General features: G+C 57.4%; 54 protein-coding genes (2 of these 54 cut by a window edge). 18 read left to right on the top strand and 36 right to left on the bottom strand.

Features of this window, described 5'->3' with window-relative positions; all coding sequences use genetic code 11:
* The 4 genes from ACWFTY_RS04465 to msrB form a co-directional block, all read left to right on the top strand.
* Positions 1-106, top strand: partial view of an ABC transporter ATP-binding protein gene (locus ACWFTY_RS04465; protein WP_447526191.1) — the final stretch only. 857 nt of this gene lie to the left of the window's left edge; only the last 106 of its 963 coding nucleotides appear in the window; the start codon falls outside the window, past its left edge; its stop codon occupies positions 104-106.
* Positions 103-1,302, top strand: a complete 1,200-nt coding sequence (locus tag ACWFTY_RS04460; protein WP_447526190.1) for an ABC transporter permease — start codon at positions 103-105, stop codon at positions 1,300-1,302. Before ACWFTY_RS04465 ends, ACWFTY_RS04460 begins: the two co-directional genes overlap by 4 nt.
* A 115-nt stretch (positions 1,303-1,417) precedes the next feature.
* Positions 1,418-2,734 carry a cytochrome P450 gene (locus ACWFTY_RS04455; protein ID WP_447526189.1) on the top strand — a complete coding sequence of 439 codons (1,317 nt, stop codon included), beginning with the start codon at positions 1,418-1,420 and terminating at the stop codon, positions 2,732-2,734.
* 80 nt (positions 2,735-2,814) lie between these two features.
* Positions 2,815-3,321, top strand: a complete 507-nt coding sequence (gene msrB / locus ACWFTY_RS04450) for a peptide-methionine (R)-S-oxide reductase MsrB (protein WP_447526188.1) — start codon at positions 2,815-2,817, stop codon at positions 3,319-3,321.
* A gap of 10 nt (positions 3,322-3,331) precedes the next feature.
* Here the strand turns inward: msrB and ACWFTY_RS04445 are convergent, their stop codons facing one another.
* The 13 genes from ACWFTY_RS04445 to ACWFTY_RS04385 form a co-directional block, all read right to left on the bottom strand.
* On the bottom strand, positions 3,332-3,709 hold the full coding sequence (locus ACWFTY_RS04445) for a VOC family protein (RefSeq protein WP_447526187.1): 378 nt from the start codon (positions 3,707-3,709) through the stop codon (positions 3,332-3,334).
* 70 nt (positions 3,710-3,779) lie between these two features.
* Positions 3,780-5,558, bottom strand: a complete 1,779-nt coding sequence (locus tag ACWFTY_RS04440; RefSeq protein ID WP_447526186.1) for a hypothetical protein — start codon at positions 5,556-5,558, stop codon at positions 3,780-3,782.
* On the bottom strand, positions 5,555-7,372 hold the full coding sequence (locus ACWFTY_RS04435) for a hypothetical protein (protein WP_447526185.1): 1,818 nt from the start codon (positions 7,370-7,372) through the stop codon (positions 5,555-5,557). Before ACWFTY_RS04435 ends, ACWFTY_RS04440 begins: the two co-directional genes overlap by 4 nt.
* A gap of 222 nt (positions 7,373-7,594) precedes the next feature.
* Positions 7,595-7,972, bottom strand: a complete 378-nt coding sequence (locus ACWFTY_RS04430; RefSeq protein ID WP_447526184.1) for a GtrA family protein — start codon at positions 7,970-7,972, stop codon at positions 7,595-7,597.
* An 80-nt stretch (positions 7,973-8,052) separates the two neighbouring features.
* Positions 8,053-9,639: an NAD(P)/FAD-dependent oxidoreductase gene (locus tag ACWFTY_RS04425; RefSeq protein ID WP_447526183.1), complete on the bottom strand. Its 1,587-nt coding sequence runs from the start codon at positions 9,637-9,639 to the stop codon at positions 8,053-8,055.
* A gap of 124 nt (positions 9,640-9,763) precedes the next feature.
* On the bottom strand, positions 9,764-11,329 hold the full coding sequence (locus ACWFTY_RS04420; protein WP_447526182.1) for an amino acid permease: 1,566 nt from the start codon (positions 11,327-11,329) through the stop codon (positions 9,764-9,766).
* Between the two features lie 311 nt (positions 11,330-11,640).
* The gene (locus ACWFTY_RS04415) at positions 11,641-11,958 is read right to left on the bottom strand and encodes a hypothetical protein (RefSeq protein ID WP_447526181.1); all 318 of its coding nucleotides are present in this window, start codon (positions 11,956-11,958) and stop codon (positions 11,641-11,643) included.
* Positions 11,955-13,298: a hypothetical protein gene (locus tag ACWFTY_RS04410; RefSeq protein ID WP_447526180.1), complete on the bottom strand. Its 1,344-nt coding sequence runs from the start codon at positions 13,296-13,298 to the stop codon at positions 11,955-11,957. Before ACWFTY_RS04410 ends, ACWFTY_RS04415 begins: the two co-directional genes overlap by 4 nt.
* The gene (gene nhaA, locus ACWFTY_RS04405) at positions 13,295-14,572 is read right to left on the bottom strand and encodes a Na+/H+ antiporter NhaA (RefSeq protein WP_447526179.1); all 1,278 of its coding nucleotides are present in this window, start codon (positions 14,570-14,572) and stop codon (positions 13,295-13,297) included. Before nhaA ends, ACWFTY_RS04410 begins: the two co-directional genes overlap by 4 nt.
* Positions 14,573-14,672: 100 nt before the next feature.
* Positions 14,673-15,674 (bottom strand): LLM class flavin-dependent oxidoreductase, encoded by a 1,002-nt coding sequence (locus tag ACWFTY_RS04400; RefSeq protein WP_447526178.1) that lies wholly within the window; start codon positions 15,672-15,674, stop codon positions 14,673-14,675.
* Positions 15,675-16,204: 530 nt separating this feature from the next.
* A complete protein-coding gene (gspN, locus tag ACWFTY_RS04395; protein ID WP_447526177.1) occupies positions 16,205-16,936 on the bottom strand; it encodes a type II secretion system protein N in 732 nt (243 codons plus the stop codon).
* Between the two features lie 15 nt (positions 16,937-16,951).
* Positions 16,952-17,437 carry a thioredoxin family protein gene (locus tag ACWFTY_RS04390; RefSeq protein WP_447526176.1) on the bottom strand — a complete coding sequence of 162 codons (486 nt, stop codon included), beginning with the start codon at positions 17,435-17,437 and terminating at the stop codon, positions 16,952-16,954.
* A 10-nt stretch (positions 17,438-17,447) separates the two neighbouring features.
* Complete coding sequence (locus ACWFTY_RS04385) at positions 17,448-18,383, bottom strand: hypothetical protein (protein ID WP_447526175.1); 936 nt, start codon at positions 18,381-18,383, stop codon at positions 17,448-17,450.
* 76 nt (positions 18,384-18,459) lie between these two features.
* Between ACWFTY_RS04385 and ACWFTY_RS04380 the strand changes: the two genes are divergently transcribed.
* The gene (locus ACWFTY_RS04380; RefSeq protein WP_447526174.1) at positions 18,460-18,966 is read left to right on the top strand and encodes an RrF2 family transcriptional regulator; all 507 of its coding nucleotides are present in this window, start codon (positions 18,460-18,462) and stop codon (positions 18,964-18,966) included.
* 15 nt (positions 18,967-18,981) lie between these two features.
* On the opposite strand, the gene yghX is transcribed toward ACWFTY_RS04380, so the two are convergent.
* Positions 18,982-19,878, bottom strand: a complete 897-nt coding sequence (yghX, locus tag ACWFTY_RS04375; RefSeq protein ID WP_447526173.1) for a YghX family hydrolase — start codon at positions 19,876-19,878, stop codon at positions 18,982-18,984.
* Between the two features lie 116 nt (positions 19,879-19,994).
* Positions 19,995-21,122, bottom strand: a complete 1,128-nt coding sequence (gene ispG, locus ACWFTY_RS04370) for a flavodoxin-dependent (E)-4-hydroxy-3-methylbut-2-enyl-diphosphate synthase (protein ID WP_447526172.1) — start codon at positions 21,120-21,122, stop codon at positions 19,995-19,997.
* Positions 21,123-21,209: 87 nt separating this feature from the next.
* On the opposite strand from ispG, the gene ACWFTY_RS04365 reads away from it, so the two are divergent.
* From ACWFTY_RS04365 to ACWFTY_RS04350, 4 genes are all read left to right on the top strand, one after another.
* The gene (locus ACWFTY_RS04365; protein ID WP_447526171.1) at positions 21,210-22,316 is read left to right on the top strand and encodes an isoaspartyl peptidase/L-asparaginase family protein; all 1,107 of its coding nucleotides are present in this window, start codon (positions 21,210-21,212) and stop codon (positions 22,314-22,316) included.
* Between the two features lie 384 nt (positions 22,317-22,700).
* Entirely contained in the window at positions 22,701-23,993 is a 1,293-nt protein-coding gene (locus ACWFTY_RS04360; protein ID WP_447526170.1) for a S41 family peptidase, read from the top strand.
* Between the two features lie 55 nt (positions 23,994-24,048).
* Entirely contained in the window at positions 24,049-25,572 is a 1,524-nt protein-coding gene (locus ACWFTY_RS04355) for an acyl-CoA carboxylase subunit beta (protein WP_447526169.1), read from the top strand.
* A gap of 221 nt (positions 25,573-25,793) precedes the next feature.
* Entirely contained in the window at positions 25,794-26,054 is a 261-nt protein-coding gene (locus ACWFTY_RS04350; protein ID WP_447526168.1) for a hypothetical protein, read from the top strand.
* A gap of 15 nt (positions 26,055-26,069) precedes the next feature.
* Here ACWFTY_RS04350 and ACWFTY_RS04345 read toward each other — a convergent pair whose 3' ends face one another.
* The 3 genes from ACWFTY_RS04345 to ACWFTY_RS04335 all read right to left on the bottom strand — a co-directional run bounded on the left by ACWFTY_RS04345 (position 26,070) and on the right by ACWFTY_RS04335 (position 28,499).
* Positions 26,070-27,161 carry an endonuclease/exonuclease/phosphatase family protein gene (locus tag ACWFTY_RS04345; RefSeq protein ID WP_447526167.1) on the bottom strand — a complete coding sequence of 364 codons (1,092 nt, stop codon included), beginning with the start codon at positions 27,159-27,161 and terminating at the stop codon, positions 26,070-26,072.
* A 283-nt stretch (positions 27,162-27,444) separates the two neighbouring features.
* The gene (locus ACWFTY_RS04340) at positions 27,445-28,353 is read right to left on the bottom strand and encodes a haloalkane dehalogenase (RefSeq protein WP_447526166.1); all 909 of its coding nucleotides are present in this window, start codon (positions 28,351-28,353) and stop codon (positions 27,445-27,447) included.
* Entirely contained in the window at positions 28,350-28,499 is a 150-nt protein-coding gene (locus ACWFTY_RS04335) for a hypothetical protein (protein ID WP_447526165.1), read from the bottom strand. Before ACWFTY_RS04335 ends, ACWFTY_RS04340 begins: the two co-directional genes overlap by 4 nt.
* Positions 28,500-29,100: 601 nt before the next feature.
* Between ACWFTY_RS04335 and ACWFTY_RS04330 the strand changes: the two genes are divergently transcribed.
* Positions 29,101-29,601, top strand: a complete 501-nt coding sequence (locus tag ACWFTY_RS04330) for a YkgJ family cysteine cluster protein (protein WP_447526164.1) — start codon at positions 29,101-29,103, stop codon at positions 29,599-29,601.
* Positions 29,602-30,067: 466 nt separating this feature from the next.
* Here the strand turns inward: ACWFTY_RS04330 and ACWFTY_RS04325 are convergent, their stop codons facing one another.
* On the bottom strand, positions 30,068-31,444 hold the full coding sequence (locus ACWFTY_RS04325) for an aromatic ring-hydroxylating dioxygenase subunit alpha (RefSeq protein WP_447526163.1): 1,377 nt from the start codon (positions 31,442-31,444) through the stop codon (positions 30,068-30,070).
* Positions 31,434-32,000 (bottom strand): nuclear transport factor 2 family protein, encoded by a 567-nt coding sequence (locus tag ACWFTY_RS04320; RefSeq protein ID WP_447526162.1) that lies wholly within the window; start codon positions 31,998-32,000, stop codon positions 31,434-31,436. Before ACWFTY_RS04320 ends, ACWFTY_RS04325 begins: the two co-directional genes overlap by 11 nt.
* Positions 32,001-32,055: 55 nt before the next feature.
* Here ACWFTY_RS04320 and ACWFTY_RS04315 point away from each other — a divergent pair, with 55 nt between their 5' ends.
* Positions 32,056-32,595, top strand: a complete 540-nt coding sequence (locus ACWFTY_RS04315; protein ID WP_447526161.1) for a nuclear transport factor 2 family protein — start codon at positions 32,056-32,058, stop codon at positions 32,593-32,595.
* Positions 32,596-33,064: 469 nt separating this feature from the next.
* Entirely contained in the window at positions 33,065-33,793 is a 729-nt protein-coding gene (locus ACWFTY_RS04310; RefSeq protein WP_447526160.1) for an outer membrane protein, read from the top strand.
* Between the two features lie 114 nt (positions 33,794-33,907).
* On the opposite strand, the gene ACWFTY_RS04305 is transcribed toward ACWFTY_RS04310, so the two are convergent.
* Positions 33,908-35,959 (bottom strand): S46 family peptidase, encoded by a 2,052-nt coding sequence (locus tag ACWFTY_RS04305; protein ID WP_447526159.1) that lies wholly within the window; start codon positions 35,957-35,959, stop codon positions 33,908-33,910.
* A 629-nt stretch (positions 35,960-36,588) separates the two neighbouring features.
* Between ACWFTY_RS04305 and ACWFTY_RS04300 the strand changes: the two genes are divergently transcribed.
* Entirely contained in the window at positions 36,589-38,043 is a 1,455-nt protein-coding gene (locus tag ACWFTY_RS04300) for an MFS transporter (RefSeq protein WP_447526158.1), read from the top strand.
* 79 nt (positions 38,044-38,122) lie between these two features.
* On the opposite strand, the gene ACWFTY_RS04295 is transcribed toward ACWFTY_RS04300, so the two are convergent.
* From ACWFTY_RS04295 to ACWFTY_RS04275, 5 genes are all read right to left on the bottom strand, one after another.
* Positions 38,123-40,324: a M3 family metallopeptidase gene (locus ACWFTY_RS04295; protein WP_447526157.1), complete on the bottom strand. Its 2,202-nt coding sequence runs from the start codon at positions 40,322-40,324 to the stop codon at positions 38,123-38,125.
* 170 nt (positions 40,325-40,494) lie between these two features.
* Positions 40,495-41,343, bottom strand: a complete 849-nt coding sequence (locus tag ACWFTY_RS04290; RefSeq protein ID WP_447526156.1) for a phosphodiesterase — start codon at positions 41,341-41,343, stop codon at positions 40,495-40,497.
* A gap of 27 nt (positions 41,344-41,370) precedes the next feature.
* The gene (locus ACWFTY_RS04285) at positions 41,371-43,176 is read right to left on the bottom strand and encodes a cytochrome c3 family protein (RefSeq protein ID WP_447526155.1); all 1,806 of its coding nucleotides are present in this window, start codon (positions 43,174-43,176) and stop codon (positions 41,371-41,373) included.
* Between the two features lie 15 nt (positions 43,177-43,191).
* Complete coding sequence (locus tag ACWFTY_RS04280) at positions 43,192-44,073, bottom strand: hypothetical protein (RefSeq protein ID WP_447526154.1); 882 nt, start codon at positions 44,071-44,073, stop codon at positions 43,192-43,194.
* A 136-nt stretch (positions 44,074-44,209) separates the two neighbouring features.
* Entirely contained in the window at positions 44,210-46,660 is a 2,451-nt protein-coding gene (locus ACWFTY_RS04275) for a cyclic nucleotide-binding domain-containing protein (RefSeq protein WP_447526153.1), read from the bottom strand.
* Between the two features lie 242 nt (positions 46,661-46,902).
* Here ACWFTY_RS04275 and ACWFTY_RS04270 point away from each other — a divergent pair, with 242 nt between their 5' ends.
* Together ACWFTY_RS04270 and ACWFTY_RS04265 are read left to right on the top strand one after the other, a co-directional pair.
* Positions 46,903-47,859: a tetratricopeptide repeat protein gene (locus tag ACWFTY_RS04270; RefSeq protein WP_447526152.1), complete on the top strand. Its 957-nt coding sequence runs from the start codon at positions 46,903-46,905 to the stop codon at positions 47,857-47,859.
* Positions 47,860-48,083: 224 nt separating this feature from the next.
* Positions 48,084-48,431 (top strand): hypothetical protein, encoded by a 348-nt coding sequence (locus tag ACWFTY_RS04265; protein ID WP_447526151.1) that lies wholly within the window; start codon positions 48,084-48,086, stop codon positions 48,429-48,431.
* A gap of 103 nt (positions 48,432-48,534) precedes the next feature.
* Here ACWFTY_RS04265 and ACWFTY_RS04260 read toward each other — a convergent pair whose 3' ends face one another.
* Entirely contained in the window at positions 48,535-48,948 is a 414-nt protein-coding gene (locus ACWFTY_RS04260) for a MerR family transcriptional regulator (protein WP_447526150.1), read from the bottom strand.
* A 68-nt stretch (positions 48,949-49,016) separates the two neighbouring features.
* Between ACWFTY_RS04260 and ACWFTY_RS04255 the strand changes: the two genes are divergently transcribed.
* From ACWFTY_RS04255 to ACWFTY_RS04245, 3 genes are all read left to right on the top strand, one after another.
* Positions 49,017-49,667: a cation transporter gene (locus tag ACWFTY_RS04255; protein WP_447526149.1), complete on the top strand. Its 651-nt coding sequence runs from the start codon at positions 49,017-49,019 to the stop codon at positions 49,665-49,667.
* Between the two features lie 190 nt (positions 49,668-49,857).
* Positions 49,858-50,409 (top strand): GbsR/MarR family transcriptional regulator, encoded by a 552-nt coding sequence (locus ACWFTY_RS04250; protein ID WP_447526148.1) that lies wholly within the window; start codon positions 49,858-49,860, stop codon positions 50,407-50,409.
* 102 nt (positions 50,410-50,511) lie between these two features.
* A complete protein-coding gene (locus tag ACWFTY_RS04245) occupies positions 50,512-50,880 on the top strand; it encodes a hypothetical protein (RefSeq protein ID WP_447526147.1) in 369 nt (122 codons plus the stop codon).
* Between the two features lie 107 nt (positions 50,881-50,987).
* Here ACWFTY_RS04245 and ACWFTY_RS04240 read toward each other — a convergent pair whose 3' ends face one another.
* The 9 genes from ACWFTY_RS04240 to hemH all read right to left on the bottom strand — a co-directional run.
* Positions 50,988-52,430, bottom strand: coding sequence for an AMP nucleosidase (locus ACWFTY_RS04240; RefSeq protein ID WP_447526146.1), 1,443 nt, complete (start codon positions 52,428-52,430; stop codon positions 50,988-50,990).
* 55 nt (positions 52,431-52,485) lie between these two features.
* Positions 52,486-53,184, bottom strand: a complete 699-nt coding sequence (locus ACWFTY_RS04235) for an ATP12 family chaperone protein (protein ID WP_447526145.1) — start codon at positions 53,182-53,184, stop codon at positions 52,486-52,488.
* Positions 53,181-53,492 carry a hypothetical protein gene (locus tag ACWFTY_RS04230; protein ID WP_447526144.1) on the bottom strand — a complete coding sequence of 104 codons (312 nt, stop codon included), beginning with the start codon at positions 53,490-53,492 and terminating at the stop codon, positions 53,181-53,183. The genes ACWFTY_RS04235 and ACWFTY_RS04230 overlap by 4 nt, the downstream gene beginning before the upstream one ends.
* Positions 53,489-54,145: an HAD-IA family hydrolase gene (locus tag ACWFTY_RS04225; protein ID WP_447526143.1), complete on the bottom strand. Its 657-nt coding sequence runs from the start codon at positions 54,143-54,145 to the stop codon at positions 53,489-53,491. The genes ACWFTY_RS04230 and ACWFTY_RS04225 overlap by 4 nt, the downstream gene beginning before the upstream one ends.
* Positions 54,142-54,777 (bottom strand): FMN-binding negative transcriptional regulator, encoded by a 636-nt coding sequence (locus tag ACWFTY_RS04220; RefSeq protein WP_447526142.1) that lies wholly within the window; start codon positions 54,775-54,777, stop codon positions 54,142-54,144. Before ACWFTY_RS04220 ends, ACWFTY_RS04225 begins: the two co-directional genes overlap by 4 nt.
* Positions 54,777-55,994, bottom strand: a complete 1,218-nt coding sequence (locus ACWFTY_RS04215; protein WP_447526941.1) for an RluA family pseudouridine synthase — start codon at positions 55,992-55,994, stop codon at positions 54,777-54,779. Before ACWFTY_RS04215 ends, ACWFTY_RS04220 begins: the two co-directional genes overlap by 1 nt.
* Positions 55,995-56,062: 68 nt before the next feature.
* Positions 56,063-56,440, bottom strand: coding sequence for a fluoride efflux transporter CrcB (gene crcB / locus ACWFTY_RS04210; RefSeq protein WP_339824930.1), 378 nt, complete (start codon positions 56,438-56,440; stop codon positions 56,063-56,065).
* A 9-nt stretch (positions 56,441-56,449) separates the two neighbouring features.
* Positions 56,450-56,713 carry a ribbon-helix-helix domain-containing protein gene (locus ACWFTY_RS04205; RefSeq protein WP_447526141.1) on the bottom strand — a complete coding sequence of 88 codons (264 nt, stop codon included), beginning with the start codon at positions 56,711-56,713 and terminating at the stop codon, positions 56,450-56,452.
* A protein-coding gene (hemH, locus tag ACWFTY_RS04200) for a ferrochelatase (RefSeq protein WP_447526140.1) crosses the window boundary here: on the bottom strand, positions 56,704-57,671 show its 3' portion. 40 nt of this gene lie beyond the right edge of the window; 968 of the gene's 1,008 nt are visible here — the last part of the coding sequence; its start codon lies beyond the right edge, outside the window; the stop codon is at positions 56,704-56,706. The genes ACWFTY_RS04205 and hemH overlap by 10 nt, the downstream gene beginning before the upstream one ends.

Below are 57,671 nucleotides of genomic sequence, written 5' to 3'. Positions count from 1 at the left end.
CGAACGCCCCGGCCTGCACGATGCCTTTGTCCAGATCGCCGGCGAAGCGGTTGCCCGTAAAATGGACGCCGATGCCACAGCCAATGATATGGACGCCGCAGTATGATCGAAACCATCCGCGCCGCCTTCGTCATCGCCCGCCGCGATTTTACCGCAATCATATTTTCCAAATCCTTCTTTTTCTTTCTGCTCGGCCCGCTGTTTCCGATCGGAATCGCGGTTGCTGCGGGTGGCTTGGGAGCTCAGGTTTCTCAGGATATCGACAATCCTGTCATCGGTGTCGCCCTGAGCGCGGGAGAAGCGGAAACCCTGCTTGCGGCCCGATCGCGGCTATCGGAGAATCTGGGTACAAGAGCGCTGCCGGATCTTTTTGTCCTCAACAATTTTTCCGGACAAGAAACAGACATTATTGCAAAACTGCACAGCGAGAAATCGCTGACCGCTATCCTGTCCGGGACATTGGCCGAACCCGTGCTGACCGGTTCGGAACGCGACGTCAAACGATGGCAGGGCAAAATCGCCTTGCTCGCGGAGACCGCGCTTTCGCAGCCCACTGCGATCGATATCAAAACGACCTATGTCGGTCAGACCAGCAGTTCCAGCGAACGCAACCAGTTGCTGACGGCGCAGGCCGGTCAGGCAATCCTGATATTGCTGACGATGATTCTGGCGGGCATGGTTTTATCCAATCTGGTCGAGGAAAAGACCAACAAGATCATTGAAATTCTCGCCGCCGCCATCCCGATGGATGCGATATTTCTCGGTAAATTATTCGCGATGCTGGGAATGGCGCTTGTTGGAATCACGGTCTGGAGTACGATGGGATTGTCCGTAGCGCTTCTGGTTGGCGGAAACTGGGATGCCCTGCCTTCGCCCGCCGTCGGCTGGCCGCTATTCTGCCTGTTGCTGATACTCTATTTCTCGATGGCCTATCTGCTTCTGGGGTCGCTGTTTCTCGGCATCGGGGCAATGGCAACAACCGTCCGGGAAGTGCAGACGCTGTCGATGCCGGTCACCATGGGGCAATTGCTGGTCTTCTTTCTCGCTTATTCCTCGATCACCAAACTGGGCGAACCGGTAGAATGGTTCGCCGTCCTGTTCCCGTTCAGCTCTCCTTTCGCGATGATTGCGCGCGCGGCCCAGATGGATAATATCTGGCAACATGGTCTGGCGCTGATCTGGCAGGCGATTTTCACGATAATCATCATCCGTTTTTCGGTAATGCTCTTCCGCCGCAACGTGATGAAATCTGGCCAGACCGCCCGCAAAAAAGGTCTGCTCGCCAGAGTCACCGGAAAATAGTCTCGAGATTCACGCCATTTGCCGAAAAGACATTGACATTACTGTCAATAGCGCCAGATTGGACTAGTTTTGAAACGCAACCGATTGCTGCAACCAGCAACGGCAGGAGAGACTTATGGCATCCGTTCCCCAAATTGACCTTGATAACCTGACCACCTCGCCCACCGCCGATGAGGCGCTGGAAGGCTGGTACAAGCGCAATCCTCCCATCACAGATGGTGATCCCAACCCTTGGGATGTCAGCCGCGCCGAGCTGTACAGCAAGGATCTCTGGCGCAAGCCCTTTGCGGAAATGCGTGCGCAGGCACCGATTAACAAGGTCGAAGGCGGAGTGCACGGGGATTTCTGGAACATCACCACCTACAAACCGATTCAGCATGTCGAAGCGCTACCGGATATTTATTCCTCCGATGTTTCCCACGGCGGCATCACCATCGCGAATCCCGATTTCGATGATGCCGATTTTCAGCTGCCGATGTTCATCGCCATGGACCGGCCGAAGCACACTGGTCAGCGGCGCACCGTAGCACCGGCCTTCACGCCAACCGAGATGAAGCGGATGGAAACCGAAATCCGCCAGCGCACCGAAGAAGTGCTTGATGGCCTGCCATGGGGCGAAAAATTCGACTGGGTCGACAAGGTCTCGATCGAACTGACCACCGGCATGCTTGCAATCCTGTTCGGCTTTCCGTGGGAAGACCGCAGACTGCTGACCTACTGGTCCGACTGGGCCGGTGATGTCGAACTGTCGGTTGCCGAGGATTTGACTGAACAGCGCCGCCATATCCTGTATGAAATGGGCGCCTATTTCACCAAGCTGTGGAATGAACGGGTGGATGCAGAACCGACCCCTGACCTGATCTCCATGATGATCCATTCCGAACATATGCGCGACATGGATCCGATGGAATTCATGGGTAATCTGGTGCTGCTGATCGTTGGCGGCAACGACACTACCCGCAACACCATGTCGGGCGTGGCTTATGGTCTGGGCCAGTTTCCCGAAGAACGGGAAAAGCTTCAGCAAAACCCCGATCTTATTCCCAATGCGGTGCAGGAAATCATCCGCTGGCAGACCCCGCTCGCTCATATGCGGCGCACGGCGCTGGAAGATCATGACCTGTTCGGACATCAGATCAAAAAGGGCGACAAGGTCGTCATGTGGTATATTTCCGCCAACCGCGATGAAGAGGTTTTCCCGGAAGCAGACAAGATCATTGTCGACCGCGAAAACGCGCGGCGGCATCTCGCGTTCGGCTATGGCATCCACCGCTGTGTCGGTGCCCGTCTCGCCGAGTTGCAGATCCGGATACTACTGGAAGAAATGCACAAGCGCCGCATGCAGGTTAATCCGACCGGCAAGAATCGCCGCGTCCATGCCTGTTTCGTCCACGGTTTCCGCGAGTTGGAAGTAGAGCTTTCGAAATATTGATCAGTTCCCGTTCAGGCATAAATCTGTAACCAATCGCTGACCTGCTTCGAATGATTCAGGAATAGCGGAAAGGATTGCAGATGAAATCGCTTGATCGGCGCACCGTCATATCCGAAACTCTGGTTGCCGCCGGAGCGATTGGAGCTGTCAGCCTCTCGGGCCTGTTCGACAATGCGGAAGCACGAGCCGGTGGCAAATTCGCAATCAATCGGTCAGCTGACGAATGGAAACGTCGGCTGGGCGCCGCCCGCTATCGGATATTGCGTCTGGAGGGCACCGAACGCGCCTATTCCAGCCCGCTGAATGACGAAAAACGCAAAGGCGTCTATGCTTGCGCCGGGTGCAATCTTGGCCTGTACAAATCGGCGCAAAAATATGACAGCGGCACCGGTTGGCCGAGCTTCTGGGGTCCGATCGCCAAGGACCGGATTGGCACAACCAGAGACTACAAGATCGGCTATCCGCGCACCGAAGCCCATTGCGCGCGCTGCGGCGGACATCTGGGGCATATTTTCGATGATGGACCGAGACCCACCGGCAAGCGTCATTGCATCAACGGACTGGCGCTGAAATTCATTCCCGCCTGAACCGCAGCGATCAGCTTTCCGGAGCGTCTACCTGCTGCCAGAATTCCAGCTTGATCCCGTCACAATCGAGAATCCAAGCAAATTTGCCATAGCCTTCGTCAATATGGCCCAGAATCTCGAGACCCTTTTCCTTGAGCTTCTCGACATAGGCGTCCAGATCATCAACCCGCAGGTTGATCATGAACTGCGCCTCGCTGGGTTTCAGATATTCGGTGGTTTCGGGGAAATGACTGATCAGGCTATACGGTTTGTCACCCTTTTCATCCGACCAATTGAGCATCGGACCATATTCCCCGTCCAGTTCGAGATAGTCCTTATACCATTTGCGTGTTGCTGCCGGATCTTTCACCTTGTGAAAAATCCCACCGAGACCGGTGACCCTTGCCATTATAAACTCCGTGGTTCTTATTATCTGCGACCATCTCAATGTGCGACCATCGAGCAAAACCTATCATAGTTTACATTTGGTTAGGCAAGTCTTTTGCCGCCACACGCCAGATTCTCAAGCTATTGTCCCGAATATGGACAGAATGCAGCCAGTCCGGCTTCTTTTCTTTAGCCAGTCGGGCCCACAGGCCATCGGGATGTTTCTTCGCATAAATGGCCAGCTCCGCTTCATCGTCGCAGGCAACAATATAGCGGATATTGTGTGCTTCCAGTATGCCGCGCGCGACATCCGGTACCGAGGTGAATATCCTGATCTGGTCACCCATCGCCTGATCGTTGCGATGATGGCTGGTGGCGAGCACGCTATGCGGAGTCAGCAGCAAGATGCGCGGACCAAAATCAAAGGGTGCCAGAATATTGGAACGGGGCAAGGCGTTAAGCCGGGCAAGCGACTCGTCGCTCCTGCACATGGCGTTTTCCGGATTGTTCTCGGCTTTTATTTCCTCTGCGCTGACACTGTTGAACAGCGCCACGGCCAGCGGTCCCGGCATGATCAGCATCACGACCGCTGCTGTGGCGATTATACGTGTCAGCACATTGCTGATACCCCGCGCTTTGACAAAGGCCTGATGCACGGCCCAGGCCAGAAACGGCAGGGCAAAGGCCGCTGCAACCGCCGTGGCGCGCTGTACGAAAAACGACAACACCAATGCCCAGAGAAAGGCATAGCCGAGGATGAATAAATTGTTGCGGTCGATCTGGCCGGGCCGTGCACGGACGATATAGATCAGACTGCCCAGCCCGACGATGATCGATCCTCCGAGCAAGGTGACCATGGTCTTGCCATTCTGGTACCAGATCGGCAGACCTTCGAGGACGTTGACCAGCCAATATTCGCGGACAACCGGATCCATCGTGTTGAACGCCCCGCCGACACATTGCGGCGCCAGACTACAGAAGATGGCCAGTGCCACCACACCGGCTACGGCCAGGCTGAGGACGCGCAACAGGATATTCGCGGGCAGCCACTTGATCGCCGGCAATATGACAGTGGCCCCCGCCGTACAGGCCAGCAAATGTGCCGGGGAAAGCGCGTCACAATAGTTGATGACAATGTTGAAATTGCCCTGGCTGCCAAAATAGAAAAGGAAACTCGCAATCAGAAAGCTCAGCAGAGTCCAGAATAGACGAACTCCCTCTTCGGTCTGGAAAACCCAGCGCCAGACCAGGAGTACGATAAAGGCAGCCGATAGCGGCAGTCCTTCGAGTGATATCGAAAGCCAGAGCGCGAGCGCCACACCCAGCGCGATGCCGCCCTTGCGCTTGTCAGGCCAGAACATGGTCCACAGTGCAGCGAGCGCGAGCACGATCTGCCAGCCATGATGATCCACCCGCATCGGCCGGATCTGGGCAACAATCGGGACCGCGGTCGCGGTTAAGGTTGCCGCCAGAATCGCGATCGGGCGATCGAAAATCTGTTCGGTAATCTTGGCAACCAGCCACATGGCTACACCCAGCGTGATCAGCGGCACGATGACCATTGCCGCGGTTTCGGCGGTCGCCGCTCCCAACAGCGGTTTGAGCAACAGAAATACCAGAGCCAGCGGCAGTTCGATCCAGCGGGGCCAGTGCATCGGCTGGCTGTCCGGTTCGCCGATCCGATATTGGGTGGTGTCAAACCAGCTTTGTCCTGCGAGCCAGTCGCGCAGCTGCACCATACGCAGCTGATCGTCCGGATCCCAGCCGATGCCGGTCATGATCTGGCCACGGGTCACCAGTATCAGCAATGTGCAGACAGCTATCCAGACGAGTATGAAACGACTCCAGAGAAAGGACTTATCAGTGGTCATTCACCTGCCTCGTTCTTCCTGATGCGCCAGATGTTAAAAGGTCCGATCATCGGTAGCGGTTCCAGCCACTCGAAATCTTCTCCGGCCTGCACTTTCGCCCAAAACCCTTTTGGTGCACGGAGTGTATAATAATTAAGTTCGGGGCTGCCGTTACAGCCTATCAGATATTCTACTTCACGCCGGGCCATGATCGTTTCCGCTTGCTCTGGCGAACCAGTAAACGTCTGGATAACATCCTTCATGGCATATTGATTACGATGATGGCCGGTTGCGACGACACTGAGCCGTGTATGCTGCAAGATCAAAGGGCTCACATCCAGCCCGGTCATGATCCGTGCCTTACCGAGGATGCCCAAGGCCTGAATGGAATTTATGGTGTGACAGCTTAACGCTTCTTCAAGCTTGATTTGGTCGTCAATCGCGACAGCACCCTGCTCTTCGCTCGAGCGGTTTTGCAGGACCGAATAGACTATCGGTGCAACCACCGTTGGTGCCAGCATCATCGCACCAACAATCTTCAGCCCCAAGCGCGATACAAGACGGGACTTTCCATCGCTCGCTTTGAAAATCTGCAAGACCGCCGGTGCGACAATGACGTTCGCAACGCAGAGCACATAGACCGACACACGGGACACATAGATACCCACTACCGCCGATCCCAAAAACAACAGGAGCAGCAGCACCTTGTCACGCGGTGCTACCTTTTCATCGAACCTGAAAAGATAGACAAATCCAGCCAACCCGACGGCGATTGCTGCAATTATCTGCAACTGCCTGATATCGCCGATCTGCCAAAGCGGTAGACCTTCGGGCGTCCGGTTGAACCAATATTCGCGGACGAGAGGATCCAGGTTGCTGAATGCGTCGCCCGCACATTGCGGTGCAATCAAAACCACCGTTGCGATTCCCGTCGCTCCGGCGACCGCACAGACAGTCAATCTATTAACCAGTTTTCCATGCAACCCGGCCCATGACGCAGCGGATATTATGGCGGCAACCGACACAAGGGCGGCCAGATGAAAGGGAGAAAGAGCATCGCAATAGTTGGATTGAAACCCGAGCCCCTCTGTCACCAAGTACAGCAAGCCGGCTGTCCCTGCTGTTGCCACTAGCGCCAGCGGAAATTGATTTGCAAACCTCTGATTCTGTTCACCTTGCTCGGGAAACAGCCAGCGCAACGAGAACAATCCGAGAAACAGGATAACAAAGGGCAATCCCTCCACCGATATTTCCAGCCACGTCGCTGCCGCAATCCCCAGAAGGAAGGCCGCGCGTCTGGGTCGGGCGCGATCAATCAGTGCGAACATGCACGTCAGAAAGAGAACCAGCTGCCAGCCGTGATGGTCGATCCGCATGGGTAAAAGCTGGTTGATCACCGGAATGATGGCAAAGACCGACACTGCAGCAAGCAGCGCCGCCTGATGGCCGAATAGCCTTTCCGTGATTTTCGCGGTCAGCCAAAGAAGGACCCCGAGAGTTAGCAGCGGAACGATCGTTGCCGCGATTTGGCCAGCCACCATCGGCCCCAGGATCGGCTGCAACATAAGGACCAGCGCGCCAACCGGCACGTCAACCAAACGTGACCAGTGCATCGGACCACCGTCGGGCGGGTTTATTCGATATTGTGTGACATCGAACCAGCTCTGCCCGGCGAGCCAGTCCATGATTTGCACCATCCGCAGATTGTCATCGGCGTCCCCCATCTGGAACGCGATAATCTGCGACCATTGTGCGATGATCAGCAAGGTTGAGAGCACGACCCAGACAGCAAATATCTGCTGACGAAAATAGCGTGGAGAAAGAAGTGATGTCATTATTTTCCTTTCTCCGAGCGGTGCCTTCATATGCCTGCTGCCATTGACCCGATACGCAAATTAGCGCGCTCGATCGTCTTTTAGATACAGCCTTGGAAGAAATGTTCCAGCAAGTGTACTAATCGCTGACAGTGGAAAAAAGTGACCTGCCGCAAAATTCACTGCCTTCCGCAACACTCAGTTTCAGAATAATTTAGCCGAATATTTCTGGTGCATCTTCAGTCACCGGAAAACACCGAATTTTCGTGTCAGATAAACCACGAAGAAGCTCACAAAAACCGCCGATCCCTTGGCAACAACCGGCAGAAATCCGAGCTCGGTGAACCAGCTGACGATCGCCACGGTTATACCAAGGCCCAAAATGGCGGTGCCAATGAAACCAATGCGCTGAAGCTGCAATGCGCCGCCTAGCCTTTCCTTTCCGGGAAAGACGAAACGCGATGATATCATCCAGTGTATCACGATACCGGCGGAATAGCCCAGAGCCGATGCCCAGCCGGGTTCGACCAGAAAGGCCACAAGCACCATGAACAATGATACATCAAAAGCCAGTGAAACGATACTCGCCAGCAAATAACGGGTGATCGAAAATCGCTGCATAATGGCTAGCGGCGCGGGCAGGCTTCCTGCCCAAACGCCAACCATTGACCGTCTATCCTGTCCGCTGCGTTCCATCCTGGTTACGCCGCTTTGGATGGTTTGGCGTCAGGCACGGTTTCCTCGATCCGTTTCGGCACATCACGCATGCTTTCGAGCGCGGCGACACGGTCTTCGCTGATTTCTTCGGCAATGACCTGCTGTTCACCCTCGTCGCCGGATTCATGATATTCGGCGTCTTCGTTGACGTTCCAGACATTCCATTTGCGGGTGCCGGCTTCGATGTTCTCCACCGTCAGCATCGCGGTCATCATCGCGTGATCCTGATTATTATAGCGGTGCATGCCATTGCGACCGACCATGTGTAACGTCGGGAAGCGGCTTTCCAGATCATCGCGCATGGTGGCGACATTCCGTTCATAGCTGTCGTCATAGACCGGATAGGCCTTTTCCTGACGCACAACCGCGCCGCCGACGACATCGTCGGGATTGCACAGGCCCAGAATTGCCATTTCCTGCTTGGCGAGTTCGATCAGTTCCTCGTCGGACGAAGACCAGAGACCGTCATTTTCAAAACAGAAATATTCGAGGCCGACACAGGCGATATTCTCGTCCGGGACCATTTCGGGTGACCAGCTGCGGAAATTCTGCACACGGCCGACTTGCACGCGATCGTCGTGGATATATATCCAGTTGTCCGGGAACAGATCCTCGGACTTTACCTTGAGCGCCACGGTCAGAAAATCGCGATAGTTGAGATCCTGCGCTTCCGGCATGGATTTCGGCAGCGGATGGATACGGGTAGCAAGCTCGCGCATTGGCGCGCTTGAAATCACATGTTTCGCAGTGATGATGGTTTCGCCATCGGCATTCGTCGTACTCATCCGCCAGTTGCCGTCGGCATCCTGGGCCAGCTGTTTCAGGCTGTGCCCCATCAGCACTTCGTTGCCCTTGGCTTCGACATGGGCTTTTGCTGCATCCCACATCATGCCGGGGCCGAGGCGTGGATAGCGGAAGGTTTCGAGCAGGGTTTTGACTTCCTGTCCGTCATTGGGTTTCTTGTTGAGGCCGAGCGAACGTTTCAGACCGTCGGTCACCGCGTTCCACAGGCTCAGGCCCTTGATACGCTGTGCCGCCCAGTCCGCCGACATTTCGTCGCACGGCATGCCCCAGACCTTCTCGGTATAGGTCTTGAAGAAAATCGAATAGAGCTTGTAGCCAAACTGGTTAACGGTCCAGTCTTCAAAGCTTTTCACATTCTTGTTCGGAAAAACCTTGGCCTTGCCATAGCTCAGCATGCAAAGCGTCGAGCGCCAGATGCCGAGATTCCACAGGGCTTCAAAGGCACGCAGCGGATAGCTGTAGAATTTTCCTTCATAGTAGATGCGGCTCATCCGCGGGCGCTGGATGAAGTCGTCTGGCAGGATTTCATTCCACAGATCGACCACTTCCTGGCTTTTGGAAAAGAAGCGATGCCCGCCAATATCAAAGCGGAAGCCTTCATGCTCTACCGTCCGGCTGATTCCGCCGACATATTTCGGATCCTTTTCGATCACCTTGACCGAATAGCCCTTCTTCGAAAGCAGGTAGGCGGCGGTCAGGCCAGCCGGCCCCGCGCCAATGATGGCGACATCTACCGGAGAATTTTCGGGCGTGCTCTGTCTGGTCATAAAGTTCGTTCCCTGTTCATGGCGCGCGCATATCCGCGCCGTTCATGTTTCAGAAACAGGAGTGAACGAAATTGGTTAGCAGATAGTTAACATCGCCCTGAAATTTACAGTCCGCAAAAACAGCTTATTGGTCGCTGATCGGCGGAACCGGCTGCGGCGGTGCATCGACATCCGCCTCGTGCACCTCGATATGGCCGCGCCCGACGTGGCTCTTTCTGTAACCATAAGCGAAATAGAGCAGCAGTCCGATCCCGCCCCAGATCGGCAATACCAGCTTCGCATCCAGCGGCAGATTGTAGAAAAGCCCCAGACAGCCGACGATCGCCAGCGGTGCGACCACCCAGACCAGAGGCGTGCGGAACGGGCGGTGTCGCCCGGGATCGGTACGGCGCAGGATCAGCACCGCCACCGCGACCATTAGAAAGGCAAACAGAGTCCCCGAATTGGAAATATCCGCAAGCCGCCCCACGGGCAGAAACGCCGCGAATATCGAAACCGCGACACCGGTGATAGCGGTCACGATATGCGGTGTTTTCCATTTCGGGTGAATAGTTGCGAGCTTTTCCGGCAGCAGACCATCACGCGCCATCACGAAGAATATCCGCGTCTGGCCAAACAGCATGATCAATATGACCGATGGCAAGGCGAGGAAGGCGGCAATGCCGATGATATTGCCAAAGGCCGGATAGCCGATGTTCCGCAGCACAAAGGCCAGCGCCTCGTGGCTGCACACCAGAGGTTCGTGGCCCGCCGTCAGCAAGGCCTGACATTGCGCTGCAAAGGCGGTGCTGCCCGGCGCGAGCACATTCCCCGCTGCGTCGACAATCGGTTGCGCGCCGACGGTGCCAATCGCTCCCGCCGCGACCAGCAGATAGAAAACGGTACAGATAGCCAGGCTGCCGAGCAGCCCAATCGGCACATTGCGTTGCGGGTTCTTGGTCTCCTCCGCTGCTGTCGACACCGCATCAAAACCGACATAAGCGAAAAATATCGAGGCCGCAGCGCCGACCGCACCAAAACCGCGGCTTTCACCAAACCAGCCATTGGGCAGGAACGGATCGAAATTCTGACCCTGCATCATCGGCAGCGTGAGGACGATGAACATGGTCAGCGCCGAAACCTTGATCGCCACCAGCACCGCATTGACCTTGGCGCTCTCGCTGGTGCCGACCATCAGCAGAAAGGTCACCAGCAAAGCGATGATCAGCGCCGGCAGATTGATCAGCCCGCCCGGCGCATAGCCGCCAATCGTCAGCGCCCTCGGCAACTCTATCCCGGCATTGGCCAGAAGACCGACAAAATAGCCTGACCAGCCCACCGAAACTGCGCTCGCCGCGACCGCATATTCCAGGATCAGCGCCCAGCCGACCATCCAGGCCAGCAACTCGCCCATCACCGCATAGGTATAGGTATAGGCCGAGCCCGATACCGGCACCATCGAGGCCAGTTCCGAATAGCAGAGCGCCGCAACCGCACAGACCAGCCCGGCAATAACGAAGCTCCACATCATCCCCGGTCCGGCCTTCTGCGCCGCCTCCGATGTCAGTACGAAAATTCCGGTGCCGATAACTGCACCAACGCCCAGCAAGGTAAGCTGAACCGGGCCGAGAGAGCGGGTTAGCGCCTTTTTCTCTGCCGTGGCCAAAATCGCGTCGAGAGGCTTGATACGTCCGAAAAGATTGAAGGCCATGAAGCAATCCTATCCCGAAAAACTGCGCTTGGATTACGCCGATTTTTGCAATGCGCAAGAGGGATTCGTGTGGCAGATTATCCTTCTCCCTCAAGGGAGAAGGTTGCGCAGACTTGGCAGCTCGCTGCCTAGTCGAAGCTGGATGAGGGTGCTCCACTCTCCAGGTCCGTAAACCCTCACCCAACGCCGCCTAGCTGCCAAGCTGCAAGGCTCTATACCCCTCTCCCTTGAGGGAGAGGGGTAGTGCACGCTGTTCCGATAAAGAAGTTCGTCATACTGAACTTATTTCAGCATGACCGGCGCTATAAGAATTATTTACCGGTTGATCGGTGCTTTTTTAGTTCCCTTAACGCAACAACTAAGTCTCCGTAGTCAGCTGGTTCGTGTAGAAGTCCATCAGCATTCTTAGCAGTGCCAAAGGTTTCTTCGATGTCGTCAAAATACACTACCCATTCCGCATCGCAAGCGACGACATAGGCTGTTTCCCGGTTTCCAAAACGATCAATTTTGCATGGCTTAGGCTCAACCATATACTGATCAAACTCACTCCAAACCACGGGATCTAAACCTCGTTTTAATTCTACGAGAATTTCGACGACTTCTTCCTTGGTTGAGGGGGCCCAACTCATTCCATCACCGTCTTAACCACCAAATCCCTCGGTAGCACCGGCTCGCTCAGCAACCGCTCCATCGCCTTCCAGCGCCAGAACGGCGCGTCGCCCTGGGCTTCGATCCAGTCGCGGACCATTTCCATGCCGAGGCCATAGTTGATCACATAGCTGCGATATTGCTCGTTGAAATCGGTCATCTGCGCCGCGCGCTCGGCTGAGACCAGCTGATATTTCTGGTTGAGCGCGATTGCTTCGTTCCGCGTAATCTCGCCATCAAGATATTGCTGCGCAATCGTCATCCGCGCGCCGCTGAGCGCCTGCTTGGCAATCTGCAGTGCCCAGTAAGCCGCCGCCGTGTCGGGATCGAGGCCGGCCAGCGGATAAAGCACGTCGCGTTCGTAATCCAGTCGCTCCTGTCCATTGAACGCCAGTTCGATGCCGTAATTGGCCGAGCCTTCAGCGATCAGGCTTTGCGGCGAATAAAGCGGATAGACGGAGAATTCCTGCCAGCCACGCCCCTTCGTGAGATTGCGCTCGAGCAGCATATTATAGACATGATGGCCGGGATAGCCTTCGTGGCAACCAAGATCGACGGCGCGACTGATGAAGATCGGCAGATCGGTGTTGACCTGGATCAGGCTCTGATAATTGCCCTGATAATAATTATAGCCGCTCCAGCTCTTGCCGGTGACAAATTCCAGCTTGAAGTTTTCGCCCTCGGGCAGATCGGAATATTGCGCGGTCCGCGCCTTGCACTCGGCAATCGCGGTGTCGAACACGGTCTGCAATCGGTCCTTCGGGATAATATATCCATTTTCAAACGCGGCGACCCGTTCGCTGAGCGGTCCCTCGCCGGGCACGATATTTTCAATCTCCTCGAGCACCGGATCAAATTCTGCCAGCGGCCTGAGTTCCGGTACGACGCCGAACAGTCCCTTGGCCTCCTCGGCAAAGGCGAACGTCTCGCCCTGTATCATCGCGTGGCGGGTCACCGCCGCTTCCAGTTGCGCCGACAGGAAGCGCTTGCGCGATTCGATCAGCGGATCGCCACTAGCCGGCAATGCGTCCAGTCGCTCCATAAGGACGACAATCGCATTACCCAGCTCGCGCATGTCGCGCGGATCGGATTTCGCCGCCTCCGCCCATTCCGGCGGACCATAATAGGCGTCGACATAGCCAGCTTCCTGCTCACCCAGGGCAAGCGTGAGCTTTACATAATCACCCGCAATGGAAGCGAGTTCGGTGGATGCTTTCAACGCGACCGTATCGACGATCACCGATGGCGCTGCGGGTTCGGCTGCCGCTACAGGGACGGAAATCGCCAGACAGGCAGCAGCAGCGAGCCCGGTTGCTTTCACAGGGCATCTTTCAGTTTTTCCACTTGCGCATCGGGCAACACATCAAGCAGTTCCTCGGCTTCGTCCTCGTCCAGCGATTCCAGATGGCGTCCCTGCGGTGCGAAGCGCAATATGCAAAAGCCGATAATCGCAGACAGAACAGATCCGCCGAGGACACCGATCTTCGCTTCCTCGATCAACAGCGCATTGCCCGGGAAGGCCAAAGCACCGATGAACAGGCTCATCGTGAAACCGATACCGCAGAGCATCGCCACGCCATAGACCTGCAGCCAGCTCGCCCCGCCCAATCGACCGGCAAAGCCGGTTTTGACCGCGAGCCATACGCTGGCAAAAATTCCGATCTGCTTGCCCAGCAACAGTCCGGCAGCGATGCCGAGCGGCAATGGCGCAAAAATCTGCTCCAGGCCAAGGCCTTCCAATGAAACGCCAGCATTTGCGAAGCCGAAAATCGGCACTATCAGAAATGCACTCCATGGCGAAATCGCGTGTTCCAGCCGGTGCAACGGCGAATGCTCAGCATCCGGAGATGTCGGAGTCACCACGATCGGGATGACCATAGCGGCAAGCACCCCGGCGATGGTCGCGTGAACGCCCGACATCAGCACGGTATACCAAAGCAAACCCGAACCAATCAGATAGGGCCAAAGCTTGAGCACACCATTGCGGTTCATCGTGTACATGACCGCCAGTATAGCCGCGCTGGCCAATAGCGCTGCGCCATTGATCTCGGCGGTATAGACCAGGGCGATAATCGCCACTGCGCCCATGTCATCGACAATCGCGACAGTGACCAGAAACAGCTTCAGCGAGGTCGGAGCGCGTGGCCCGAGCAGCGCCAGTACGCCGATCGCAAAGGCAATATCGGTAGCTGCCGGAATCGCCCAGCCATTGTAAAGCGCGGGCACGTCCCTGACCACGAACAGATAGATCAGCGCCGGGACAACCATGCCCGCCGCCGCCGCGACCACAGGCAATCGCCGCCGCTCCCATGTGTTGAGCCGTCCGTCGACAAATTCACGCTTGATTTCCAGCCCGACGAGCAGGAAGAAAATCGCCATCAGCCCGTCATTGATCCACAAATGCGGCGTCATCGGCCCCAGTTTGCTCGACAGGGTCGGTCCCTTTATATCGTGCAAAAAATGGTGATACATGTCGTATAACGGGCTGTTCGCCACTATCATCGCCAGCGCGGCAGCCGCCATCAGCAATATGCCGCCCGCCGCTTCGCTTTTCAGAAAGTCGCGAAGTGCTGAATTTCTACCTGTGCGTGGCACTTTTTCTTCTCCCATGGGGGGTCTGTCTCGGAATTTCGATTTTCCGGGTCATGCGCAGGCCGGATGGTAAAATCAAGACCTGTATGCAGCGAATTTGGCTCTAGACGGCAACCAGATCGCGAACTTCTGCGGCAATGGTATAGCTTTTCTCGCGCGCGGCCTGATCAAATATCGAACCGGAAATGATCAGCTCATCGGCGCCGGTCCGTTCAACAAAGCGATCGACGCCTTGTTTCACTGTCTCGGGCGAACCTACAGCGCTGCCTTGCATGGTCTGCTCGAGCATTGACTGGGCCTGGGGTGGCAGACTTTCTCGATAGCCTTCGACCGGTGGCGGCATTTTGCCCGGATTACCGGTACGCAGCGCGACAAAGCTCTGCATCATCGAACTGGACAGATACTCCGCTTCCGCGTCGCTGTCGGCGGCAAATATGTTGAAACCGCACAACACATAGGGTTCGGCGAGCTGCTCCGACGGCTTGAAATCACGGCGGTAGATCTTCAGCGCCTCGTCGAGCATCTGCGGTGCGAAATGCGACGCAAAGGCATAAGGCAGACCCAGGGCTGCCGCCAGTTGCGCGCCAAACAGGCTGCTGCCGAGAATATATAGCGGGATGTTCGTCCCCTGCCCCGGTGTAGCCTGAATGCCAAGCCGGTCATCGCCTGCCAGAAACGCCTGTAATTCGAGTACATCGCGCGGAAATTCGTTCGCATCGCTGTTAAGATTGCGGCGCAGCGCCTGTGCCGTCCTTTGATCAGATCCCGGCGCACGGCCGAGCCCGAGATCAATCCGACCCGGAAACAGCGCCTCCAGCGTCCCGAATTGCTCGGCAATCACCATCGGCGCGTGATTGGGCAGCATGATGCCGCCGGCACCGATGCGGATGGTATTGGTCCCCTGCCCGATATGCGCCAGTGCCACTGCGGTCGCGGCGCTGGCAATGCCCTCCATGCCGTGATGTTCAGCCATCCAGTATCGCTCATAACCAAGCGCTTCGCCATGGCGGGCGAGCGCCAGCGACCGGTCTAGCGCGGTTCTCACATCGCTACCCTGCGGTACCGGAGAGAGGTCAAGAATGGAAAATTTTATGCGACTATTCACTGATCATTGTCCCGTTGCTGGCGTCATAGATAACGGCTTCGCTGCAATCCAACAATGCGGATCTTTGACAGCTGCAAAAAATCAGGAAAATTGGTTTATTTCTATTTGTAACGTTTTGTAAGATGATGTAAACTTCTAGGGCTAAAAAGACTTTGAATCCGATGATGCAAGCATTTCTATAGCAGAATCCTTGTGGTGGAATAGGGGGTGTTAAACAATGGTCATGCACATGGGCGCATGGGTGGCCTCATATTTCATCCTGTCGCTATTCATAACCGCGCTCTATGTTCGGCAGGCCAAACGGAGCAAATGGACAAAGTTTCTGCGGAAACATTTCTATTTTTTCCCGATCGTCCCGATCATCGTGCCATTTATGACTATATCGCGATTGATATTGGCAATTAACGGCGTGGTCTTTCGATCAATGCGCTGGATCTTCGAAAAACTGTCGGGGAAAAAAACCTATCGCCGGAGATACGGTTATTTCCGGCAGTAAATTTCTAACTGGCGCGGTATATTCACCGTGATCATCAACGGATCGGCTCTTTGCCCAACTGCCCCGCAACCTTGATTGCATAGCCACTGGGTACCTTGCGAAAGCCGAGCGTCGGCAACAGCAGGGTCCAGGCGCGGTCGCTGCCCGAGAGGAACAGCCGCGCGGTATAAAAGCCATTGCCTTCCAGTTTTAGCGTGAGCTGCTCCATGCCGGAGCCGCTTTGCAGCGGCAGAACCAGCACGCCATCCTGACAGACGGCATTGCCGAGCAGGCCCTGCTTGAGGTTCAGTCCGGGAATATTTGCGTCGAGCGATACCCGCACCTGCCCGCTGGCCGACTGGCAACGGCCACCGGCAAAGCTGATGTTGACCGCCTGCAGATCGATCGCGGAGGCCGGTAACGGCGCCAGTTGACGCCCGACGCTCAGCATTGTGGTCACGTCCCGCACCAGCAAACTGTTGCCTGACTTGCCGACGGTTGCGACCAGTCCGGGATCACCGGCGGCCGGCGGCCGTTCGAGATCCATCATCACCCGGCCGGTGAGCAGCGGCAGAACCCGCACCCCGGCATCGAGATCGCCGAGCGGAAACGGCCCGAGCTGAGCGCCCTCGATCCGGCCATTCCAGACAGATCCGCTGATCGTCTTGGCCGAGAAACGCGATCCTTCCAGCCCCGCCCATCCCACGGCAAGCCTGAGTGGCAGGAAGAACAGCGCCACGGCGATCACCGCCAGCAGGATCAGAACATAGGTCAATGCGCGGGGCACCTGCTTTCCTTCGGCTCAGAGTTCGGGCGAAAATTGGTCGAAATAGGCAAAGATATCGTCTTCCTCGCGGCTCGCTGCATCGCGCCATTTGGGAGCCGATTTGCGGTTGAGCAACGCGCCCTGCGGGGATAGCACCAACACGGTCGGCGTGCCGTTGATTGACTTGATACCAAAACGCCGGGCGATATCGATATTGCGATCCCGCTGGCCGACATCGATATAGACGATCTCATATTTGTCCTGCAGCATCGCGGCAAAGCGCGGCTCCGCGAACCAGCCGGCCAGTCCGCGGCTGTCATGGCACCAGTTCGCGCCCATGACGAGAATGACGCGTTTTTCTGTCAGAATAGCCCGGGCAAGCGCCGCGTCGACCGCAACCGTCGCATCGGTCGCTTCGTCATAGGGTCGCGCTTCGGGATGCCCTGCTTCAGCCGGTTCTGCCAGCAGCGCAGACGCAGGAAACAGGGCCAGCCCGGCAAACAACAAAAATATATATCTCATCCACCGGCTATTACACTTCCAGCGGCGTGAGGGAACAGGCTTTTGTCAGACCAAGGCCGCGCTTCATCGCAGGAAAGCTGCGAACAATCGCTGCCGTCATCGCCAGTTCGAAGCGAACGGTACGACCATATTGCACCTCTATCCGGTCGCCCAGTTCAAAGGCGTCAGGAGACTGGGTCGCGATCGCCTGGCCAAATGCGAAGGCCAGCGCTTCTTCCTCCGGCAGATTGTCCGGTCCCTTGAACCAGGTATTGACGGTTTCTCTGGGAACATCATCGGCAAGCGCCCAGTTTGCACAGCTGATCGCACAGGGACCGCAATCCTCAACCATATTGGCCCCCATCCGCGCGGCGTGGAACAGCAACGCCGGCGCTCCGTGTCGGTGCATCGACGCTGGCAGGAAATGCATGAATTTTTCAAGCGCATCACCGGGCGCGGCGGCGATCTCATCATGATATTGCCGCTCGCTTTCCTCTGCCTCCGCATTGGCAAATTTGAGAAAGATGGCTTTCGGAATGCCGGCGGGCGCCACTCGCTGGCGCGCGAACAGGATGCCAAGCGCCAGGAATACCAGCAGCGGCGGCCCCAGCACGCCCGGCGCATCGGCGATAAAAGCGTCGGGCGAGCAAATCCCGACCGACACTTCGTAAATGTGCAGCACACCGTGCAGCGACAACCACAAGGCTCCCGTAAAGGCTGCCAGCCAGCGCATGTGAATATTGATGCTCGCATAAAGCAGGATCATCCCGCAGGCCGCATAGGCAATCCCGATATCGCGGATGAAATGCTTGTTCGGCGGACCGGTGGTGATGACGGTGGGGATCGCGACATACCAGTCGAGCGGGCGGATGATCATGAACAGTCCGAACAGCAGTGCGAACAGACCAACACCCAGCACCAGCAACTGGGCAAGGCGGTCAAGCAGATCCGGCTTTCCCATCAGCATGCAATTTCTCCTTCAAATCATCCCGAGTCCATGTTATTCAGATATATATTGTCCGAATTAAACAGAGAGTCAAATATTGCAGATTTCCAAAGGCGTCGAATGGGCCGCCCATGCCGCGGTGATGATGATCGCACTACCGGAGAGCCGCGGCCTTAAAGCCGAAGCGCTCGCCCGCTATCACGAGGTACCGACCGCCTATATGGCGAAGCAATTGCAGGCGCTCAGCAAGGCGGGGATCGTGCAATCCTCGCGCGGTGCCCATGGCGGCTACCGGCTCGCAAAACCTGCCACCGATATTACGCTGTGGGATATCACAGCCGCAATCGAAGGCCATGCCCCCGCCTTCCGCTGCACCGAAATCCGCCAGAACGGTCCGTGCGGCCTCAAGCGAAAGGACTGCAAGAGCCCCTGCCAGATCGCTTCGGCTTTTGCTGTCGCCGAGCGTGCGTTTCAGGATAGTTTGAAGATGGTAACGCTCGCGGATTTGGGCATGCAGGTTTTACTGGGCTCCCGGCCGGAACATCTGTCGGATGTCGGGAACTGGCTAGATAGCGAGACGATGCCGCTCAGCGACAAAACGTGATGGGCCGTCTCCCCCCTATCCGCGCAGATGCGTATCGAAAAAGGCCAGCGTCCGTCGCCACGACAATTTGGCTGCCTCCTCGTCATAGCGCGGCGTCGTGTCGTTGTGGAATCCGTGATTCACTCCGGGATAGAAATGCACGCTATATTCCTTCTGATGCTCCGACAAAGCCTCCTCATAGGCCGGCCAGCCAGCGTTGATCCGCTCGTCATTTCCGGCGTGATGGATCATCAGCGGCGCTTCGATCGCCGGAACGTCGGCGGCTTCCGGCTGGCGTCCGTAATAAGGCACCGACGCGGCAAGATCCGGATAGGCCACCGCCAGCGCATTGCACACGCCGCCGCCGTAGCAGAAACCAACTGCGCCCACCTTGCCGGTCGAACCGTCATGATCGCGCAAAAATTCAAAGGCAGCCAAAAAATCTTCCATCAGCTTTGCGCCGTCCAGCGTCCGCTGCATCGTTCGCCCGTCATCATCATTGCCGGGATAGCCACCCAGCGGTGACAAACCATCGGGAGCAAGCGCCAGATAACCGGCCTTGGCCACCCGCCGCGCGACATCTTCAATATAAGGATTGAGTCCCCGGTTTTCGTGGATCACCAGCACCGCAGGCAGCTTGCCTGCAACCCCGGCAGGCTTCGCCATCAATCCATTGATCTTGCCATGACCTTCGGGGCTATCATAGCTGATCCGCTCGACCGTGATCGACGGATCATCCGGCTCGACCTGCGCCGCCCAGGCATAATTGGGTTGCAGCTGGTCAAGGATCATCGCGCCGGTCACGCCCGCAGCGGCAAATTTCCCGGCCTGCCGGATAAAATCCCGCTTCGAGATCGCGCCATGCACATAGCCGTCGAATATCTCGAGAATATGGGGGTGAAAGTCGGTTGCGCGTTTGCGGGTCGAAGTCATGTTGGATCATCCCTCAGCAAAGATTGGCAGAAACTCGGCTGAGCATAGCATAGAATGAATTTTTGCAAATCCCGTTCGTGCTGAGCTTGTCGAAGCACCTTGCCCCGCGTGGCACCTCAAGCTGCTTCGCTAATCCCCGCCTCGATCTCCGCAGCCTTCGCTTCAACCAGCTTGACGATATGATCGACCATATCCTCATCCGCGACATGGTGATCGGTGACGCCGGAGAGATAGACCATATGCTTGCCCTTGCCGCCGCCGGTGATGCCGATATCGGTTTCGCGCGCTTCGCCGGGACCGTTGACGACGCAGCCCAACACTGAGAGTGACAGCGGCGTACGGATATGTTGCAGCCGCTCCTCCAGCTTCTGGACCGTGCGGATTACATCAAAGCCCTGCCGCGCGCAGCTCGGGCAGCTGACCACCCGGACGCCGCGCGTGCGCAGGCCAAGCGATTTGAGCATTTCATAACCGACGCGCACTTCTTCTTCGGGTTCTGCCGACAGGCTCACGCGAATGGTATCGCCAATACCGGCCCAGAGCAGATTGCCCATGCCGATGGAGCTTTTCACGGTGCCGCCGATCAGCCCACCCGCCTCGGTGATGCCGAGGTGCAGCGGACAATCTACCGCATCTGCGAGCTGCGCATAGGCTGCAACCGCGAGGAACACGTCGGAGGCTTTCACCGCGACCTTGAATTCGTGGAAATCATGATCCTGCAATATCTTGATATGGTCGAGCGCACTTTCGACCAAAGCCTCGGGGCAAGGCTCGCCGTACTTTTCCAGCAAATCCTTTTCCAGGCTGCCAGCGTTCACCCCGATCCGGATCGCGCAGCCATTTGATTTTGCCGCGTCGATAACTTCGCGCACCCGCGCCGATGACCCGATATTACCCGGATTGATCCGCAGACAGGCCGCGCCTGCCTCTGCCGCTTCGATGCCGCGCTTATAGTGAAAATGGATATCAGCGACGATCGGCACGTTGCTGGCCCGCACAATCTCCTTCAGCGCAGCGGTACTTTCGACATCGGGGCAGGACACGCGGATGATATCGACGCCCGCCTCTTCGCAACGGCGGATCTGGTCAATCGTCGCCTTGGCGTCGGAGGTCAAAGTGTTGGTCATCGTCTGCACGGTAATCGGCGCATCGCCGCCCACCGGCACATCACCAACCATGATCTGGCGGGATTTGCGCCGATCAATATCGCGCCAGGGTCGCAGCGACGGATTATTTGAGGTCATATCTTTGCTCTTGTCAGAAGGGCCTGTTTGCCGGACATATAGGCTGTTCGCGAAGAAATGATAAGAGCCAATCGGGAGAGACGTCTGATGATCCGAAATTTACTGAGCCTGTTGGGGCCGACCCTGATGCTTTCGACCATGGCAACAGCGGCCCATGCGCAGGACGGGGTGGAATCGGAAGCCTATTGGTCGATGGCCATTCACGGCGGCGCCGGGACAATCGACCGCGACAAGATCACCCCGGAAAAAGATGCAGAAATCAGAGCAGCGCTGAACAAGGCCTTGGCGATTGGTTCCGACATATTGAAAGACGGCGGCAGCGCGATCGATGCCGTCACCGCCACGATCATCTCGATGGAGAATGATCCGAATTTCAACGCCGGCAAAGGCGCGGTCTTTACCTGGGACAAGACCAACGAGCTCGACAGCAGCATCATGGACGGCAGCGACCTGTCGGCTGGCGCGGTGGCCGGGATCAACGGTACCAAGAACCCGATATTGCTGGCCCGCGCGGTCAAAGAGCATAGCCCGCATGTCATGCTGTCCGGCGAAGGGGCAAACCAGTTCAGCCGCGAACAGGGGCTGGAACAGGTGACGCCGGATTATTATGCTACTCCTCAGCGGCTGCAACAGATTGAGGCCGTCCTCGCCAAGGAAATCAGCGCTGCCGATGTCGATTATAAATTCGGCACGGTCGGAGTGGTGGCGCAGGACCGCGGCGGCGATATGGCCGCAGGCACCTCGACCGGCGGCATGACCGGCAAGCGCTGGGGCCGAATCGGAGACAGCCCTATCATCGGCGCAGGCACTTATGCCGACAACCGTAGCTGCGCGATTTCGGCAACCGGATCGGGCGAATATTTCATCCGCCTCGGCGTCGCCCACGAAATCTGTGCCCGCATCCGGCTTCGTTGGTTGACGGCCATCAAGGAAGCGCAACTGGATGTGCCGAAAGACGCCGACGGCAATGATACTTATGTCGTCCACGGCAGCGAATTCCAGCTATCCGATGAGGAAATCCAGCAGATTGCCGATGACGTGATCGCCGAACTGGGCGAACTCGGTGGCGACGGCGGCATCATCTACGCGACGCCATGGGGTCAGGCCGGTTATAGCTTCAACACTGCTGGCATGTATCGCGGTCGGGCGACCAGCGAGGGCGAGCAGAGTGTCGCGATTTACGGCGATGAGTGAACAATTATTTTCCTCCCCGAAGCTTCAGCTTGGGGGAGGTGGCAGCGCGAAGCGATGACGGAGGGGCTTACTGTCATCGTTAAAAGCCCGACCACCAATCCGGCCTGTCCTACAACGGCACCGCGCGCTATGCTGGCAGGATGACGAATGCATCACCTACCCGGCCGACCGAGGCGGCATTTCCCAAAGGTTACACTAGGCGGCACCCTGCTTCGGCGCACGCACCGGTTTTCTGCGCCTCTCCGCCAAAGGTCACACAAAAAACAAAGATCTCTTTCTGTAAAGTTCACCCAGCCAAACGATAATTGTGAAGCCGAGCGCTGCAACAGGCGCGCGGACTAGGAACGGAGACGGAATGAATTGCGCAGTGCAAAAGGAGCAGAAATGAAAACACTGGCAAAAGCGATCTCATTGGGCTTCGCCCTATCCATGGTCACGCCGGTTTATTCGGCGGAACAGACACCCTCTTCACAATCTAAAAGCGCCGAAATTTTTGATGCCGGGCAAGCCTGGCAGGAGTTTGAAGATCAATTCCATCTTTTCTATGCCTATAGGCAGCGGAGCGACATTGATGTTGATGCACAGCTTGCGCGCTCAAAAGCCCTTGCCCTGCAAGCCGGAGACCGCGACGAATTTCGCAAGATCCTGCATCAGACGGCCCTGACCTTTTCGGACCCGCATTTCATCGTCGGTCCCTTCGACGAGACGGACTATTCGATCGTCCCTACCGGGTCCGATATTGCATCCCAATATCTCGGCGGTCGCTTCTATGTCGCGGATGTTCGCGCCGGTTCTGCTGCGGACGAGGCCGGGATTCGCACCGGCTGGCAGATTGTCTCCGCGGATGGCATCATCATGGAAGACGCAGCAACCCGGCCTTATGGAAAGCTGTTGCCCAACCCGACGGACAAACAGCTGAACTATGGCGCGATGCTGGCAGTCAGCGGATTGCGTAACAAGCCTCGCACTCTGGTCTTTGAAATCGGCGGGGAACTCCGGACGATCGACCTGCCGGCAACCTATGCGCTGAGCAAAGCCATAGACACCGGCCCTTTGCTGGAGACCAGCAGGAACGGCGATGTCGGCATCATCCGCATCAACAATGCGCTGGGCAATAATGATCTGATCCTGGCTTTCGATCAGGCGGTGCAGCGCCTGTCCGAAACCAGAGCCATGATCATCGACCTTCGCAACACGCCCAGCGGCGGCAATACCGAGGTTGCGCGCAGCATCATCGGCCATTTCGTGGCGGAAACACGATCCTACCAGATCCATGAAATCCCCAGCATCGAGCGGGAATTTACCGTGCCGCGCCGCTTTATCGAGCAAGTCAAACCGCGCAATCCGCAATATCCAAAGCCGATCGTCGTTCTTGGCGGACGCTGGACCGGCAGCATGGGTGAAGGGCTGGTGATCGGTCTGGATGCGGCTGCAGATGCCTATACCATATCGTCCGACATGGCGGATCTGCTGGGTGCGCTGTCCAATATCGATCTCGAAAAATCCGGAGCCCGCATGGATCTCGGCACGGAAACGCTGTTCCACGTCAACGGCACTCCGCGCGAGGATTATGTCGCCGATATGCCGCTGGAATCGGGCGACCGTGACGCCGACAGTACCGACCCCGCGATGCGCAGCGCGCTCGAATATCTCCGGCCCGGAATCAGCGCCGATTGATGCGTAGCCGATATTCCCGCTTCCCCTGCCTTAACCACTCGGTTAAACGCATGACATGACATGGAAACCGGAACTTGAAGAACTGGCCGAGCGCCAACGGCTCGCCGAAAAAATGGGCGGCGAGGAAAAAGTCTCTCGCCAGCATGGGCGCGGCAAGCTGGATGCACGGGCGCGGATTGCCGGAATTGTCGACGAAGACAGTTTTCGCGAAATCGGCAAGATTGCCGGACGCGGCACCTATGCCGAAGACGGGACCTTCGAGGATTTTGCGCCGAGCAACCTGATCTTCGGTCGCGCCAATATCGAGGGCCGCCCGGTCGTTGCGTCTGCCGATGACTTCACAGTGCGCGGCGGCGCTGCCGATGCGGCGCTGCACCGGAAATTCACCCAGTGCGAGAAAATGGCGCACACGCTGGGCATACCGATGATCCGGATGATCGACGGCACCGGCGGCGGTGGCTCGGTCAAGAGCCTCGAGGATATGGGCTTCACCTATGTCCCCGCCGTTCCCGGCTGGGAAGACATCATCAAGAACCAGGACACCGTGCCGGTGGTAGCTCTGGCATTGGGTCCGACGGCAGGCATGGGTGCAGCGCGTGCCGTCGCCAGTCATTATTCGATCATGGTGAAGGGGCTTTCGCAGATATTTGCGGCCGGCCCCGCAGTGGCTGCAGCGATTGGCGATGATCTCAGCAAGGAACAGCTGGGTGGCTCCGACATTCACACCACCAACGGCGTAATCGACGAGGAAGTCGCCAGCGAAGCCGAGGCCTTTGTCACCGCACGCAAATTCCTCTCCTATCTGCCGAGCAATGTGAATCAGCTATCCGCCCGTGCCGAGAACTGGGATCCCGTCGACCGCAAGGATGAAAGCCTGCTCTCCGCCGTACCGCGCGCGGACAAGCAGGTCTATTCGATGCGCAAGATCATTACATCGGTGTTCGATGAAGGCTCGGTGTTCGAAATGGGCAAGCGCTGGGGCCGCGCCGCGATCACCGCCTTTGCTCGGCTCGACGGCTGGCCGGTTGCGGTGATTGCCAATGATCCCAGCTTTCTCGGCGGCTCATGGGAAGCGAAATCCTCGGAAAAGGTCGAGCGCTTCGTCAAGCTGGCCGAACAGTTCCACCTGCCCGTCGTCCATCTGGTCGACAATCCGGGCTTCATGATCGGCGGCGAAGCCGAGCGCACCGGCACCATCCGCTATGGCGTCCAAGCGATGAACGCCGTCTATAAAGCGACCGTGCCATGGGCCAGCGTCATCGTCCGCCGCGCTTATGGCATCGCCGGCAGCGCGATGAGCAATGCCGAGAATTTCCAGTACCGCTTCGCCTGGCCGTCAGGTGACTGGGGCTCGCTGCCGATCGCCGGCGGTCTGGAGGTCGCATACAAGAGCGATATCGAAAGCGCCGAAGATCCGGCAGCGCGGCTGGCGGAGATCAAGGCGAAGCTCGACAAGGTCACCTCGCCCTTCCGCACAGCCGAGCAGTTCAGCGTCGAGGACATCATCGACCCGCGCGAGACGAGACCGCTGTTGTGCGAATTTGCCGATCTGGCTTGGCGGAAACTGGGGGCACAGTGAGCGCCTGACCAGATTGTAAAATATTCCCGCATATTTTCAGTCACTTGCGCCAGATGTGATCGCTCTCACCGGAAAATGGCGAAAATCGCCTATTGATTTCTGATCAACAGATTATCATTTCATCGACCAAAACAAACGGTTCATCGCTGGTACAGCAACCAAATGCCATTTGATGCGCAGTTAGCGAAGTAGGCTCGGCTCAAACGAGGAAGGAAGAAACGATGTACTTATCTCCTAGATCATTCATCAATCAGCCTGTTCAAGCATTGGCCGAGCAGGGACACGAGCGCGGTTATCAGCCGCTCTATCACCTCGATATCGTCAACCGCTGCCCCGGCTGCGGCAAATCGCACTGGCATGTCGGCCGGTTCAGCGCCGAATGCGCCCATTGCGAGACCGCATTGCCGCTGGCGATGGTTGCCAGCCAGCCGATGCAGCCGCGTTTCACCGAGCATTTCAGCAAAACCGCGTTCGCGGCCTGACCAGCCCAAGCCGCTTCAGTCCGCTTTCATCCGTGCAAGATAGGATGCCGCCGCATTTGACTTGATCCGCACCCACATCGGCTTGTGATCGGACAGTTGGAACGTGCGCCAGCTGCCCTTGTAATATTTCGTCAGTTCCGCGCCCCGCTTGTCCTTGCCGCCCGCTTTCTTGCGCAATTCTCCTTCATATTCCAGCGTATCACCGTCGCGATAGATCGATTTGAATATCTCGAAAATCCCCGCATTGGCTTTCTTCGGGTCATCGGTCTGCCGGTCGATAAAGTTCAATGTGTCGTCATCGGTCATGAACGCGATCTGATCATAATATTTGCTCAGGTCCAGATTGGACGGCCGGTTGAGCGCATTGGGAATCCGGAAACCATGCCGTTTCAGCGCGGTCATCGTTTCATGATCAGGGTGGACGATATTGAAATCCCCCAGCAAGATCAGCGATCGGCCTTCCTTTTGTGCCTGTTCGGCCCGGTCGGCGAAATAGTCGGCGACGCGGTCAATTTCCTGCACCCTTTGCTGCAGCTTCGATCCCGACGACGAGCCGTAGAATAGATGTACGGTGCAGATATCGAACTTGAACCAGCCGGACTGGAAGGCGGTGATGAACGGCGACCGCCGGAACTGCTTGCCCTGATATAGCGCCCCACCCTCTCCCGCCGTATCATCGGTAATCAGCATCTCGGTCGGCAGGACGATTTCGCCGGCAATATTCTGGAACCGCACCTTGCGCTTGTCATAGAGGTAGAGCAGCCGTTCGCCGCCGCTGCCGAGCTTGTGATGCGTCTTGTCCGACGCGATGAAATCATAGTCCGGGCCCAGCCGGTCCATCACCGCATGCCAGTCGTCCAGATCGACCACTTCCTGCACCGCAACAAAGTCGAAGCGCGACAATATCTCGGCAATATACATCAGGCTTTCCGGCAACCGTCTGACCTTGCCGAAATTGCGAATATTCCAGGTTGCCAGCAACAGCGTTTGCTCGCTGTCCTTGTCGGGCACTTCCCGGTCGAGCTGACCGATCAGCCGCTCAAGATTGCCGACGACGCGCGGACGGTCCGCCTTGGGGATATATTTGATATAATAATATTGCGGCATGCGGTTTCTCCCAGCTTCAAGAACCAAAACATGCGACCGTTTATCTTTTGCCGGACCATAGCTGATTTTGGTGCTGTAGGACAGTCTCGATCAAGCCGTGCCGTTCATCCCGAGCGTGTCGAACCGAAGGTCAGCGACGCCAGCGGCGGCTCCCGACGGGAGGGTCCTTCGGCAGGCTCAGGAGGAACGGGTTTTATCTCCGTTCGTCCTGAGCCTGTCGAAGGACGTCTCTCGTCTAAAAGCAATGTTCGACAGGTTCACCACTGACGGACCCCGCCCGACCCTAGATATCGCCGAACGACTTCAGCGCAGCCGGCGCGACAATATCACCCCATTCCTGCACGAAATGCCCCGCCTCCTCGATCAGCAGCGGCTCCGGGCAGCCGTTGATCAGCCCGTGCATCATCTTCATCACCGGCGGACCGAGCACCGGATCGGAACCGCCGATGGCCATGAAGCTGGAGCCGGTGAATTCGCTGCTCCAGAAACCGGCGGCGCGCTTGCTCACTTCGACACCGTCCATATCCGGCTCGACCGGCACCAGAGCGGGGAATTTTCGCGCGCCGGCCTGATAGCTGTCATCCGGATAGGGTGCATTATAGGCCGCTGTCTCCGCGTCGGTCATCTGCGGCGTGCCGCGCGCGATTATCTGGCCGGCGTCAAACACCGGCACAGTCAGCGCATATTCTTTCCACGCATTGAAACCATCACCCGCCCCGGTGCCGAGCCCGAGCGCGGTGTTCATGATGATCAGCCGCGAAAGCCGCGCCTTGAAAGCTTCGTCCACCGGCAAGGTCAGCCCGATCAACCCGCCCCAATCCTGAACCACCAAGGTGATGTTTTTCAGATCCAGCCGCTCGACCAAAGCCAATATATGATTGCGGTGAAAGTCGAACGTGTAGCTATCGAGATCGGTCGGCTTGTCGGAGCGTCCGAAGCCGAAGAAATCCGGACACACCACCCGTGCGCCCGTGGCAGTAAAATGCGGGATCATTTTGCGATAGAGAAACGACCAGCTCGGCTCGCCATGCAGGCACAGAAACGTTGTCTCCGCATCCGCAGGTCCGATGTCGACATAAGCGGCGCGTAGCCCTTCATAGCCAGGCAGATCGTCGACATAGTGGACCGGAAAATCAAAGTCCGGAATATCGGCAAAACGTTCATCGGGCGTGCGGAGGGCGGCGATCGTCATTGATAATATCCTTCTCGATTTGGCTCGGCATAGCAGAAGTCAGCAACCGCAGGATAGTGGCTCGCTGCGCCAAAGCTTGTCAAAGTTGCGACCACGGAACGCTTGTTTTGCGTGATGTTGGATAGAATATTGCGGATGACGGACATTATATTTCCGGCGGATAGAGAAAGCCATAACCGTGACCGAATGTACCGGGCAATGGTCTCTTTCCGCGAGGACCCGTCATTGCGAGCGGAGCGAAGCAATCCAGAGCCCCGCGTGCCGCTCTGGATTGCCACGTCGCCTGCGGCTCCTCGAAATGACGTTACACCTGAGCGTTGCATCAGTCGCCGTAATGGCGTTGGATGAACCGGGTTCAAAATTGCCTGAAAAAATTTTAGAATTTTACACAAACGACCCCTTTTGTTTTCTGCGACCTTTCCCTCAAGACTCTGGAATATAAGCAAATAGATGCCGCCCGAACCCTGCCTAGTGTAACCTTTAAAACGGCGCGCCGCCAAGCGTCGAAACATGAAGGGAGAGAGGCAGCAAAGACTCATCACGGCGCGGAGCATAAGCGCGATGGGGTGATGTAGGACAGTGGCGATTGAACAATGGAACAGGCCGAGCGGCGGATTTGACCTTGATCACGGAATATAAGCGAGAGCAGTTGCGTCCGATGCTGTAAATCCCATAAGATCAAACCCATATATTAATGATGATTATTGGAGCCACAGTTTGGGCCGATCGGAAATAGATAGCGAACCGATGGACGAAGCGAGCACGCTTTGTACATCCTGCGGCCTTTGTTGTGACGGCAGCTTGTTCAGCATCGCGCCGTTGGTTCCTGAAGATGGCTCTGTCGTGGCTCCGTTACGCTCGCATGAAGATGCCGATGAGCGCTATCTTTCACTTCCCTGTCCGGCACTGGACAGCGAAAAATGTTGCACGGTGTACGGCTACCGCCCCAGGATTTGCGGTGCTTTTCGCTGCGCTTTGCTGGACCGGCTGGATGAAAGAAGAATCACTTTGCGGGAAGCGATGCAAAAAGTTGCCGTGGCTCAGCAAAACAAATCAAGGACGCTCGCGGTGGTAGGCCAATTTGTCGACACTGATGGCCGGGGCATGAAAGAAATCAAACAAAGCTACAGGGACTTAAGCGAAGAGGACCAGACCCGCGATATACAATCCTATAAAGAAGGAGAGTTTTTGCTAAAAGCCTTTGGTCACTACCTGAAGAAACATTTTCTCCAACGATTTAGCGAGTAGGCCAAACTTCAGGATAACATCATAGCAAACGGACCGGTCAGCAAACAAAAATATATCTGTTTGCTGATAGTGAAAGAATGGCGCGGGGGGGGTCACAATTTCAAAGCTGCTAAAGTAGCACTGTCAGCGCGCCTCTAATATCAGTCCTTGAATTTTATGATGGCCCCAATAAGGTGGTGACCTCTATCGCCGAACTCTTTTTACCCTCAGTATAATCCTCCAAGACGATCTCGGTCAGCTCGGGTTTTTCATAGATTCGCTTGGCAGGTGTCGCCTCTGATTTATTGCTCGTCTTCATAGTCTGCCTTTCGATAAACATTACGATTAATTCACCAAGGCAGATAAAGTAAACAATAGGCGCACGCCGGTCAAGGTGATCTGTTCAAGCAGGCCACAGATCATCTGAGGACAAGCGCGATTCATCTTACCCGGAGAGAACACTCAACTCTGACGATTCACTCCGCGTTCACATCAAATATTCATCCAGCGTCATCTGCAGGCGCCGGATACGGGCTTCCTGATAGTTGCCGAGCGACTGGGCGCCTTTCTTCGAGGCCTTGGCGCCATCTCTCTGCATCGCGAGATTGTCGGTGTCCTGATCGAGTATGTCGGCGAGGACAAAGCCTTCCACGCTGGTGTAGCTATCCTCTATCTCGAGCCGGACCGGTTTCGCAGGGGCCGGGCGCTCGCCATTTTCGGGCAGCGGTTGCAGCAGCAGTATCTCGTGCAGGCAATGATCGACATCGATCGGGCGGAAGCGATAGCAGAGCCGGATGTTGATGCCGGGGAAGAAAAACATGTTGGGGAAAAGGAAATATTCGAGGCTGTCGATCATCTCGCTGGTTGATACGCCGGACAGGTCGACATTGAACTCGCTGCCATGTTCCTGGCGCAGCATTTCGGCATGGACTTTCCGGGCCGAGGCGCCCTCTGGCAGATCTTCGGGGTCGCGGCCGAGTTTCTCGAACAGCTTGGCCTCGCTGACCGGCTGCTTCAGATGCGGGCTGGGCACGCCGATCGCGTGCATGAAACGGCTGACATTCTTGCCGAAAATATCATATTGCGCATTGGCATCGCCGGCCGTGTAAACCGCCTGCGAATGGGTTTCCAATACATGATAGGCCTCGAGAAAAGCCTCCATCGCCATCTTCCAGTTGGCCGGCAGGACCTTCTGCGTGTGCAGAGCGACATAGCGATCATCCATCGGCCATTGCTTGAAATGGTCCGGTAATATTTCCAGATAATCGGCCAGCGGCGGCGCGTCGTCGTCCATGTTGATGAAGACAAAGCCGCCCCACAGATCGCAGCGGATCTCGGTCAGGCCGAAATTATCCTCGTCCAGATGCGGAAAGTCCCAGCGGCAGGGAATTTCCTTGAGCGATCCGTCAAGGTTGAAGGTCATGCCGTGAAAGGGGCAGCGTATATGCGGGCGTTTGGCGCCGCTGCTGCCCGCGTTATCTTCGGTCGCGAATTTCATGCCGCGGTGCGGGCAGCTGTTGACAAAGGCCCGTATCTTGCCGTCATCGCCGTGCACAACCAGGATCGAATAGGGGCCGACATCATAGACATGGCGATCGCCGGGCGCGGGAATATGCTCCTCGCGACAGGCCCATTGCCAGGTCCGGTTCCACATCCGGTCGATTTCGCGATCATGAACCTCGGGGTCGATATAGCGGTCGAAGCTGATATCCTCGTCACCGAGAAATTCATATTGCTCGGTCCGCATCGCGACTGGCGGATTGTCGCCGTCAGCATCCATGATATCCTGCATCGACGGTCCCGGGCAACGCGCCTCGCCCGGCGCGAGTTGAGGGTCGGAAGCTTTGGTCAGATCATAGGCCATTTGCGGGCTCCGGTTTGCGGTTCATTGCGATGCGGTCATAAAGCGGGTCGGACGGCTTGCGCGAACCGACGATCATCGGCGACCCGTCCAGAAAATCGTCGGTGCAAGGATCGTCGCGGACCCAGTCGACCAGTTCCGACCGATAGGCGAATTTCCAGATACCAGCGCGTTTCTCCAGCCGATCAACATAGCGGCCGCTGATGAACAGGTCGCGCTTCTCGCCCGCCTCGCCCGTCAGCTTGTGATAGGCCTGATAATAGACTTCACCATAAGCCTGGTCGCCGGACAGTTCGATCAGATGCTGGCCGAGCATATGATGGTTGCGGTCATGCGTTTTCAGGGCCTCGATGCAGAAATCGGCAAAGCCGTCCGGACCGCCTTCATAGATGCCGTAGCTCAGCAAGGCGTCGTCCCAGAATTGCGCGCGGAGCAGGTCGCGGTCCAGCCGGTCCAGCCCGCGCATATATAGCGCGGCCAGATCGCGGATCGCCAGATTGGCCGTTACGGCCTCCAGTTCGGTCGCCCTAATCGCATCTCTCCTGTTCTTTTGAGGCATAGTAGGCGCCGGATAGATCGGGTAAATTACTCTTATCGATAGCAGGAGGGTGACCATGGCGGATGACAGTCAAACAGGCGCGCAGGAACCGGGCCGCGTGCCAGGCGCAGCGGAACTGGCCGATCGCGCCGCCATTGCCGAGATCATCGCCCTGCACTGTCGCGGCGTTGACCGGGCGGACGAAGCAACGTTGAAGAGCTGCTACTGGCCCGATGCAACCACCGCTTATGGTCCGGACGCCGTGCCTGCCCATGGCTTCTGCGCCGAGCTTGTCCCGGCGATCAAGGCGTTCCGGCAGACCCACCATATGGTGACCAACATCCTTTACGCCTTTGACGGCCCGCAGGCGCGCGTCGAGAGCTATCTGGTCGCCTTCCACTATCTCGCCGGACCGGATGGCGAAGACAGCGAAATGACTTACCTCGGCCGCTATCTCGACCGGTTCGAGAAGCGCGGCGATGTCTGGAAAATCAAACATCGCGAACCGGTGATGAGCTGGAGCCAGAATGCCGCCACCACTCATGACGCCGATCATCCCGCCCTGTCCGCATTGCGTCAGGCCGCGCGCTTCCCGGATGATGTCGTCTATAAATAGCGCGCGAATCCACCGCCCGGAAATCCGCGCCCCTGCCCTGCGTGAACTTTACAGGACCGCCCGCTTTTCTTTTCTGCGACCTTTGCCCCGATACCGCAGAAAAAGGCCAAATTTCTCCAACAACACCCGTGCCTAGTGTAACCTTTGCAAAGCCCCTTCCCGGCGCGCCGGCGAGCAGGGACGAAGGCCCGCAAGAGATTCGTCACGATGCGCAGCATAAGCGCAGACAGCCCGTGTAGGACAGCAGATAGTCCGCTGCGCCGGCGCCCCGCTGTGGTATTTTTGCATCAGAAACGGGGCAATCGCGACTTATTCAGTTGCCGATGGAACGCCCGTGCGATTGGGCCGTTTCCTCTACTCGTCGATCTAGCGCGCCCTGTGTTCGGCGCAGCATCGACGGGAAGCCCGCAGCAATAGCGGGCATGACCGGAACGATCCTGTTCCATATCTAGTTAGTTGGAGTAAATTTATGAAATCCCCCATGATCACCCCCCTGATCCTCGCTTCCGTCACCGGCGCCTTTGCCGTTGCCACCCCGGCCGCGGCGCAGTCCGACTCCCCCTTCACCGGTCCGCGCGTTGAAATCCTTGGCGGCTATGACACGTTGCGTTCGGGCAGCGACGTTGATGTCGATACCGACAATGACGGCATTTTCGAAAATAACACGCTCGACCAGTCGGTCGACGGTTTCGCTTATGGCGTCGCGCTCGGCTATGATTTCGATGCCGGCCCTGTCGTCTTCGGTCTCGAAGGCGAATATATGGATTCGACCGGCCGTCAGGAAGGCGATGAAGATATTAACGCGCCGTTCGGCTACCGCGTCAACCTGAAGCGCGACCTCTATGTCGGCGCGCGTATCGGTGCCAAGGTCAGCCCGACCACCTTGCTTTACGCAAAGGGCGGCTACACCAACACCGCAGTAGAATCCCGCTTCCAGGACCGCGCTGAAGCTGACGGCGTAAACCTCAACTTCGACGACAGCCAGCAGGTTGACGGCTACCGTCTCGGCGCGGGCGTCGAGCAGGTGATCGGAACCGGCGGAAACGGCAACGGATCCGGCGCATTCGTCAAACTCGAGTATCGCTATTCCAACTATAGCTCGCTCAAATATAACGACACATTGTTCAACGACAGCAATGAAATCGGCGTCGACCTCGACCGCCACCAGGTTGTCGCGGGCGTCGGCTTCCGCTTTTAAGCCGGAGCTAGTCTAGCAACAGAAGGGCGTGCCGTTCGATGAGCGGCGCGCCCTTTTCTTTGTTTTCAATGCTACTGCAAATCCCGAGAGTGCCCCGCCATCAGGTGCCCGCAACTATTTCTCCGCCAGTTCCTTGACCAAATTCGGAGCCGGATAGATAGTTTCCAACGCCTCCTGCACCGCAGCAACAGAAACCGATACCGTCCGATTGAGCGCCGGATCATATCCGTAATTTCCGCCCAGCGAATGGATATTGCCGTCGAACGCCGCACCGATTACCGTGCCAGCTTTGTCGATCACCGGCGAGCCGGAATTGCCGCCGATAATATCGTTGGTCGAGACGAAATCATAGGTGATCGACGGATCGATCTTGTCCTTGTTGGTGACAAAAGCTGGTGCGAGATCAAAGGGCTCATTGCCGGTCGCACGGTCGAATGTGCCGCCGAGGGTCGTCGCTATCGGCACCTCGTTGCCCCGCTCCATCCAGCCTTTGACCTGACCATAGCTGATCCGCAGCGTGAATGTCGCGTCGGGATAAAGCTTGTCACCATAAGCGGCAAAGCGCGCGTCGGCGAGCTTCGCACCGGCGTTGGTCAGCGGACCGGCGTAATTTTCATCAATCTGCTGCTTGAGTTCGCGCTGGCGGGCTTCCAGTTTGCGTGCGTAGAGGATCATCGGATCGTCCGACGCCTCGATTGCGGCGAGGCCGCCGTCCCATAATTTCTGGCGCATTTCGGGATCCGCCAGTCCGGTATTGGTAACCAGCCGTTCGGCCAGCTGTTCGGGACTTTCCTTGCCTAGCAGCAGCTTCGTATCGGGATCGTCTGGCCCCAGATATTCTCGCGCTTTCGACAGACTCCATCCGAACTGCAGTTCGTCGAGCCATGGGTAGATCGGCCGCTCATCGAGCAGGCGTTTCTTGGTCAGCGGAAGCGCACTGTCAGTAAAGCCCGGCAGCCGCTCGGAGTTGGGTTTTGCGCTTTCCATCGCCGCCAGCACCAGAACTTGCGCATAATTGTAAAGATCGCCCGTTGGATCGGTGAAACGTGCGGGCAGATAATAAGAGCGATAAGCCTGCATCGCCGCGTCCACATCCGCCCACGGATCTCCGATAGCGTCATTGCCCGCGCTCTTCGCTTTCAGGTCGGATTCGGCATCGGCAAGCTTTGCGGTAAAGGCGGGATCGTTCAGCGCCTTGGTCCGACCGATATAGACTTTGAGCGAATTTTCGATGCCGCCCAACAGGTCGAGACCCTCGCGGTTTTTCTCCGGGCTTTCCGCCATCGCCCGGATCAGACGCCCGCGCAGTTCCGACATGATGGCGACCGTCACCGGCAGACGCACTTCCCGTTCAAAGGCAAGCTGGCTTTGCGTATAAAGCCGCGAGGTTGAACCGGGATTGCCGACCACAAAGGTAAGTTCGCCGTTCTTCGGTGCCCGCGGATTCCACTTCAGGTGCGCAGGGGTGGCAACCGGCTTGCCGTTTTCGTAGGCCCGCAAAAACGACGCATCGAGCGAATAGCGCGGAAAATTGAAATTGTCCGGGTCTCCCCCGAATGTTGCCGCGCGGTCCTCTGGCGACCAGGCCAGCCGTACGTCCGAATATTTCCGGTAGGTATAGAGTTTATACTGACCGCCACCGAACAGGGTTACCACCTGGCATCTTGTCGTCTCCGTATCCGTACAGCCGGCGCTTTCGATCGCAGCGATTTTCGCGTCACGCGCCTTGGTCAATGCCTCGCCGCTCAGGTCGCCGATGGCACCTGTAATATCGGCGGTCACGTCGCTGATCATGGTCACCACTTCGGCTTGCTGCCCGGCGCATTTCTTTTCTTCGGCCCGGTTTCCGGCGATAAAGCCGTTTTTCAGGAAGTCGTTTTCTTCGTCTGAATTTTGATAAAGGCAGCTTGCGACGCAGTGATGATTGGTAAGAATAAGCCCCTGGCTTGACACGAAGCTGGCGGAACATCCTCCGGTGAGACGAACCGACGCGGCCTGTACGCGGTCCAGCCATGCCTTGTCAGGTGCCCAGCCATAGGCCTCCCGCATCTGCTCTGTCGGGAAGGCACCGAAGGTCCACATGCCCTCATCAGCAGAGGCGGGCGTTGCTGCCGCGCCGATAAGGCAAATCATGCCGGTAGCGAGAAAAACTGAACGTGTGGTCATGAGGACTTGTCTCCTTGTTATGTTCAGAACCGGGGGATTTGACCAACTGTCCGAACTGCCAATATGCATTCCTTCGTTGCTTCGAAATCCGTTCCAAAGGGTAGGATGAGTTTAGCATGACGCGGCGAGTCTACAACGGAATTACCATATCAATCGCGACAATCTCCAACAAAAAAGGGGAGCGCGATCGCACTCCCCTTTCTTAATTCATTCAGGCAAGGGCGGCCTATGTTGCCGCGCCATCCTCACTATGCTTATCGCCTCATTTACCCGGTACCGGGAAGCCACGCTTCTTGAGGATATATTTATCCTCCGGACCGCGGCTGCGGAATTTGCGGTAGGCTTCCTTGCGCTCGGTTTCATTGCCGGTTGCCAGCAGAATCGAGCGGAAGCGTTCTACGGCTTTCGCATCCCACGGGCTGCCTGCTTCCTCGAAAGCGGCCCAGGTGCCCGCAACTGTTTCCCCGTCGGGTCCCTGACCAAATTCGGCGCGAGATCAAAGGGTTCATGACCGGTCGCGTGGTCAAACGCGCCGCAGAAGGTGGTTGCGACCGGCACCTGAATACCGCGCATATAATATCATAATTTCGATAGCTTCAGGCGCCCTATTGTGCGACGCTGACATCAGTGTGAATAAGCAAGAACCCACCTCCCTGCACCTGACGCTTCCCAACCGCCTGTCCTATGGCCTTGGCGGGGCGGTTTATGCGGTGAAGGAAGCGGCCTATGTCATGTTCGTGCTGCTGTTCTACACGCAGGTGCTGGGGCTGAGCGGGACGGCGACGGGGATTGTGCTGTCGCTCAGCCTGCTGTGGGACGCGGTGTCGGATCCGATGGTGGGCAGCTGGTCCGACCGGTTTAAAAGCCGCTGGGGACGGCGGCATCCGTTCATGATTTTCAGCACCGTGCCAATGGGGCTCGGCTTTATCGCGCTGTTTGCGCCGCCCGATTTCGTTCTGGACAGCCAGCTATGGCTGGCGGGGTGGCTGCTGGGCTGTTCGCTGTGGATCCGCACCGCGCTGACCTTTTTCTCGATCCCGCATTATACGCTGGTCGCCGAAATCACCCAGGATTATCACGACCGCAGCGCGCTGATGGGACAGCGTACGGCGTTCCTGTTTCTCACCACGCTGCTGCTGCCGTCGGCCTGTCTCTATTTCCTGTTCGACGAGGGTACAGGCGGCGATGGCCGGTTTATTGCCAGCAATTATGTGACCTATGGATGGCTGTCAGCAGTGATCGTCTGGATCACCGCGACGGCGTGCATTGCCGGCACCTGGAAATTTATCGGCCAGACACAGATAGATCCCAGGCGAGCGCCCTCCACTCCCGGATTTCTGGGATTGTGGCGCGATTTCCTTTCGACCTTCCGGAACCGAAATTTTCGTAACGTGCTCTATTACGACCTGGGCGTGACCGCGGCCTATGGCATCACGGTGGCGCTCAATATCATTTTCTGGACCTATTTCTGGGAACTGGAGGCGACCGAGACGGGATTGCTGCTCGGTATTTCGGTACTGATTGCCGTGCCGATCGCCATGATATTCCTGAAGACGGTTGGCCGGCGGATGCCCAAGCACGACATCGTCAAGTGGGCGGTCATTGTCATGCTGCTCGATCTGTCCTGGCCTTATCTGCTGCGCTGGTTCGCCCTGATTCCGGACAATGGCGATCCCGTGATATTCGCGATTCTGATCATCCAGAATGCGATTTTCATGAGCTTCTTCATATTGCGGATCGTTGCGATCAGTTCGCTGACCGCCGATCTGACTGACGAGCATGAGGCCGAAACAGGCCTGCGGCAGGAAGGCGGCTTCTATTCCGTACTGCAGTTCACATCCAAACTGGGTGGAGCCATAGGACCGCTCTATGGCGGCTTTGCACTGGACATGGTAGGGCTGGAAGAAGGCATGAGACCGGGCGCGGTTGAGCAATCCTCGCTTGATGTCCTCGTCCTGGTTGGCGCGGCCGCAATTATCCCGCTGATGCTGATAGCGCTTTTCTTTACCTTTCGCTTCTCGATGACCGAGGAACGGCTGCTGCAAATCCAGGCACTGATCGCGCGGCGGCGACAGGACGAATGAAAAGGGGAGCGCAATCGCACTCCCCTCTTCAAACTTCATCCTGACAACAGCGGCTCAATTCACCGCGTCGCCCTCGGCCTCACTCACCCGGTACAGGAAACCCGCGCTTCTTGAGGATATATTTAACCTCCGGATCGCGGCCGCGGAATTTGCGGTAAGCTTCCTTGCGGTCGGTTTCATTGCCGGTCGCCAGCAGAATCGAACGGAAGCGTTCTGCGGTTTCCGCGTCCCACGGGCTGCCCGCTTCTTCAAAGGCGGCCCAGGTGTCGGCATCCATCGTTTCCGACCAGAGATAGCTGTAATAGCCGGCCGAATAGGCGTCTGACGAGAAGAGGTGATTAAACTGTGGCAGACGGTGCCGCATCACGATCTCTTTCGGCATGCCGATTTCGGTCAAGGTCTCGCGCTCGAACGCGTCCGGGTCGGTGACCGGCTCCACGCGATTGTGCAGTTTCATGTCTACGATTGCCGAGGACAGATATTCCACCGTCGAGAAACCTTCGTTGAAGGTCTTCGATGCCTGGATCTTCTCGACCAGTTCTTTCGGGATCGGCTCGCCAGTCTTGTAATGGGTCGCGTAGTTCGAAAGAATATAAGGCGTCATCAGCCAATTCTCGTTCACCTGGCTCGGATATTCGACGAAATCGCGCGGCGTGCCGGCGAGACCGGGATAGGTGATGTCATAGTTGAGATAATGCAGCGCATGACCGAATTCGTGGAACAGGGTCGAGGCATCGTCGAGGCTGATCAGCGTCGGCTCGCCTTCGCCGCCCTTGACGAAATTATTATTGTTCGACGAGATCGTGTAATTGTTCTTGCCACCGAGCTTGTACGCGTCCTTGTAGGTGGTCATCCACGCGCCGGAACGCTTGCCCTTGCGCGCATAATTGTCGAAATATTGCACGCCGATGACCTTGTCGCCGCGCTTGACTTCAAAGGTGCGAACCTCGGGATCAAACACCGGAATGGTGCCGGTGGTTTCGGTGAAGGTCATGCCATAGAGCTTGCCAGCCGCATCGAACAGGGCGTCCATCATCTTGTCGAGCTGGAAATAGGGTTTGATTTCCGCGGCATCGAGATCATATTTCGCCTTGCGGACCTTCTCCGCATAGAAACGATAATCCCAGGGCGCGATGGTGATATCAGCGCCTTCGGCATCGGCAATTTCCTGCATGTCGGCGACTTCTTCACCGACGCGGGCGACGGCGGCTGGCCAGACTTTCATCATCAGGTCCATCGCCGCTTCCGGCTCTTTCGCCATCGTGTCGGCCATGCGGTAATGGGCGTGGGTCTTGAAGCCCAGCAGCTTGGCACGGTCGGCGCGCAATTTCAGGATCTTGGCGATGGTGGCGTTGGTGTCATTGGCATCGCCATTGTCACCGCGGTTGATATAGGCGTTGTAAACCTTCTCGCGCAGATCGCGACGGGTCGAGTTCTGCAGGAAGGGCTGCATCACCGAGCGGGTGTTCTTCAGCGCCCAGCCGGTCTTGCCCTGCTCTTCGGCTGCTGCCTTGAGCGAAGCGACAAAACTGTCCGGCAGGCCGGCGAGATCGGCTTCGTCGGTCAGGAAGATGAAGGTCTCTTCATCGGCCAGGACCTTGTTGGAAAATTCGTTAAATGCCTTCGACAATTCGGTATTATAGGCAATCAGCGTTTCTTTTTTCGCGCCGTCGAGCAGGGCACCATCGCGGACCAGCTGTTCGTAATTGCGTTCGACCAGACGGGTTTGCATCGCGTCCAGTCCGGCGGATTCGCGATTGTCGTAAACCGCCTTGGTTTTTGCGAGCAGTTTCGGATCGAGGGTCAGCTGATTGAAGAAAGCCGAGACCTTGGGCATCCATTCGCCCTGGATTTTGCGGATCTGGTCATTGGAAAGGTTGCTGCTGTGCACACCCCAGATGGCGAACAGGTCATTGGCTTCATTGCCGACCAGTTCCATCGGAACGGTGAAATTTTCAAAGGTCGCAGGGGCCGGATTATCGCGAATCGCGTTCACCTCGGCCTGGATCTTGACCATGGTTGCCTGGAAAGCGGCAGGGAAATCACTGACTTTCACTTCATCCCACGGCGGCACGCCGTCATAGGGTCCGGTCCACGGCTGGAGAATGCTATTCTCGCTTGTCTCGGCAGCTGCGGATTGCGTTGCGCTCATTTTGTTCAATTCGGCTGTTGTCATTTTTTTTCCATGATTGTCGGCCAAAGCGGGTGTCGCGGTCGCGCCGATCAGCGCGGCGCTGGACACGCCCAGAAAGATCTTACGGGTGGATATCGTGAATCGCATGTATATTTCTCCAAATAGGGAACCGCTGTCGCGGAACTCTCAAAAGCACCTGAGGTACATTTGGGGACGGTCTAGCCAAAGCGAAGCGGAAACGCAAAAAAGGTTGCGCTGGAAATCAATTATTAGACGAACGACTGTTTATTGACGATGAACGACATCGGAATAAATGGCTATTCCGGTCTCTCGGCCAGCAGAGCGCGCACCAGCGGCTGCAGATTTTCGTCATAGCGAGCCAGCATGACATGCTCCTCGGCATTTTCGAAATGGCTGATCAGCTGGCGGCCGTTCCAGTAATGCAGGGCAATGGCCGGCGGGTCGGCAACGATCATGTTGCGGCCATCGGGATGTTCGGGATCGATCGGGTTCAGATCGAGCGCGACTTGCGGCGCGGTCGAGGCACAGATCGCCAGGCTGATGTCACCCCACCATGTGGAAATATTGCGGTGCAAATGACCGGTGATCATGCCCTTGACCTGATCATGGCCGGCCACCGTATCGGCCAGCCGCGTGACCCAGGGCTCGTCGGGGTGGGTGGTCATCCACTCAATACCGCTCTCGACCGGCGGATGGTGTAGAATGAGGATCGTCGGCTTGTCCTGCTGTTCCGACAATCTGGCGGACAACCAGGCAGCCCGGGTTTCGCAAAAGGCACCGCCGTGACGCCCCTCTTCCAGCGTGTCGAGAAACAGCAAGCGGAGTTCGGGGGTATCGACCTCATATTGAACAAAACCGTCGGGGGCCGGAACATCGGGGAATTGTTTGTGAAACGGCGCCCGCAGATCGTGATTGCCCAGACACATGTGAACCGGAAAAGGCACAACGGACAGCGCATTTTCCAGCCGCTTGTAGCTTTCCTGGTCGCCGCGATCGACGAGATCACCGGTTGCCAGCAACAGATCGGGCTGCGGGGTCATCGCGCAAATCGTCTTGATCGCCTGATCGAGCCGCTTGCGGTTGAATTCTGCCGGATTTTCCGGGTCAAAACCCAGGTGAATATCCGTGATCTGCGCCATTAACATGGACGCCCTCCCCTTTTTCGCTATGCCCTATTGCCGGGCAATCTGTTTCTCCGGCTTTGTCTGTTTGTCTTTCTGCTGTTCCTTGATCAACCAGGGTGTCCCGTCATCGGCGTGATAATCATGGCACATGGCGCAGGTCGACGGGACGTCGGATGTTTTCTGGAATTCACCGCCATGACATTCGCGACAAGTCTTGATTCCCGGCAGCAATAGATCCGTGGCCTGCTTGGACGCCGGCGCATTGTGACAGGTTTCGCATTTTTCCTCGGTATGGGCGTCATGGCTGAACCAGCCCTTCTGCATATAGCGATCGGTCTGCGTCACCGGCTTGATGCCATAATCGACCCGCCCGCGGGCTGTCGGCGGGGTCACGCCGTGACAGTCGAAACAGGCGCCGCCGCGAGAGAATACTTCGCTGATAGCCATATTGGCGCGGCTCGGCCGGAATTGCACGGCGCGGGCATAGTCGCTGGCGACGCGGATGTCGTTGCTTTCACCCGGGCGACGGCGCGCCATCCCGCCAAGATTGATCGGCCGGGTCGGCCCGGTGGAACGATAATAAGCTCTGAGATCGGCCTGAACCATGGCTGGTTCGCCATGGCGCAAGGTCCGCACCGTGCCACCAATCTCGTCAAAGGCGAGGCTGTGGCACATGCTGCAGTCTTCCTTCATGTCGACCGGCTCAAAGCGCACGCCTTTCGGATCCGGCGTGTGGCAATCCTTGCAGACGAGCGAGGGACCGAAGTCATAATCTGCCGCCAGTCGGCGCCCCATTTGGGCGACACCGCCGGTTTTCGACAGATGCATGTCATGGGGGAATTTGAGACCGTTATTCTCGGTCGGCTTGTCATCGAGCGAGACACGCGTGCGCGGCGGATTCTTGCCGCCCGGGCTGACCAGCACGGCTGGCCGGAATTGCGGATGTTCAATGCCGAAGTCCGACGCATTTTCCAGTTTTGTGTCGGTCAACCGTGCATCCATCCCGTTATGGCAATCCGCGCAGAATTTTTGCGCAGTCGGTTCCATAGCACCAGCGCCTTCATGCTCGCTGTGACATTCGACACACCTGCCCGGCGGCTTGTTGAAAGCAGAGGCGAATGCGGCGCCGATTTTGCCGAAACCTTCCGGCTCGCCGCGCGCGGTCAGCAACCGCGGCTTGGCGGCATGGTCGTGCGCGTCATCTTCGTGACAGGTGAGGCAAGTCTTGTCCTGCACCGTGACAAAGGCATCGACATGACAGGCCTGGCAATCCTGCTCCAGCCCGTGATGCGCGCTGCTCAGCGCACCGGCCGACCACATGGTGTCGGCGTGGAACTGGTCGGGCCGTTCCTCGACCCCGCGCCAGGTTGCCCATGTATAGATCGGCCAGACAAGAAACGCGGCCAGCACCAGAGCGATGAAACCCCAGGCGCTTACCCTTTTGCCGGGGAGCAGGCCCTTGAGCGTGTAGAGCGTTGTTTCGCTGCGCGTTTCGGCGGAATCGGACAAGGCCTCGACCCGCTTGACGGTCAGGACAATATCATCGCCTTCCTCGCTGACGACGATGACATGGCCGCCGAAGCCGAGTTCCGCGCCGGCGGACGGATCTATGGTGACAGAAATCCGGTGCTTGCCGTCGAGCGTAAAATTCTGGCCCGACGTGCTTTCGACAATGATCTGGCCATCATCGCGCCTGCGGATGACGGCATGATTCGGATTGACCGCAAGATCGGGCAGATGGATCGCGTTCTCGGTGCTGCGACCGACGCCGATCTCATCGGTCGGAAACGGCTTGGACCGGGTAATCTCCCGGCCGGCGGCGGTGGTCGTGATCTGGCGAACAATGAAAGTCATATCGGGCTCCCCATCCTACCAGTAGAAAAACACGCTGATGATATGCGCGGTGAGCGAGGCGATCAGCGCGAAAGTCATCGGGACATGGACGAATAGCCAGACCTGCAGCATCGCCTTGAGCTTCAAATGGCGACGCACGCGGCCCAGCGTGGATTCCTTTTTCTCGAGCAGCGCTTCAACCTTGTCGAGCGGATCGTCTGTGCCCATTTTCGGCTGATAGGCGCGCTCGCGGCGCAGATCGGCCTGCGCCTGACGGGTTGCGCAATCGGGATATTTTCCGGAAATCCGCCGGAAGAAACCCCCGCCAAACGGATCCTGTTCGAGGGACTGTAGCACCAGAGTCGCGTGTTCCGCCGATAGCGGCTGGGCCGCTTCGTGCAGTTGCCGGTCAAGCGAACGGAGATTTTCGAGCATCTCGGCCTCGGTCATCTCGTCGCGATTGTCGGACAGCGCCTTCGGGATGGTCACGTAGAAATAGATCCCGACAATGCCGGAAATGATCACGATCATCATGAACACATAGGCGGCGGTATGGATATTCCAGCCGAGCTGGAAACCCGTATGCAACGTGCCGATCACGATCAGGCTGAGACCAAGATAGATATGCGCGGAGGTCCACGCCTTGAGCGACCATTGGCCAGGCGTCATCGCGCGCTTGCGCACGCCGAGCAGGGTCAGCCAGAGGATAAGCAGCGCGCCGATCGTCCCTAGAGTATAGCCGTACCAGCTTCCGCCATTGTGACGCGGTGACACATCAATGAACAGATAGCTGACGATGCAGATCAGCATGATCGCCGAGGATATTTTCAGCCAGCGGAAACCGGCGTGCCTGAGGAAGCCGTCGTGCATCGCGACTTTCTTGCGGCCGGACGGGGCAGTGATGGCGTTACCGGCCATTATAGGGAGCCCCCCTTGGCTGCGGGTTCGGTGGCTGGATGCACCGTTCGTCCTGAGCCTGTCGAAGGACCGGGTTCAATCTCACGCTGTGCTTCGACAAGCTCGGCTTGAACGGTGTGCAGGGGAGACAACAATCTCACACCTCTTCCCCTTCGAGCTTTGAAACAGTGAGAAATTCTTCCGGTGCCACGCGGATCGCTGCCCCGGTCGGACAGGCGCGCACGCAGGCCGGCCCGCCCTTGATCCCGGCGCACATATCGCACTTGATCGCCTTTTTGGGTTTCTCAATCGCAGGGTCACTATGGTCTGCGGCCCATTTCTTGTCCGGCTCGCCCGGCCCCGGACCGGCGCCAAAGAACAGCCAGTTGAGCAGGCTCGGTTTCTTCGGCGGCACCTTGTCCATGCGGATCACGCCATAAGGGCAATAGCGCTGGCAATTGCCGCAGCCGATGCAGCTGTCATCGATGAACACCTCGCCATCGGGACCCCGGTGAATGGCATCGGGCGGACAATCGGACATGCAGTGCGGATGTTCGCAGTGGCGACAGCTGGTCGGCACGTGCAGATGGGCATAGGTTTTGCCCGCCTCGCGATCGAGACGCGACAGGCCTTCGTGGCTGTCGGCGCAGGCTTTTTCACAATTGTCACAGCCGACGCACAGATTTTCATCGATCAGCAGCACATCTGTGGCTTCGCCGATGCCATTGTCGACGAGGAAATTGGCAATCCCCGAATACATGTCGACAACACCAGAGAAACTGTCCTTTTTCGCTTCGACAAAGGCGTTGATATCCTGGCGCGCGGCCATGTCCTTCTTCGCCTTGCGCATCAGATCGGGATGGGCGTCGAGCACTTTCTTGAACGCATCGCCGCTGATCTTGATGACTTCCGACTTGATCGCAGCCTTGACCGTCGCGGTGCGAAAGCCGCCGGCGATCAGCGTCATTTCGCCGACATAAGAACCGGCCGGGAGATAGGACAGAAACACCGGTTTTCCGCCAATCTGTTTCTCGACCACCATCGAGCCGACGCGAATGACGTAAATATCATTGCCCTCGGCACCTTCCTCGATAATCGTTTCGCCAGCGCGGATATTGATAATCTCGCTGGACTCGACGACCTCGGCAATATCTTCCTTGGTCAGGCCCGAACCGAACATCTGCAGCAATTGCCGTTCGGTGGAAATCCGGGTGATCGCACGTTTTGCAGCGGGGACCGACGCTTGCAGTTTCAGCGCAGCGGTACGCGGAATTTCGACCACGATGACATCATCTGCCGCCTTGATCGTCGCGCCGCGCCGTCGGCCCGAAATCAGACCGACTTCGCCGAAGATCGAACCCTGTTCAATCGGAACGGTGATCGAGGGATCCGTCGGATTGATTTCAACCAGAACCGAACCCTGTGCGATGGCGAAAAGCGAGCTTCCCGGATCGCTTCTCTCGAAAATCGTCTCGCCCCGGCTGTAGCTCTGCGGTTCACTGTCGAGCATGAATTCCCGCATCTGCAGCGGCGAAAGCTCGTTGAGAATGGTGATATTGGAACGGAAAAATTCCAGCCATTCATCGACCGACCGGCCTCGGGGCAAGTCGCTGAACTTCGCTTCGAGTATCGGCTCATCGGCAGGCTTCAACTCGGTGTTGCCGTTAATAAACTCGATAACATCATAGCCCTGGTTCATGCAGTGCTTGATCAGTGGATAGCCGGCCAGCGCGCCGATGACATATATGCCCTTCTTGGTGCTTTCGAACGCAGGGGACAGCTTGGGATAGGCCTCGCGATCCTCGCTGGTAAATTCGATCCCGCATTGCTCGACAAATTTGCGCGGCGGCGCCGAGCCCATGCGCGCGATGATCCGGTCGCACTTGATGGTTTCCTGACCGTCGCGGGTTTCCAGCACCAACTCGCCATCCTTGACCTCGGCCGGCGTGGTCTCGTTGCGGATATTGACCTTGCCCTGCTCGCCCGCTTCCATCAGCAGCTTTACATTGGCTTTTTTCGCCCGGGCAAATTCCGCCGAGCGGTTGAGAATGGTGACAACATTATTCTGCGCCGCGTCGGCAGCAAGGCCGAGCGCGTTCTCGATACCGGCATCGCCCGATCCGATCACCGTAATATGCTCGTCATAATATTCGCCGGGATCGTCGAGCTGATATTGCACCAGCTTGTTGTCGCCGCCGGGGCAGCGCATCAGATTGGGATTGCCCTGCGTCCCGATCGCCATCACGATGGCTTCGGCCAGCACCGTGTCACCGTTCTTAAGGGTGATGGTAAAATTGCCTTCGTCACCCTCGATCTTCACCGGCTCGGCATTATACATGACGTTGACACCATGACTGGCAGTCTGCTCGTCCCATGTGCCAAGAATCGCCTCGCGCTTGCCGGCGTCAAATTCCATGTCCGAGCGCAGCACCAGCTGGCTCGGCGTTGCCATGACATGCTTGCCCTTCTGATATTTGAAGATGGTATCGGAAAGATGGTCGGTTTTTTCCAGCAACACATGCTTGAGCTTCAGCTGTGCAGCGCGCCCAGCAGCGCTCATGCCCGCTGGTCCGGACCCGATAATGACTACTCGAAACTTGTCCGACACGCGCTTGCTTCCCCCTCTTGCTTTCCCCCGACCAACGCACCCTCATACGTCAAAGCGATCTGGTTCAGCTTATTATTCGGCTGTAGCGCGACCCAAAAGATTGAACTTTGGCAGTATCTTACCAAAAAGCCTCTTCATTGCCAGTGCAAAATATCACAGCAATCTCGGCGCTTGTCAGGCAGGTAACGGCTCCGTATCTCTGCGCGGGAATATGATCACATGAAATAGCTTGAGGATAGACCATGGCGAAATCAGCTCCATCGATGAATATCAGCCGTATCGCGCTGATTATAGCGGCCTTGCTAGCGCTCGGAGCGGTCGCGGTGCAGGTCTATCGCAGCATGAACGACGAATCCGGCGCCAGCACGACGGTTGCCGGAACCGAGACCGAAGCGGCGCCCAGCGTCGACCAGGTCATCGACGGTCTGGAAAAAAAGCTGCAGGAAAATCCTGATGATGCCGAAAGCTGGCGGATGCTCGGATGGAGCTATTTCGAAACCGGGAAATTTGCAGAATCGGCCACCGCGATGAAGCGCGCCACCACGCTCGACCCGGACAATCCCGAATATTGGTCGATGCTCGGCGAGGCTCTGGTGATGACGAGCGACGGACAGAAAGTGCCGGGCGACGCCACGGCCGCTTTCCGCAATGCCCTGAAATATGACCCGACAGATCCGCGCGCGCGCTATTTCCTCGCGGTAGAAAAAGACATGGCCGGTGATCATAAAGGTGCGATCAATGACTGGTTCGCGCTGCTCGAAGACACGCCCGCCGATGCGCCTTATGCCGCCGATATCCGTCGGGTGATCGGACAGGTGGCCGAGAATGAAGGCATTGATGTCGCCGCCCGTCTCGCCAAGGCCGCGCCCGCTGCGCCGACCGGCGGTATCACCACCGACGGCCCCGCGGTCGCCACGGCGGCGATTCCTGGCCCAAGCCGAGAGCAGATGAAAGAAGCCGCCGCTCTGCCGCCCGGCCAGCAGGAAGCGATGATCGCGGGTATGGTCGATGGCCTCGACAAGCGGCTGCAGGCCAATCCCAAGGATGCCAATGGCTGGATCATGCTGATCCGCAGCCGCATGCAACTGGGCCAGACGGTGCAGGCCAAACAGGCACTGGACCGCGGCTTGAAAGTGTTCAAGAATGACGGGGCCGAGGCAAAGCGGATCAGGGAAGCGGCTGCGGCACTAGGGGTCTAGTCGATAATGCCTCACTTTTCACAGAGGCTCCATCTCTACGAAAACCTAAGTTACAATCATTTACACGCTATGCCGTTGTGTTGTGACCTCTATGCTATATTGCCGGATTGGAATGAGGCGATCACCGGATTGATTTTCCATCCCTAGGGGAATGGAGCAAAAAAAAAGAATGTAGATATGGATTTGATAACAGCATCTTTACCAAATATGGCCGTTGAAAGCTCTTGAACGACCTGTCCAAAGCAAGGCTGGACCGCTTCGTCCTGATCGTCGCCAGAACCCGGCGGCAGATATCCCAGCATTTTTTCGACAATCTGGGAATCCCTGCTGCGCCCTGCCTTGATATCCTGCTGGCATTACACGCTGCTGATGGCGCTCCGTTGAACGAAGAAAATATTTCCGACTATATCTTCAGCGGCACGTCGGTAACACGCAGATATCTGGAGCTGATGGTCAGCAAAGGTCTGATTGAAGTGGACGACGGAAATGTTCGGCTGACCGCTAGTGGCGACAATGAACTGGCCAGCGTCCTGTCACAATTTCATACAGATTTCATCGAGCGAATCTTGTAGTTCAGATTCTATAGCGACCCACCACAACGGAATATTTCCCAGAAAACCCGGGCACCGCGATTTCTACCCCGCTTTCCGTCCCTGCGACTTTTCGGCTTCTGTTTTATCGGTTCGCGGTCGTCGGCAAGCTTCTCGAAGCCAGAGAGGAAATGATCCGGCAGTCGCCAACCGTGCCATCGCCGGAACATTGCAGCATGGTCGACAATTCGTCACGCAGCGCGGTGAGATCGGCAATTTTCTGTTCGACTGCGAGAAGATGTGCAGACGCGACTTCATCAACCGCATCACAGGGGTCGTCATTGTCATCGGCCAGTGTCAGCAATTCGCGGACCGATTTCAGCGTAAAACCCAGATCCCGCGACCGCCGAATGAACATCAGCCGCTCCAGATGGGAAAGATCATAGTCACGGTAATTTGCCTGTGTTCTGGCCGGCTGTGGCAGCAGTCCCTCCGCTTCATAATAGCGAATGGTCTCCACCTTCGTATCCGTTGCCTTTGCCAGCTCTCCTATTTTCATCGCTTGACCCTATAGTTACTACAGGGTGCATAGCTAGGGACGAATCGCGAATTGTCCAAGGAAATATGATGGCTGGAAATTGTTGTGGAAGCGGAACCGAGGATCAGGCCTCGCTGAATGATCCGCGCTGGCGGCTGGCTCTGTGGATCGCGCTTATCGTCAATGCAGCGATGTTCATCTTCGAATTTGCCGCGGGCGCTGCAGCGGATTCCCGTGCTTTGCAGGCCGATGCGCTCGATTTCTTCGGCGACAGCGCCAATTATGCGATCAGTCTGGTGGTCGCCGGCATGGCCCTGACATGGCGCGCGCGCACGGCCTTTCTGAAAGGACTGACACTGCTTGCTTTCGGAAGCTGGGTGCTGGTGACGGCGATCCTCGCCTTCATCAATGGCACTACGCCGCATGCCGAGATGATGGGCATTGTCGGCGCGATGGCGCTGGTCGCCAATGTCGGCGTTGCCTTGCTGCTCTACCGTTTTCGCACCGGCGACGCGAATATGCGCTCGGTATGGATATGTTCGCGCAACGACGCGATCGGCAATGTCGCGGTGATGATCGCGGCGCTTGGCGTGTTCCAGACCGGGAGCGCCTACCCCGATCTCGCGGTCGCCGGCCTATTGGCAACGCTGGCGATCAGCGGCGGCTGGCAGATTGTCTGGCAAGCCCGCGGCGAGATGCGGTCGGTAAGCGCGGAAGCGAAGAGGGCGCAGGATCGGTGAAGAGGGAAACGGCATCGCGTCGGTAGCGATATTATGAATCATTTCAGGGTCCGCTGAAGGCGCAGTAATCGCCCTGATATTGTGTTCCGAATTTGGATGCATACCTCGCTATCTTCATCACCCAGCAACAAAGATATTGACGCCTTTCGTTATTTCTGTAATTACAGAAATAACGAAAGGCCAACTCGCAATGGGCGTTGAAAAATATCCGGAGGCAATGGAGTTCATTCTTCATTGGGGTGAAATGGGGACGCATTGGGGAGCCAATCGCTCGGTCGCGCAGGTTCATGCGCTGCTCTATCTCAGCAACCGGCCGCTCGACGCAGAGCGAATTTGTGAAGCTCTCGGACTGGCTAGATCGAACGTATCCAACGCTCTCAAAGATCTGCAAGGTTATGGCGTTGTTAAACGGACTCATGTTCCGGGCGACCGTCGAGATCATTTCGTGGCGGAAACGGATTTGTGGGATATGTTCATGGCCATTAGCGCTGAGCGAAAACGGCGCGAGATTGACCCGATTATCTCGAAACTCGCCGATCTGGAACTGCGCTTGGCACAAAGCAACGAATTGCCCAGCCATATACGTGAGCGAATTGGTCGGATGCATGAATTTATCGGCACTTTGACCAATTGGTATGAGCAAGTGCGTGGATTGAAGAAAAGCACTTTAATTGCGTTGATGAAACTCGGGAGCAAAGTCGCTCGTTTCATTCCTGGCTCTAACAAAAACCACACCGAATAAGATTGGAGGAAGAAACATGCCGCCTGCGCAGATTTACATTTAGATATTTCTTAAATTACAGAAATTGCAGAAACCACACAATCGATCAGAAAGGAATTTGAAATGACCATCATTGCTTATAGCCTATATCTTTTTATCGCGATCAGCATGACCATCTGGGTGGCATTCACGCTGTCGGCCAATGGAAAAATCTATCTAATCCGGTGCTTTGGACATGACGATGAACTCGCGACGTCTATTAATCACCTGCTCGTTGTCGACTTCTATCTCGTAAATTTCGGATCTATCGCTCTGGCACTTAGTGCCGCAGGAACGGTAGAGAATACGGTGGAAGTCATGCGCTTTGTAGGTTGGTATGTCGGCATTGCCACGCTCGTGTTGGGTGCAATGCATTTTTTCAATATGACGTTGATCAGTCGCCACGGGCGCAAGGTTGCAGACTGGGTCCACGAACAAACAGCCCCGCTATAACCGCGATCAATAGAAACTGAAGCGTTACAACAGCGCAAGACTTTCTAGCCCCGCCGGAACCAATCCGGCGGGCTTTTGTTGGGTAGCCACTTCTCATTCGGGAATGCCTACCTGAACAATGGCTCGCCGAAACTCCGCAGCTTGCGGCTGTGCAAAGTTCCTGCTTCCGCCTCTTTCGCCAGCAGATCGATGGCGCGCAGCCCGATCGCGAGATGCTGACCAACCCGTTCCTGATAGAAAGCGTCCGCCATGCCGGGCAGCTTGATCTCGCCGTGCAGCGGTTTGTCGGAAGCGCAGAGCAGCGTCCCGTAGGGCACGCGGTAGCGATAACCATTGGCGGCGACCGTCGCGCTTTCCATATCGATGGCGATGGCGCGGGACTGGTTGAGCCGCTTGGCAATCTGTTCGAAGCGCAGCTCCCAGTTGCGGTCGCCGGTGGTGACCACGGTGCCGGTGCGCAATTGCTGCTTGAGCTTGGATTTGTCGATGCCGGTCTCTTCCTGCACCGCCTGGGTCAGCGCCAGCTGCACCTCGGCAATCGTCGGCAGCGGGATGCTCGGCGGTAGCACGTCGTCGAGGACATTGTCATCGCGCAAATAGGCGTGGGCAAGGACATAGTCGCCGAGCCGCTGGGTCCGGCGGAGCGCGCCACAATGGCCGATCATCAGCCAAACATGCGGGCGGAGAACCGCGAGATGGTCAGTGATCGTCTTGGCATTGCTCGGGCCGACGCCGATATTGACCAAGGTCACGCCGGGACGGCCGTCGCCACGAACCAGATGATAAGCCGGCATTTGTGGCGGCTTGGCGATCGGAGGAGCGGATGGCTTGCCATCCTTGCCGGTCGTCCGGTTGCCCGGTTCGACCAGCATGCTGGCTTTGCCCGACTTCACTTCCGCGAGGCCATATTCGATAAATTCGTCGACATAGCGCTGATAGTTGGTGAACAGGATGAACGGCTGGAAATGGCCGGGATCGGTCGCGCAATAATGGCGGATGCGGTGCAGCGAATAATCGACCCGTTCGGCGGTGAACAAGGCCAGCGCCGATGCTTCCTCGCCCTGAAAAATCTGGCCGCCATCGACAATCTCGTCATTGGTTTTGACCAGATTGGGCGTGTGGAAATAATTGGGCAGCTTCTCTTTCTTCGCCCGGTCGAGACCGGCACCGGCATCCTCCAGCGCAAAGGCGAGCGGAATCGGCGTGTCGGACAGTCCGACCCAGATTTTCGCGGTGAACGTGGTGTCGATCCGCTGCAGCTGGTCGAGCAGATAGGCGCGGTACAGCTTCGGTTCGGTGATCGTCGTGCGATAGGTGTTGATGTCGGCGAGATGGCCGGACGCCAGATGGCTGGTTTCGGTGGCCTGATCGGCGGGAATCTCGACACTGATTTGCGGGTACAGACCTTGCTGCCGGTCGTCCTTGGCCAGTTTCGACGTCGCGTAGCGGCGAAAGCGCGCTGCGGTGATTTCAATTTGTTCGGCGTAGAGTTTTTCAAGCAGGGCCACGGCTTCGGCGGGCGTGGCGCATAGGGTGGAATCGGTTGTCATGCAGTCTCCGTTACAGTTTCAGCCCTTTAACGGAAAAAAGAGGCAAAGGGAAAAACTAACTACGGGACAGGTCAAGGAAGCGCGCTGCCGCCTCGAATTCCGCCTGTTTGAGATTGCGCATGGCAACGGCCACGTCGTCACGGCCCCATTGCTGCTCCTGCCAAAGCTCCTCGAGATTCACCAGAGGCCAGAGCGTGTCGGTATCGTGGGTTTGTTCGACGAGGCCCAGCGTGGCGATCAGCGAGCCGGACAGGCCGACAAGCGAGAGCATCGCGGCGACGGTAAAGCCGTCCTGCGCCTCGACCACATTGGCCAGACGCGCGATCGTCTCTTCCGGCTGCGCTTCATATCGGATGCCGTGGATCAGATTGAAGCCGACATCATAGCGTTGTCGTGCCCAGTCGAGCAGTGGATCCCAATGTTCCGCCTGATGGTCGATCAGCGCCTGCTGGCCCTGATCAGCGCGATAGTAGAGCATGTCGCTGTCGGCAAAAGCGGCGATGCGGGAGACGATCCGCTCGCGTTCATTATCAACCTGATCCAGCGCGCCCTGCGCCAGTGCGGTCAGCGGCATCGACGCGGGGACGATGTCTTCTCCCTGCGCCGCCCATTCGGCGGCAATTGCATCGGCAAGACCGGAGGCAGGAACGGCCAGCGGATTGCGCTGCGGTGTTTTCATCGGCCGCCCGTCGAGCGCTATCGCATGGCCGCCATCGACCGGCGAAACCGATACGTCCTTGTAGAAACGTTTCATGGCGCGTCCGTGCCTTCTGCCGCCTTGGCGATTTCTTCTTCGGCAACCCGCGCGCGAATATATTTGCGAATGATCCAGACCGGCAATACCCACATTTGGGCAAGACCAAGAAAGACCAGCACATAGCCAGCCGGAGCGGGAACCGGCGGCAGCTTGTCCAGCACAATCGCCAAACCAAGCATCACCAGAACCACTCCAAGCAGCCGGATCAGGCTGATCAGCCAATGCACGGCTTTCGCCTGTTTTTCCTTCACGGGATCGGGAATATACTGATCCTGCACGTCTTGATCGTCAATCGGCTCGCTCATCGGTTCAATATTCCATGCAGGTCCGCCATATTGGCCGCCACTATTTCTGCGCCAGCGTCGATCAGTTCATGCTCGTCATGATAGCCCCAGTCGACCCCGACAGCGCGCACCCTGGCATTGACCGCCATCGCCATGTCGAAGCTGGTATCGCCGATCATCGCCGTGGTTTCCGGCGCTGCGCCGGCTTCGGCCATCGCCAGTTCGACCATCGCCGGATGCGGTTTGGACGGGTGCCGGTCTGCCGTCTGCAGCGTCACGAACCGGTCGAGCAACCCGTGCGATTCCAGCACATGTTGCAGGCCGCGATCGGACTTTCCGGTAGCGACACCCAGGACCCAGCCGGATGCTTCCAATTCTTCCAATGTCTGGAGCAACCCGTCATACAGCGGTTCGTGCAATCCACCCGCCTGACGCATTGCGGAAAAGCCGTCCTTGTAGGATTGCGTCACCGCCGCGACTATTTCCTCATCGCCTTCGGGGAACAGGCGAGCCACCGCTTCCATCAGGCTGAGCCCGACGATCCGGCGCACCAGATGGTGATCGGGCGCAACCAGACCGTGCTTCTCAAACGCCTGATCCATAGAGGCGCAGATATTGGCCTGGCTATCGACCATGGTGCCATCGCAATCGAACAGGGCTAGCTTGTTGCTCATGTCTCTCCAAATTCCTGCATCAGATGGGCCATGGCGCGACGCCCGGTTGCATCCAGCGCCTTGGCCGCATTTTTGCGAACCGCAGCCGGTTTGTTCTGGCCAAGCTTGGCGGTCGGGCGCCAGGCCAATATTTCAATTTCAAAGCCGACAATCGCGTCGACCATCTTGTCGAACTTTTCCGCATCCATCTTGTCCCGATGCCAGGGCGTTTTCGGCGCCAGCTTCGCTTCATTCTGTGCGCTGAGGTCATCCAGCAGACTGATCAGGCCCTCGCGCTCCATCTGACGGACCGTGCCTTCCAGTTCCAGCGCGAGATAATTCCAGGTCGGCACCTGATCGTCGATGCCGTACCAGTCCGGACTGATATAGGCATCCGGCCCGTTGATCACGCACAGCGCCTTGTTCTTGGCGATATGTCTGGTCAGCGCATTGCCACGCGACAGATGAAATTGCAGCGCCCCGTCACCGGTCGAAAAAACCGGCACATGGGCAACCCGCGGGCCATCCGGCGTTTCGGCAAACACCATCCCGAACCCGATTTCCGCAATCATTGCCTCGAGCGCGGCCCGCTCGTCGGCGTCCTGATGATCATTGGCAGATTTCGGCCATCGGAAGGCGGGATCGGGATGCATTATTTGGGTTTCTTGTGGAGAGCCTGTTTGACCTTTGCCTTGTGTGGCATGTTTTTCTTGTGCGTCGCCTTGCCGGCATTGGGTCGTTCACGCTTGGTCGGCTTGCCCGCCTTGGTCGGCTTGCCCGTCGTTTCCCCGCGACCGCGACGCTCGCCGCGTTTGTCCTTGCGGATCATCTTGGCGTGGGCCTTGGCCTGTTGTTTGCGGACCATCTTGCCGCCCGGCTTCTTCTCGTCGAGAGGAAGATCACCCAGAATCAGATCGAGCCCCAGATTGTCGATAGTTTCGGCGAAATGGGTTGGCAAATCTGCGGTCACGTCGAGATTGTGACCGTCGGGATGCTCGATCCGCAAACGCCGCGCGTGCAAGTGCATTTTGCGGCTGATCGTGCCGGTCAGGAACGCATCCTTGCCGCCATATTTGCCGTCACCGACAATCGGATGGCCGATAGCCGCCATATGCACGCGCAGCTGATGGGTGCGCCCGGTATGCGGCTGCAATTCGACCCAGCAAGCGCGGTTGCCGGCGCGTTCGATAATCCGGTAGCGCGATTTGGCCGACTGGCCGTTTTCTTCGTCGACATGCATTTTCTCGCCGCCGGAACCCGGCTGCTTTGAGAGCGGCAGATCGATCACGCCATCGGCAATCTCCGGCACGCCCATGACGAGCGCCCAGTAAACCTTGCGCACGTCGCGACCGGAAAAGCGTTTCGAGAAAAAGGCTGCCGCCCCCGGTGAACGTGCGAGCAGGATCACGCCGCTGGTGTCCTTGTCGAGTCGGTGAACCAGTTTCGGTCGCGATTTCGCATCATAGGTCAGCCCATCGAGCAGGCCGTCGAGATGGGTTGTAGTCTTGCTACCACCCTGCGTCGCAAGGCCGGGAGGCTTGTTGACCACGATCGCGGCCTTGTCCTTGTGAATCACCAGTTCGCGGGCAAAATCGATCTGGTCCTGTGACAGGTCCGATTTGGCTTTGGCAACGCGGCCCGGCCGTTCGATTTCCTGCGGCGGCACGCGCAGAACCTGCCCGGCCTTCACCCGATCGCCCGGCGAGACTCTTTTGCCATCCAGCCGCAATTGTCCGGTCCGCGCCCAGCGCGAAACGATATTGAACGGCACATCTTCCATATGCCGCTTGAACCAGCGGTCGACCCGGATATCGTCATCATCGGGAGAAACCGTGAATTGCCGGACATCGAGTGTCTTCAGCGCCTGCATCTGCTCCTTGGGCGAGCCCTGGGGCGATTCTTCCTCGGAGCCGCTTTCGGCTGTGGGGTCAAATCCGCTCATGCCAGTGCCCTCACCGCCATAAGGCCGGCAAACAGGGCCAGCACGGAACCGACGACGGAGACCAAGGCATATATCATTGCGATGCCCCATTCACTGCGTTCGATCATATTGAGAACTTCCAAACTAAAGGCTGAAAAAGTTGTAAAACCACCAAGCAGGCCAACGCCAAGCAACAGCCGCCACGGCTCATCGACAAAATTGCTGCGGGCCAGCACACCAGCCAGCACACCCATCAACAAACCACCGGTCACATTAGCGACAAAAGTGCCAATGGGATAACTCACGGGAGCAAGATGAAAGACAAGACGGCCGAGATGATAGCGTCCAGCCGCACCCATCGCACCGCCTGCCATGACAAGAAGGGTAGCGTTCATGGGCGTCCCTTAGTCGGCTTGAGTCATTTTTCCAAGCATATCATTGGTAAGCCACAAGCGAATGGCGGTCGCGAGGCCCGGCGGTTGCGCTGCGGCGATCCGCTCGACGTCGATCCGCGCGACCAATGCGTTTAGCGGCAGTCCCCGCGAATCGGAAGCAGATTTCAGCATATCCCAGAACAACGGCTCGAGAGAAATCGACGTTTGATGCCCGGCAATGGTGATGCTGCGCTTGACCGGCGGGTGGAAGATCTCGGGCTTTTCTAGATCCACCCGGACAATTCCCGCCGCACCAGTGTCTCCAGCATATTGATGCCGGTCTCGCTATCGTTGAGGCAGGGCAGATAGGCAAATTTTTCGCCGCCGCCGGATTCGAATTGCTCCTTGCCCCGTATCGCCAGTTCCTCGCAGGTTTCCAGACAATCGCTCGAGAAGCCCGGCGCAAAGATCGCGATATTCTTCTTTCCCTGACCAGCCAAAGCTTCCAACGTCGTATCCGTTGCCGGTTCAAGCCATTTCGCGCGACCAAAGCGCGACTGGAAGGCCACGACCAGTTCCCGGCCCATCTTCTCCGACAACAGCCGCGCGGTCTTCTGGCAATGGCAATGATAAGGGTCGCCGAGTTCCAGCGTGCGTTGCGGCATGCCGTGGAAGCTGGCGACGATAGCATCTGGAACGAAGTCGAGCGCGGCAATATCGCGTTCCAGACTGGTCGCGAGCGCATCAATATAGGCCGGGTCATCATGATAGGCTGGCAGAAGCCGGATCGCCGGTTGCCAGCGCATCGCCGCAATCGCGTCGAATACCGCATCATGGACGCTGGCGGTGGTGGCACCACTATATTGCGGGTAGAGCGGCGCGATCAAAATGCGGTCACAGCCCGCGGCTTTCATCGCGTCCAGCCGGGAAGCAATGTTCGGATTGCCGTAGCGCATGGCCCATTCGACCATCACGCCGTCTATTTTCGGGGCGAGTTTTTCGGCCTGCTTGCGCGTGTAGGAAGCCAGTGGCGAACCATCTTCAGTCCAGACCAGGCCATAAGCTTCGGCCGATTTGGCCGGTCGGGTGTTGAGAATGATCCCGCGCAAAATCGGCTGCCAGATGATCGAAGGTATCTCGACCACTCTCTTGTCCGACAGAAACTGCTTCAGGTAGCGTTTGACCGCTTTCTTTTCGGGTGCATCCGGCGTACCGAGATTGACCAGCAATAGGCCGATTCGCTTGGCCGCGA

It is taken from the genome of Parasphingorhabdus sp. NYA22, assembly GCF_976973735.1.
Note: the sequence above shows the minus strand (reverse complement) of the source record. Positions and strands in the feature narration are given on the sequence as shown.

What these genes read in the sequence shown, in the direction of transcription:
- ACWFTY_RS04460 (WP_447526190.1), top strand. Translation starts at nt 103, where the DNA reads ATGATCGAAACCATCCGCGCCGCCTTCGTCATCGCCCGCCGCGATTTT.
- ACWFTY_RS04455 (WP_447526189.1), top strand. Translation starts at nt 1,418, where the DNA reads ATGGCATCCGTTCCCCAAATTGACCTTGATAACCTGACCACCTCGCCC.
- msrB (WP_447526188.1), top strand. Translation starts at nt 2,815, where the DNA reads ATGAAATCGCTTGATCGGCGCACCGTCATATCCGAAACTCTGGTTGCC.
- ACWFTY_RS04445 (WP_447526187.1), bottom strand. Translation starts at nt 3,709, where the DNA reads ATGGCAAGGGTCACCGGTCTCGGTGGGATTTTTCACAAGGTGAAAGAT.
- ACWFTY_RS04440 (WP_447526186.1), bottom strand. Translation starts at nt 5,558, where the DNA reads ATGACCACTGATAAGTCCTTTCTCTGGAGTCGTTTCATACTCGTCTGG.
- ACWFTY_RS04435 (WP_447526185.1), bottom strand. Translation starts at nt 7,372, where the DNA reads ATGACATCACTTCTTTCTCCACGCTATTTTCGTCAGCAGATATTTGCT.
- ACWFTY_RS04430 (WP_447526184.1), bottom strand. Translation starts at nt 7,972, where the DNA reads ATGCAGCGATTTTCGATCACCCGTTATTTGCTGGCGAGTATCGTTTCA.
- ACWFTY_RS04425 (WP_447526183.1), bottom strand. Translation starts at nt 9,639, where the DNA reads ATGACCAGACAGAGCACGCCCGAAAATTCTCCGGTAGATGTCGCCATC.
- ACWFTY_RS04420 (WP_447526182.1), bottom strand. Translation starts at nt 11,329, where the DNA reads ATGGCCTTCAATCTTTTCGGACGTATCAAGCCTCTCGACGCGATTTTG.
- ACWFTY_RS04415 (WP_447526181.1), bottom strand. Translation starts at nt 11,958, where the DNA reads ATGAGTTGGGCCCCCTCAACCAAGGAAGAAGTCGTCGAAATTCTCGTA.
- ACWFTY_RS04390 (WP_447526176.1), bottom strand. Translation starts at nt 17,437, where the DNA reads ATGAGATATATATTTTTGTTGTTTGCCGGGCTGGCCCTGTTTCCTGCG.
- ACWFTY_RS04385 (WP_447526175.1), bottom strand. Translation starts at nt 18,383, where the DNA reads ATGCTGATGGGAAAGCCGGATCTGCTTGACCGCCTTGCCCAGTTGCTG.
- yghX (WP_447526173.1), bottom strand. Translation starts at nt 19,878, where the DNA reads ATGACTTCGACCCGCAAACGCGCAACCGACTTTCACCCCCATATTCTC.
- ispG (WP_447526172.1), bottom strand. Translation starts at nt 21,122, where the DNA reads ATGACCTCAAATAATCCGTCGCTGCGACCCTGGCGCGATATTGATCGG.
- ACWFTY_RS04365 (WP_447526171.1), top strand. Translation starts at nt 21,210, where the DNA reads ATGATCCGAAATTTACTGAGCCTGTTGGGGCCGACCCTGATGCTTTCG.
- ACWFTY_RS04360 (WP_447526170.1), top strand. Translation starts at nt 22,701, where the DNA reads ATGAAAACACTGGCAAAAGCGATCTCATTGGGCTTCGCCCTATCCATG.
- ACWFTY_RS04355 (WP_447526169.1), top strand. Translation starts at nt 24,049, where the DNA reads ATGACATGGAAACCGGAACTTGAAGAACTGGCCGAGCGCCAACGGCTC.
- ACWFTY_RS04350 (WP_447526168.1), top strand. Translation starts at nt 25,794, where the DNA reads ATGTACTTATCTCCTAGATCATTCATCAATCAGCCTGTTCAAGCATTG.
- ACWFTY_RS04345 (WP_447526167.1), bottom strand. Translation starts at nt 27,161, where the DNA reads ATGCCGCAATATTATTATATCAAATATATCCCCAAGGCGGACCGTCCG.
- ACWFTY_RS04340 (WP_447526166.1), bottom strand. Translation starts at nt 28,353, where the DNA reads ATGACGATCGCCGCCCTCCGCACGCCCGATGAACGTTTTGCCGATATT.
- ACWFTY_RS04335 (WP_447526165.1), bottom strand. Translation starts at nt 28,499, where the DNA reads ATGTCCGTCATCCGCAATATTCTATCCAACATCACGCAAAACAAGCGT.
- ACWFTY_RS04330 (WP_447526164.1), top strand. Translation starts at nt 29,101, where the DNA reads ATGGACGAAGCGAGCACGCTTTGTACATCCTGCGGCCTTTGTTGTGAC.
- ACWFTY_RS04325 (WP_447526163.1), bottom strand. Translation starts at nt 31,444, where the DNA reads ATGGCCTATGATCTGACCAAAGCTTCCGACCCTCAACTCGCGCCGGGC.
- ACWFTY_RS04320 (WP_447526162.1), bottom strand. Translation starts at nt 32,000, where the DNA reads ATGCCTCAAAAGAACAGGAGAGATGCGATTAGGGCGACCGAACTGGAG.
- ACWFTY_RS04315 (WP_447526161.1), top strand. Translation starts at nt 32,056, where the DNA reads ATGGCGGATGACAGTCAAACAGGCGCGCAGGAACCGGGCCGCGTGCCA.
- ACWFTY_RS04310 (WP_447526160.1), top strand. Translation starts at nt 33,065, where the DNA reads ATGAAATCCCCCATGATCACCCCCCTGATCCTCGCTTCCGTCACCGGC.
- ACWFTY_RS04305 (WP_447526159.1), bottom strand. Translation starts at nt 35,959, where the DNA reads ATGACCACACGTTCAGTTTTTCTCGCTACCGGCATGATTTGCCTTATC.
- ACWFTY_RS04295 (WP_447526157.1), bottom strand. Translation starts at nt 40,324, where the DNA reads ATGCGATTCACGATATCCACCCGTAAGATCTTTCTGGGCGTGTCCAGC.
- ACWFTY_RS04290 (WP_447526156.1), bottom strand. Translation starts at nt 41,343, where the DNA reads ATGTTAATGGCGCAGATCACGGATATTCACCTGGGTTTTGACCCGGAA.
- ACWFTY_RS04285 (WP_447526155.1), bottom strand. Translation starts at nt 43,176, where the DNA reads ATGACTTTCATTGTTCGCCAGATCACGACCACCGCCGCCGGCCGGGAG.
- ACWFTY_RS04280 (WP_447526154.1), bottom strand. Translation starts at nt 44,073, where the DNA reads ATGGCCGGTAACGCCATCACTGCCCCGTCCGGCCGCAAGAAAGTCGCG.
- ACWFTY_RS04270 (WP_447526152.1), top strand. Translation starts at nt 46,903, where the DNA reads ATGGCGAAATCAGCTCCATCGATGAATATCAGCCGTATCGCGCTGATT.
- ACWFTY_RS04260 (WP_447526150.1), bottom strand. Translation starts at nt 48,948, where the DNA reads ATGAAAATAGGAGAGCTGGCAAAGGCAACGGATACGAAGGTGGAGACC.
- ACWFTY_RS04255 (WP_447526149.1), top strand. Translation starts at nt 49,017, where the DNA reads ATGGCTGGAAATTGTTGTGGAAGCGGAACCGAGGATCAGGCCTCGCTG.
- ACWFTY_RS04250 (WP_447526148.1), top strand. Translation starts at nt 49,858, where the DNA reads ATGGGCGTTGAAAAATATCCGGAGGCAATGGAGTTCATTCTTCATTGG.
- ACWFTY_RS04245 (WP_447526147.1), top strand. Translation starts at nt 50,512, where the DNA reads ATGACCATCATTGCTTATAGCCTATATCTTTTTATCGCGATCAGCATG.
- ACWFTY_RS04240 (WP_447526146.1), bottom strand. Translation starts at nt 52,430, where the DNA reads ATGACAACCGATTCCACCCTATGCGCCACGCCCGCCGAAGCCGTGGCC.
- ACWFTY_RS04235 (WP_447526145.1), bottom strand. Translation starts at nt 53,184, where the DNA reads ATGAAACGTTTCTACAAGGACGTATCGGTTTCGCCGGTCGATGGCGGC.
- ACWFTY_RS04230 (WP_447526144.1), bottom strand. Translation starts at nt 53,492, where the DNA reads ATGAGCGAGCCGATTGACGATCAAGACGTGCAGGATCAGTATATTCCC.
- ACWFTY_RS04225 (WP_447526143.1), bottom strand. Translation starts at nt 54,145, where the DNA reads ATGAGCAACAAGCTAGCCCTGTTCGATTGCGATGGCACCATGGTCGAT.
- ACWFTY_RS04220 (WP_447526142.1), bottom strand. Translation starts at nt 54,777, where the DNA reads ATGCATCCCGATCCCGCCTTCCGATGGCCGAAATCTGCCAATGATCAT.
- ACWFTY_RS04215 (WP_447526941.1), bottom strand. Translation starts at nt 55,994, where the DNA reads ATGCAGGCGCTGAAGACACTCGATGTCCGGCAATTCACGGTTTCTCCC.
- crcB (WP_339824930.1), bottom strand. Translation starts at nt 56,440, where the DNA reads ATGAACGCTACCCTTCTTGTCATGGCAGGCGGTGCGATGGGTGCGGCT.